General features: G+C 67.2%; 60 protein-coding genes (2 of these 60 running past the window's edge). 38 read left to right on the top strand and 22 right to left on the bottom strand.

The window, feature by feature from the left end:
• The 4 genes from ABIC78_RS13460 to ABIC78_RS13445 all read right to left on the bottom strand — a co-directional run.
• Positions 1-179: the 5' end (the start) of a reverse transcriptase domain-containing protein gene (locus ABIC78_RS13460; RefSeq protein WP_354490216.1), read on the bottom strand. The gene continues 1,141 nt to the left of window position 1, outside the view; the window shows 179 of its 1,320 coding nt (coding positions 1-179); its start codon is at positions 177-179; its stop codon lies beyond the left edge, outside the window.
• A gap of 690 nt (positions 180-869) precedes the next feature.
• A complete protein-coding gene (locus ABIC78_RS13455) occupies positions 870-1,256 on the bottom strand; it encodes a type II toxin-antitoxin system VapC family toxin (RefSeq protein WP_354490214.1) in 387 nt (128 codons plus the stop codon).
• On the bottom strand, positions 1,253-1,486 hold the full coding sequence (locus ABIC78_RS13450) for a type II toxin-antitoxin system Phd/YefM family antitoxin (protein WP_354490212.1): 234 nt from the start codon (positions 1,484-1,486) through the stop codon (positions 1,253-1,255). Before ABIC78_RS13450 ends, ABIC78_RS13455 begins: the two co-directional genes overlap by 4 nt.
• Positions 1,487-1,579: 93 nt before the next feature.
• Positions 1,580-2,476, bottom strand: coding sequence for a DMT family transporter (locus ABIC78_RS13445; RefSeq protein ID WP_028657750.1), 897 nt, complete (start codon positions 2,474-2,476; stop codon positions 1,580-1,582).
• A gap of 222 nt (positions 2,477-2,698) precedes the next feature.
• Between ABIC78_RS13445 and ABIC78_RS13440 the strand changes: the two genes are divergently transcribed.
• On the top strand, positions 2,699-4,186 hold the full coding sequence (locus tag ABIC78_RS13440) for a L,D-transpeptidase family protein (RefSeq protein ID WP_354490210.1): 1,488 nt from the start codon (positions 2,699-2,701) through the stop codon (positions 4,184-4,186).
• A 233-nt stretch (positions 4,187-4,419) separates the two neighbouring features.
• Here the strand turns inward: ABIC78_RS13440 and ABIC78_RS13435 are convergent, their stop codons facing one another.
• From ABIC78_RS13435 to ABIC78_RS13425, 3 genes are read right to left on the bottom strand one after another with little or no spacing between them, the layout of a single operon-like run.
• Complete coding sequence (locus tag ABIC78_RS13435) at positions 4,420-5,874, bottom strand: tetratricopeptide repeat protein (protein ID WP_354490208.1); 1,455 nt, start codon at positions 5,872-5,874, stop codon at positions 4,420-4,422.
• A 20-nt stretch (positions 5,875-5,894) separates the two neighbouring features.
• Positions 5,895-6,425 (bottom strand): hypothetical protein, encoded by a 531-nt coding sequence (locus ABIC78_RS13430; protein ID WP_168352491.1) that lies wholly within the window; start codon positions 6,423-6,425, stop codon positions 5,895-5,897.
• Positions 6,426-6,442: 17 nt separating this feature from the next.
• On the bottom strand, positions 6,443-7,186 hold the full coding sequence (locus ABIC78_RS13425) for an AAA family ATPase (protein WP_062787618.1): 744 nt from the start codon (positions 7,184-7,186) through the stop codon (positions 6,443-6,445).
• Between the two features lie 252 nt (positions 7,187-7,438).
• Between ABIC78_RS13425 and ABIC78_RS13420 the strand changes: the two genes are divergently transcribed.
• Positions 7,439-8,584 (top strand): SPOR domain-containing protein, encoded by a 1,146-nt coding sequence (locus tag ABIC78_RS13420; RefSeq protein WP_354490206.1) that lies wholly within the window; start codon positions 7,439-7,441, stop codon positions 8,582-8,584.
• A 45-nt stretch (positions 8,585-8,629) separates the two neighbouring features.
• The gene (locus ABIC78_RS13415) at positions 8,630-9,895 is read left to right on the top strand and encodes a DUF418 domain-containing protein (protein WP_354490204.1); all 1,266 of its coding nucleotides are present in this window, start codon (positions 8,630-8,632) and stop codon (positions 9,893-9,895) included.
• Here ABIC78_RS13415 and ABIC78_RS13410 read toward each other — a convergent pair.
• Positions 9,867-10,514: a retropepsin-like aspartic protease family protein gene (locus ABIC78_RS13410; protein WP_354490202.1), complete on the bottom strand. Its 648-nt coding sequence runs from the start codon at positions 10,512-10,514 to the stop codon at positions 9,867-9,869. The genes ABIC78_RS13415 and ABIC78_RS13410 overlap by 29 nt on opposite strands.
• A gap of 192 nt (positions 10,515-10,706) precedes the next feature.
• Here ABIC78_RS13410 and ABIC78_RS13405 point away from each other — a divergent pair, with 192 nt between their 5' ends.
• Positions 10,707-11,486 carry a L,D-transpeptidase family protein gene (locus ABIC78_RS13405; RefSeq protein ID WP_354490200.1) on the top strand — a complete coding sequence of 260 codons (780 nt, stop codon included), beginning with the start codon at positions 10,707-10,709 and terminating at the stop codon, positions 11,484-11,486.
• Between the two features lie 534 nt (positions 11,487-12,020).
• Here ABIC78_RS13405 and ABIC78_RS13400 read toward each other — a convergent pair.
• The 8 genes from ABIC78_RS13400 to ABIC78_RS13365 all read right to left on the bottom strand — a co-directional run bounded on the left by ABIC78_RS13400 (position 12,021) and on the right by ABIC78_RS13365 (position 18,702).
• Positions 12,021-12,752, bottom strand: coding sequence for a sigma-70 family RNA polymerase sigma factor (locus ABIC78_RS13400; RefSeq protein WP_062787626.1), 732 nt, complete (start codon positions 12,750-12,752; stop codon positions 12,021-12,023).
• A 54-nt stretch (positions 12,753-12,806) separates the two neighbouring features.
• Entirely contained in the window at positions 12,807-14,915 is a 2,109-nt protein-coding gene (locus ABIC78_RS13395) for a flagellar biosynthesis protein FlhA (RefSeq protein WP_168352485.1), read from the bottom strand.
• A 6-nt stretch (positions 14,916-14,921) separates the two neighbouring features.
• The gene (locus ABIC78_RS13390) at positions 14,922-15,866 is read right to left on the bottom strand and encodes a lysozyme family protein (protein WP_354490344.1); all 945 of its coding nucleotides are present in this window, start codon (positions 15,864-15,866) and stop codon (positions 14,922-14,924) included.
• Positions 15,867-16,074: 208 nt separating this feature from the next.
• A complete protein-coding gene (locus ABIC78_RS13385; RefSeq protein ID WP_022677654.1) occupies positions 16,075-16,443 on the bottom strand; it encodes a hypothetical protein in 369 nt (122 codons plus the stop codon).
• Positions 16,440-16,760 (bottom strand): flagellar biosynthesis anti-sigma factor FlgM, encoded by a 321-nt coding sequence (gene flgM, locus ABIC78_RS13380; RefSeq protein WP_082350217.1) that lies wholly within the window; start codon positions 16,758-16,760, stop codon positions 16,440-16,442. The genes ABIC78_RS13385 and flgM overlap by 4 nt, the downstream gene beginning before the upstream one ends.
• A 120-nt stretch (positions 16,761-16,880) precedes the next feature.
• Positions 16,881-17,450, bottom strand: a complete 570-nt coding sequence (locus tag ABIC78_RS13375; RefSeq protein WP_107717012.1) for a flagella basal body P-ring formation protein FlgA — start codon at positions 17,448-17,450, stop codon at positions 16,881-16,883.
• Between the two features lie 56 nt (positions 17,451-17,506).
• Entirely contained in the window at positions 17,507-17,962 is a 456-nt protein-coding gene (locus tag ABIC78_RS13370) for a hypothetical protein (protein WP_107717013.1), read from the bottom strand.
• Positions 17,959-18,702 (bottom strand): MotA/TolQ/ExbB proton channel family protein, encoded by a 744-nt coding sequence (locus ABIC78_RS13365; protein WP_354490196.1) that lies wholly within the window; start codon positions 18,700-18,702, stop codon positions 17,959-17,961. The genes ABIC78_RS13370 and ABIC78_RS13365 overlap by 4 nt, the downstream gene beginning before the upstream one ends.
• A gap of 223 nt (positions 18,703-18,925) precedes the next feature.
• Between ABIC78_RS13365 and flgB the strand changes: the two genes are divergently transcribed.
• The 14 genes from flgB to ABIC78_RS13295 all read left to right on the top strand — a co-directional run bounded on the left by flgB (position 18,926) and on the right by ABIC78_RS13295 (position 29,300).
• Complete coding sequence (gene flgB / locus ABIC78_RS13360) at positions 18,926-19,288, top strand: flagellar basal body rod protein FlgB (protein ID WP_107717015.1); 363 nt, start codon at positions 18,926-18,928, stop codon at positions 19,286-19,288.
• Positions 19,285-19,707 (top strand): flagellar basal body rod protein FlgC, encoded by a 423-nt coding sequence (gene flgC / locus ABIC78_RS13355; RefSeq protein WP_022676874.1) that lies wholly within the window; start codon positions 19,285-19,287, stop codon positions 19,705-19,707. The genes flgB and flgC overlap by 4 nt, the downstream gene beginning before the upstream one ends.
• Before the next feature lies 1 nt (position 19,708).
• A complete protein-coding gene (locus ABIC78_RS13350) occupies positions 19,709-20,089 on the top strand; it encodes a flagellar hook assembly protein FlgD (protein ID WP_354490193.1) in 381 nt (126 codons plus the stop codon).
• Between the two features lie 31 nt (positions 20,090-20,120).
• Positions 20,121-20,933, top strand: coding sequence for a flagellar hook-basal body protein (locus tag ABIC78_RS13345; RefSeq protein WP_022676876.1), 813 nt, complete (start codon positions 20,121-20,123; stop codon positions 20,931-20,933).
• A 22-nt stretch (positions 20,934-20,955) separates the two neighbouring features.
• A complete protein-coding gene (locus ABIC78_RS13340) occupies positions 20,956-21,711 on the top strand; it encodes a flagellar basal body rod protein FlgF (protein WP_309806220.1) in 756 nt (251 codons plus the stop codon).
• A 25-nt stretch (positions 21,712-21,736) separates the two neighbouring features.
• A complete protein-coding gene (gene flgG / locus ABIC78_RS13335) occupies positions 21,737-22,525 on the top strand; it encodes a flagellar basal-body rod protein FlgG (protein ID WP_022676878.1) in 789 nt (262 codons plus the stop codon).
• A gap of 22 nt (positions 22,526-22,547) precedes the next feature.
• Entirely contained in the window at positions 22,548-23,318 is a 771-nt protein-coding gene (locus ABIC78_RS13330; RefSeq protein WP_354490190.1) for a flagellar basal body L-ring protein FlgH, read from the top strand.
• A 127-nt stretch (positions 23,319-23,445) separates the two neighbouring features.
• Positions 23,446-24,531 (top strand): flagellar basal body P-ring protein FlgI, encoded by a 1,086-nt coding sequence (locus tag ABIC78_RS13325; RefSeq protein ID WP_354490342.1) that lies wholly within the window; start codon positions 23,446-23,448, stop codon positions 24,529-24,531.
• Positions 24,531-24,890: a rod-binding protein gene (locus ABIC78_RS13320; protein WP_354490188.1), complete on the top strand. Its 360-nt coding sequence runs from the start codon at positions 24,531-24,533 to the stop codon at positions 24,888-24,890. Before ABIC78_RS13325 ends, ABIC78_RS13320 begins: the two co-directional genes overlap by 1 nt.
• A 5-nt stretch (positions 24,891-24,895) precedes the next feature.
• Complete coding sequence (gene flgK, locus ABIC78_RS13315) at positions 24,896-26,233, top strand: flagellar hook-associated protein FlgK (RefSeq protein WP_354490186.1); 1,338 nt, start codon at positions 24,896-24,898, stop codon at positions 26,231-26,233.
• Between the two features lie 7 nt (positions 26,234-26,240).
• The gene (locus ABIC78_RS13310; RefSeq protein WP_309806214.1) at positions 26,241-27,167 is read left to right on the top strand and encodes a flagellin N-terminal helical domain-containing protein; all 927 of its coding nucleotides are present in this window, start codon (positions 26,241-26,243) and stop codon (positions 27,165-27,167) included.
• Positions 27,168-27,255: 88 nt separating this feature from the next.
• On the top strand, positions 27,256-28,119 hold the full coding sequence (motA, locus tag ABIC78_RS13305) for a flagellar motor stator protein MotA (RefSeq protein ID WP_022676884.1): 864 nt from the start codon (positions 27,256-27,258) through the stop codon (positions 28,117-28,119).
• A 15-nt stretch (positions 28,120-28,134) separates the two neighbouring features.
• The gene (locus ABIC78_RS13300; RefSeq protein WP_054132421.1) at positions 28,135-28,971 is read left to right on the top strand and encodes a flagellar motor protein MotB; all 837 of its coding nucleotides are present in this window, start codon (positions 28,135-28,137) and stop codon (positions 28,969-28,971) included.
• Between the two features lie 44 nt (positions 28,972-29,015).
• Entirely contained in the window at positions 29,016-29,300 is a 285-nt protein-coding gene (locus ABIC78_RS13295) for a hypothetical protein (RefSeq protein ID WP_354490183.1), read from the top strand.
• Positions 29,301-29,395: 95 nt separating this feature from the next.
• On the opposite strand, the gene ABIC78_RS13290 is transcribed toward ABIC78_RS13295, so the two are convergent.
• From ABIC78_RS13290 to ABIC78_RS13275, 4 genes are all read right to left on the bottom strand, one after another.
• Positions 29,396-29,929 (bottom strand): VOC family protein, encoded by a 534-nt coding sequence (locus ABIC78_RS13290; RefSeq protein WP_354490181.1) that lies wholly within the window; start codon positions 29,927-29,929, stop codon positions 29,396-29,398.
• 296 nt (positions 29,930-30,225) lie between these two features.
• Positions 30,226-31,737, bottom strand: coding sequence for a DHA2 family efflux MFS transporter permease subunit (locus ABIC78_RS13285; RefSeq protein ID WP_354490179.1), 1,512 nt, complete (start codon positions 31,735-31,737; stop codon positions 30,226-30,228).
• Between the two features lies 1 nt (position 31,738).
• Positions 31,739-32,917: an HlyD family secretion protein gene (locus ABIC78_RS13280; protein ID WP_107717020.1), complete on the bottom strand. Its 1,179-nt coding sequence runs from the start codon at positions 32,915-32,917 to the stop codon at positions 31,739-31,741.
• A 63-nt stretch (positions 32,918-32,980) separates the two neighbouring features.
• A complete protein-coding gene (locus tag ABIC78_RS13275) occupies positions 32,981-34,486 on the bottom strand; it encodes an efflux transporter outer membrane subunit (RefSeq protein WP_354490176.1) in 1,506 nt (501 codons plus the stop codon).
• Positions 34,487-34,661: 175 nt separating this feature from the next.
• On the opposite strand from ABIC78_RS13275, the gene ABIC78_RS13270 reads away from it, so the two are divergent.
• Positions 34,662-35,252, top strand: coding sequence for a TetR/AcrR family transcriptional regulator (locus tag ABIC78_RS13270; protein ID WP_309806526.1), 591 nt, complete (start codon positions 34,662-34,664; stop codon positions 35,250-35,252).
• Positions 35,253-35,330: 78 nt separating this feature from the next.
• Here the strand turns inward: ABIC78_RS13270 and ABIC78_RS13265 are convergent, their stop codons facing one another.
• Entirely contained in the window at positions 35,331-36,212 is an 882-nt protein-coding gene (locus tag ABIC78_RS13265; RefSeq protein WP_022675424.1) for a flagellin N-terminal helical domain-containing protein, read from the bottom strand.
• 244 nt (positions 36,213-36,456) lie between these two features.
• On the opposite strand from ABIC78_RS13265, the gene ABIC78_RS13260 reads away from it, so the two are divergent.
• The 18 genes from ABIC78_RS13260 to ABIC78_RS13175 all read left to right on the top strand — a co-directional run bounded on the left by ABIC78_RS13260 (position 36,457) and on the right by ABIC78_RS13175 (position 52,490).
• Positions 36,457-37,734 (top strand): sigma-54 interaction domain-containing protein, encoded by a 1,278-nt coding sequence (locus ABIC78_RS13260; RefSeq protein ID WP_051146260.1) that lies wholly within the window; start codon positions 36,457-36,459, stop codon positions 37,732-37,734.
• The gene (fliE, locus tag ABIC78_RS13255; RefSeq protein ID WP_354490173.1) at positions 37,731-38,093 is read left to right on the top strand and encodes a flagellar hook-basal body complex protein FliE; all 363 of its coding nucleotides are present in this window, start codon (positions 37,731-37,733) and stop codon (positions 38,091-38,093) included. The genes ABIC78_RS13260 and fliE overlap by 4 nt, the downstream gene beginning before the upstream one ends.
• 3 nt (positions 38,094-38,096) lie before the next feature.
• A complete protein-coding gene (gene fliF, locus ABIC78_RS13250; protein WP_168352471.1) occupies positions 38,097-39,866 on the top strand; it encodes a flagellar basal-body MS-ring/collar protein FliF in 1,770 nt (589 codons plus the stop codon).
• 13 nt (positions 39,867-39,879) lie between these two features.
• Entirely contained in the window at positions 39,880-40,893 is a 1,014-nt protein-coding gene (fliG, locus tag ABIC78_RS13245; RefSeq protein ID WP_028657629.1) for a flagellar motor switch protein FliG, read from the top strand.
• Positions 40,880-41,512, top strand: coding sequence for a FliH/SctL family protein (locus ABIC78_RS13240; protein WP_354490171.1), 633 nt, complete (start codon positions 40,880-40,882; stop codon positions 41,510-41,512). The genes fliG and ABIC78_RS13240 overlap by 14 nt, the downstream gene beginning before the upstream one ends.
• A complete protein-coding gene (locus ABIC78_RS13235; protein ID WP_502915679.1) occupies positions 41,512-42,876 on the top strand; it encodes a FliI/YscN family ATPase in 1,365 nt (454 codons plus the stop codon). The genes ABIC78_RS13240 and ABIC78_RS13235 overlap by 1 nt, the downstream gene beginning before the upstream one ends.
• A 7-nt stretch (positions 42,877-42,883) precedes the next feature.
• The gene (locus ABIC78_RS13230) at positions 42,884-43,363 is read left to right on the top strand and encodes a hypothetical protein (RefSeq protein WP_216656093.1); all 480 of its coding nucleotides are present in this window, start codon (positions 42,884-42,886) and stop codon (positions 43,361-43,363) included.
• 38 nt (positions 43,364-43,401) lie between these two features.
• Entirely contained in the window at positions 43,402-45,219 is a 1,818-nt protein-coding gene (locus ABIC78_RS13225; protein ID WP_354490167.1) for a hypothetical protein, read from the top strand.
• Positions 45,220-45,276: 57 nt separating this feature from the next.
• Positions 45,277-45,876, top strand: a complete 600-nt coding sequence (locus tag ABIC78_RS13220; protein WP_062787667.1) for a flagellar basal body-associated FliL family protein — start codon at positions 45,277-45,279, stop codon at positions 45,874-45,876.
• Positions 45,877-45,929: 53 nt separating this feature from the next.
• Positions 45,930-46,835 (top strand): FliM/FliN family flagellar motor switch protein, encoded by a 906-nt coding sequence (locus tag ABIC78_RS13215; RefSeq protein WP_354490164.1) that lies wholly within the window; start codon positions 45,930-45,932, stop codon positions 46,833-46,835.
• A gap of 23 nt (positions 46,836-46,858) precedes the next feature.
• The gene (gene fliN / locus ABIC78_RS13210) at positions 46,859-47,134 is read left to right on the top strand and encodes a flagellar motor switch protein FliN (protein ID WP_022678603.1); all 276 of its coding nucleotides are present in this window, start codon (positions 46,859-46,861) and stop codon (positions 47,132-47,134) included.
• On the top strand, positions 47,134-47,406 hold the full coding sequence (locus ABIC78_RS13205; protein WP_054132429.1) for a flagellar biosynthetic protein FliO: 273 nt from the start codon (positions 47,134-47,136) through the stop codon (positions 47,404-47,406). The genes fliN and ABIC78_RS13205 overlap by 1 nt, the downstream gene beginning before the upstream one ends.
• A 131-nt stretch (positions 47,407-47,537) precedes the next feature.
• Positions 47,538-48,275 (top strand): flagellar type III secretion system pore protein FliP, encoded by a 738-nt coding sequence (fliP, locus tag ABIC78_RS13200; RefSeq protein WP_216643042.1) that lies wholly within the window; start codon positions 47,538-47,540, stop codon positions 48,273-48,275.
• A 14-nt stretch (positions 48,276-48,289) separates the two neighbouring features.
• Positions 48,290-48,562, top strand: coding sequence for a flagellar biosynthetic protein FliQ (locus ABIC78_RS13195; protein ID WP_022678600.1), 273 nt, complete (start codon positions 48,290-48,292; stop codon positions 48,560-48,562).
• 2 nt (positions 48,563-48,564) lie between these two features.
• Positions 48,565-49,347 carry a flagellar biosynthetic protein FliR gene (gene fliR, locus ABIC78_RS13190; protein ID WP_354490161.1) on the top strand — a complete coding sequence of 261 codons (783 nt, stop codon included), beginning with the start codon at positions 48,565-48,567 and terminating at the stop codon, positions 49,345-49,347.
• Between the two features lie 13 nt (positions 49,348-49,360).
• Entirely contained in the window at positions 49,361-50,515 is a 1,155-nt protein-coding gene (locus ABIC78_RS13185) for an EscU/YscU/HrcU family type III secretion system export apparatus switch protein (protein ID WP_354490159.1), read from the top strand.
• A gap of 64 nt (positions 50,516-50,579) precedes the next feature.
• Positions 50,580-52,052, top strand: coding sequence for a flagellar filament capping protein FliD (gene fliD, locus ABIC78_RS13180; RefSeq protein ID WP_354490157.1), 1,473 nt, complete (start codon positions 50,580-50,582; stop codon positions 52,050-52,052).
• Positions 52,053-52,118: 66 nt separating this feature from the next.
• Entirely contained in the window at positions 52,119-52,490 is a 372-nt protein-coding gene (locus ABIC78_RS13175; protein WP_022678596.1) for a flagellar export chaperone FliS, read from the top strand.
• A gap of 76 nt (positions 52,491-52,566) precedes the next feature.
• Here ABIC78_RS13175 and ABIC78_RS13170 read toward each other — a convergent pair whose 3' ends face one another.
• Positions 52,567-53,607 carry a chemotaxis protein CheB gene (locus ABIC78_RS13170; RefSeq protein ID WP_354490155.1) on the bottom strand — a complete coding sequence of 347 codons (1,041 nt, stop codon included), beginning with the start codon at positions 53,605-53,607 and terminating at the stop codon, positions 52,567-52,569.
• A 281-nt stretch (positions 53,608-53,888) separates the two neighbouring features.
• On the opposite strand from ABIC78_RS13170, the gene ABIC78_RS13165 reads away from it, so the two are divergent.
• A protein-coding gene (locus ABIC78_RS13165; protein ID WP_022678594.1) for an STAS domain-containing protein crosses the window boundary here: on the top strand, positions 53,889-53,892 show its 5' end (the start). Its footprint extends 257 nt past the window's final position; only the first 4 of its 261 coding nucleotides appear in the window; it begins with the start codon at positions 53,889-53,891; the stop codon falls past the right edge of the window.

Here is a 53,892-nt window from a genome sequence, read left to right as displayed (position 1 = left end):
GTGCCGGACGATAATCGGCGTTGAAGAGAGCGAAGATTCCCGGCTGCGTTTTCCTGATATTTTGCTATATCAGCGCGTACCTCATCAGATTTAGACGAGCGCCCGTTCTCTTGGATAGTGCGCCACGCACTTTCCAAATTTCTCGAAGTTCGTACTTTTTGTAACAGCTTTTGTTTCACGTCTTTGGGGTTCTGTCAGTGCGCCCAACCCGCCCGACGGGAAGTGCTGACCTCCGCGACGGAGCCTTTCGGTCCTTGCCGCGCAATCGAGGTTTCGACTTTCGCCTCCGCCTCGCCGTAGATGCGTCCCTCGGTCCCGACGGTTAGACCGCCTGCCGGGAAACCCACTAGAGCCAGTCCGATCAAGAGAAGCGGGCCGAAACCGCGCCGCCCAAGAGCGGTCAATGCCGAGTTGGCACGTTTTTGCATGTGATTGGCACGTTGGGAACCTCCTCCCGAAGGCTAACCTTTTTGGGTCGCCCGTAAAGCAAATTCCGCGCGCGCCGCCCGCTCGCCTCCCCGCCAAAATAATGCCACTAGCCGCCTGACAGTCACCCCGAATGGTAAAGGTTACGGCTACTGATACTTTCGCGGGCAGGTGAGTGCTGACCTCCGCGACGGAGCCTTTCGGTCCTTGCCGCGCAATCGAGGTTTCGACTTTCGCCTCCGCCTCGCCGTAGATGCGTCCCTCGGTCCCGACGGTTAGACCGCCTGCCGCGAAACCCACTAGAGCCAACAAGAACAATCTAGCAACATCAGAATAAGCTGGTCAAGTCGAATCGCGGACGGAGATGCATTGGAATTCCCGGGAGATATATTCCATTGCACCTCGGCTCGATATCCTCGGCCGAGGCAGGCAAATGAAGCGCGTTACCAGATCCGCTTCACGGCGAAGCCGTCAAACAGCGCCTCGTTTGATACCAGCGTCATGTCCTCGACCTGGGCCTGGGCGATCAGGAGGCGGTCGAACGGGTCTTTGTGGGGGATGTTCATTTCCCCGGCGAGCTGGGCGTGGCAAACGCTGATCGCCAGTTCGGCAAAGCCCTGGCCGGCAACAATCGCCGCGAAATCCTGCGCCAGCAGGGCTGCACCGAGCAGCTTGCCGATGCGGAACTTGGTGGCCACTTCCATGGCGGAGGCGGCGCTGACGGCGATGGTATTGGCCTCGTCGGCAATGGCTTCCTGGGCGCGGCGGCTCAGTGCCTCGTCACCGGCCAGCCACCAGATCAGCGCATAGGTATCGAGCAGCAGCCTCAAGCGAGGTTCCACCCGCCGAGTTCATCGTCCGGCAAAGGCTCGTCAAACCGCGCATCCAGGGCGATCTGCCCCTTGAATGCGCCGAAGACGCGACAGCCGCGCGGCTCGACCGGCACCAAGCGCACCACCGGCACATTGCCGCGGGCAATCACCACGTCACCACCGGCGAGCGCCTGGGCGATGAGGCGAGACAGGTTGGTCTTGGCATCGTGAACCGAGAACTGCGCCATTGGCGATCTCCTTAGCCACAAATATGGCTAAGTGCGCCTGCCCGGCAAGGGCCGCTCTTTCCGAACTGCCGCCGTGTCAGCGCAGCAAGTACCCTACATCGGCTCGGGATGCGGATCGCCGCGCCGCGCCGCCAGGATGCAGCCGGCCACGATCAGCGTAACGCCGGCGACCGTGCCACGCGTCACCGGTTCGCCAAAGGCGACATAGCCGGTGATCGCGGCCCAGATGAACGCGGTGTATTCCAATGGGACCAGCACTTGTGCCTGGGCGCGGGCATAGGCCCAGGCCATCAACAGCATGGCGATCACCGACATGATCGCGCCGGCCACCACCAAGCCCCAGGCGAGCGGGGTGGGCCATGTCGTCCATGCCAGGGCGATGGGCGAAAGGGACGTGGCGGTCACCAGGCTTTGGTAAAAGGCGACTTCGACCGGGCTGGCCACTTGCGCCTGGCGGCGCTGGAGCACCAACGTCGTCGCATAGAGCACGGCAGAGGCCAGAATTTCGACCAGGCCGCGCCAGGCGCCCGGCCCGGGAGCCGCGCCCAGCTGATCCCTGGCGATGACAGCCACGCCCACCAGCGCCAGCAACGAGCCCATCACCGCGCGGTGGCTGACGCGTTCGCCCAGGGTCAGCGCGGCCAGATAGAGTGCGATCAGCGGCGCCAGGAATGACAGCGCCATGCCCTGCGCCAGCGGCATGCGCACCACGCCATCGAAGAACAGCACCCCCATGCCCGCCGTGACCACACCGCGCAGCACGTGAAGCCGCAAGATAGCCGGGGGCGGCAAACGCCCTTTCCGGTGCAGCAGCGTTTCCCGCAGCCAGAACGGTGCCACGACCACGGCGCTGGCCGTGCTGCGCCAGAACACCGCAACAAAAGCCCCCAGCATGAGCGAGGCGCCTTTCATGGCGCCGTCCATCACGCTGAAAAAAACAAGGCCGATCAACGTGGCGATGATCGGCAGGAGCGGGCGCGGCGTATGCATGGGCGGCGCATAGCCGAGTGCCGGCAGATTGGCTATCATCGCGCCAATGCGGTTGGCGGAAACGATGAACCGTGTTTATCGTTTGGAAGGAAAAGCAGCCATGTGCATGCCTGATTCAGCTTGGCGAAAGCCTCGCTGCTTGATTGGCGGTGGGGCATGGGGCAGTAGATGAACCGTGCACCACGTGCGTGCAACCGAATGGCAACAGGGAATTTCGAACCGATGACCCCCCGCAAGACCTGGCCGCAGCGCCGCAACCGTGCGCGTCTTTTCGGCGCGACGACGCTGGCCATGGCGCCCCTGGTTGCCACGTCGCTGGTTGTTACGCCCCTGCTGGCCACGCCGGCCCTTGCCCGCACGCAGGACAGCAAGGGCCCGGTGGACCTGACCGCGGAGGCGCAGCAGCCGGCGCCCCCACCGGCCAAGGCACCGCCCGCCAAGCTGCCCCCGGCCCCCGCTGCCAGCCCGGCCGTCCCGCCCGCGCCCGGCGCGGCCGTGGCCTTGCCCGCGCCGCCCCCTGCCCTGCCCGAGGTGGAAGCGCCGCCGCCAGTGGCGGTGTGGACGCTGCAGGATGCCAAGGACCTGCTTTCGGCCATTCGCGGCATCGGCAGCGAAGGCCTGTTTGCCCGCGATTACCAGCCTGCTGCGCTCGCCGCCGCGATCACCAAGGGGGAAGGCGACGATCTCAACCAGCTGGCCAGCAAGCTGTTCGTGTGGCTGGCCGAAGACCTGCGCGACGGGCGCACGCCGATGACCGCACGCGAGCAGTGGTTTGCGGTGGACCCCGACCAGGACCTGCACCCCAATTCGGCGCTGCTGGCCCAGGCCACCGAAACGCATGACGTGAAGGGCACGCTGCGCGCGCTGCTGCCCACGCACCCCGATTACGCCCTGCTGCGGCAGCTGTTGCAGACCACCAAGGAGCCGGCCAAGCTGGCCCTGGTGCGCGCCAACATGGACCGCTGGCGCTGGCTGGCCCATGACCTGGGCCTGCAATACCTGATGATCAACGTTCCCGAGCAGATGCTGCGGCTGACGGTGAACAACCAGATCATCACCACCTATCGCGCCATCGTGGGCAAGCCCGGCAGGACCGCGACGCCGCAGCTGGCGGAAATGGTGGAGAACGTGGTGTTCAACCCCACCTGGACGGTGCCGCAGTCGATCGTGAAGGGCGAAGGCCTGGGCGCCGATCTGCTGGCCCACCCGGCCAAGGCCAAGCGCATGAACTATGCCGTCAAGCAGCTATCTGACGGCACGATCCAGGTGGTGCAGCAGCCGGGCGAGAACAATTCGCTGGGCCGCGTCAAGCTCGACATGCCCAACGAGTTTGCCATCTATATCCACGACACGCCCAACCGGAACCTGTTCGCCCAGGAAAACCGCGCGCTGTCGCACGGCTGCATCCGCGCCGAGCGCGCCACCGAGCTGGCCATGACCATGGCGATCCTGGGCGCCGACCTGCCCAAGGAAACCGCGGTGGAATACAACCTGTCGGGCAAGTACACCAAGGTGCCGATGACCAAGCCGTTCCCGGTCTACATCACCTATTTCACCGTGGCGCGCGATGTGAACGGCGTGATGCGCAGCTTCAAGGACATCTATGGCCGCGATCCAGCCGTGCTCGCCAGCTTTGCCCAGCCGCGCCAGCTGCACACCACGCAGCGCAAGAGCAACGAAGCCGTGATCAAGCTGGACAACCCGCTCTAGGGTGTGCGGGTATTCAGGCCATGGCGGGCTGCGAACGGCCGCTTTTCGCGCTTCCGGTGCTCACGTACCAAAAGTACGCTGCGCTCCGGGTCGCGAAAATCAGCCATTCTCGCTCCACCCTGACCTGAATCCCCACACACCCTAAGCACTGAGCGGGCCAGACGGTACAAAACAAAACGGCGGCGAATCATTGCTGATTCGCCGCCGTTTTGCGTGTGTGAGGTGCGCTGGGATCAGCGGCGGTTGCTGGCAAAGCGGATAGTAGGCGCCATGCCGGGCTGGTTGGGCACCGGATTGGCCAGCACGATGCACACGCCGCCCTTGGCCTTGACCGAGCCGCACAGCGAGCGCGCCGGGCTGGCGCTGGCAAAGCCGGCGGCCTGGGTGCGCCAGAACTGCTTGCCGTTGACGACTGCGGCGGTAATCACCGGGCGATAGCCCTTGAGCGCGGGATTGATCGCCAGGTAATGGCGCCAGGCGCGGTGCGCGCCTTCCTGCGTGGAAAAGGCGCCCAGCTGCACCAGGTGGGTGCCAGCCGGCACGGCCGGCGTGCGCGCGGCGAGCGTGGCCACGCGGGCCTGGGCCGCCTTGGCCATCAGGGCAGGCGCACGATCGGCGCGATCGGCCGGGCGCAGCTTGCCGGTGATGACCGGGGCAGCAGCGTGGGCGGTGCCGGGACGCGGGGCAATGGCCCAGGCCGGCACGTTGGCGCTGGCAACGGCCGAGGGAGCGCCCGACGCGGACGACGGCGGCATATCGATCGCGGCGAGCTTTTCCGCCGTGGGCGCGGCGCTGGCATCGGCGACCTGGGGCTGGGCCGCGCCATTGTCGACCGCCGGCAGTTCCTGCGCGGCAAAGCTGGCGAGCACGGGAGCCTGTGTCGCGGCGGGCGGGCTGGCCGGCGTGGTGCCGATCGCCGCCTGTGCCGTGGCGGCCTGGGCGGCTTGCGCCACGGCCTGTCCGGCACCGGCAGCGGGGAAATTGGCCAGCGCCAGCGCGGTGGGCTGGCCTTCGTCTTCGATCTGGCCGGGCACGCCGAGCACGCCGGCCACGCGCAGGCGCATGTTGCCCGGATCGTTGAGCTGGGCCCACTGCGCCATGCGTGCGGTGAGCTGGTCGGCGGGCACGTCCTGGGCGGCCATGTCACGCGCCTCGCGCCAGTGGCCGGCCATGGCCATGGCATAGGCCAGGTTCTGGCGGGTCTTGGGCGTATCATCGCCGCCGCGCACCGCGCCGGTCAGCACCTCCACCGCCTGATCGGCATGGCCGGCCAGCGCCAGGGCCAGGCCGTAATCGGCCACTGGAATCTGCTGGCGGTGGGTGCCCAGCGTATCGACCGCGACATCGGGATGGCCCAGCGCAATGTCGGTCAGTGCCAGGCTGAGCGCGACCTTGCCATCATCCTGGCCCAGTTCCATCGCATCGTCATAGGCCTGGCGCGCCGCCACGAAGCGGCCAGCGCGCAGATAGGCGCTGCCCAGCAGCATGCGATAGCCCGGGTTGCGCGGATCGGCCAGCACCGCCTGCTCGGCCAGGGCCACGGCCTTGACCGCTTCCCCCCCGGTCAGCGCCGATTGCGCGCGTGCGGCGGACTGCCCCGGATGGACCGAGCCCTGGGCACAGCCGGCGACCAGGCCGGCGGCAAGGGCCGTGGTGGCGAGCGAGAGGATCATGCGATGGGACATCATGGGCGTTTCCCGCAAAAGGATCAGCGCGGCCGCCGCAACGGGGCGGCGCGCGTGGAGGGCAAGGGTTCGGATTGAGGCAACTGGGCCAGCACGTCTTCAAGGCCGGGCGTGGCATCGACCAGGCGATCAAGCGCCTCGATCAACAGCGCCTGGGCACTGCGCCGCTCGGCCGTGCAGCAGGCGCGCAGCAGGGCATGGCGGCGCGGATCGAGCCGCAGCGTGAAGGCGACCTTCTTGCCGGGCAATTGTTCCACATCGAGCGCGGCGCGGCGGTTGGCCGCCACCTTGCGGTCAAGCACCGCCGAAAGCTGTGCGATCTGGCGCAGCACTTCGGGGCGGCTGTCATCCTCGCCGGCCTCTTCCAGGGCGATGACTTCGGCCAATGGCAGCGCGGTGGCGAGCGGCTCAGCGTCAGGCACGACGACCGCTTCCGGTTCGATGCCGGCCCAATCGAGCGAGACATGGCTGCGCATCGCCGGACGTGCGGCGCCCTTGCGCGCCAGCAGCGATCCGGTGAGCGAGGCAAATGGCTTGGTTTCAGGCGTGCCCATGGTTGCGTCTCCCTCGCTCACGAGCCGGCCACGCGGCGCCCGAAGGTGCCGACCGGACGCGGCGCAGCGCCGCCCAGCGCGCGCACCGGGGCCATGCCGGGCTGGCTCTGCTGCGGCACGGCAAACACGGTGCGGCGGAAATTCTTTTCCAGGCGCTCGGAGATATAGCTCCACAGCTGCGCCACTTCGGCGGCAGAGCGGCCGGTGGGATCAACTTCCATCACGGTGCGCCCGTCGATCATCGAGGCAGCAAAATCGGTGCGATGGTGCAGGGTGATCGGCGCGACGGTGCCATGCTGCGAGAGCGCGACGATCGCCTCGGCCGTAATGCGCGCCTTGGGCGTGGCGCCGTTGACGGCAAAGATCAACGGCTTGCCCGCGCGCTCGCACAGGTCGACCGTGGCGCCCACGGCGCGCAGATCGTGTGGCGAAGGGCGCGTGGGCACGACGATGAGTTCAGACAGCGCGATCACCGACTGGATCGCCATGGTGATCGCCGGCGGGGTATCGATCACGGCCAGCTTGAAACCCTGCTGGCGCAAGACCTGGAGATCCTGGGCCAAGCGACCCACGGTGGTCTGGGCAAAGGCGGGAAAATCAGCCTCCCGCTCGTTCCACCAATCGGCCAGACTGCCCTGGGGATCGATATCGATCAGCACGACCGGCCCGGCACCGGCGCGTTGCGCCTGCACGGCGAGGTGGCCGGACAAGGTGGTCTTGCCCGATCCCCCCTTTTGCGAAGCCAAGGCCAGTACGCGCAATGTGTCCCCCTGAGGCTGGCGTGCGATCAGGCCCTAGGGATTCGCAGATTGCGCTGAAATTTTGGTTAACACCCCCGGTGTTTCCGGGGCCTGGGGCAGCGCCCGGCCATGGTGTTGGCAAAATACCACGCAAGCGCGCGCGGGCGCATCGAGGCGATGACGGCGGGGGAAAACTTGTTTACCATTTTCCCCGCAAGAGGCCTGAGGGAAACCCCGCAGACGACCTGCCCTGGCAAGAGATTCGCGTTCAACATGATCACGCCGCGCCCCAAGACCGCATCGCTTCGCGCCATGGCCACGCTGGCTGCCGTGGCCGCCCTGTTTCCCACGCTGGCCCAGGCCGATGTGCGCGACGGAGTAAACGCCTGGTCGCGCGGGGATTATGCCGGGGCGGTGCGGCAGTGGCAGGGGCCGGCCGCCAAGGGCGATGCCGATGCGCAGTTCAACATGGGCCAGGCGGCCAAGCTGGGCCGCGGCATGCCCAAGGACATGGCCAAGGCCGAAGACTGGTTCCACAAGGCCGCGCGCCAAGGCCATGCCCGCGCCGCCGACAACTATGGCATCCTGCTGTTCCAGACCGGCCGGCAGAGCGAAGCGCTGCCCTGGCTCACCGCCTCGGCCGATCGCGGCGAGCCGCGCGCGATGTATGTGCTGGGCGTGGCGGCGTTCAACGGCGATTTCCAGCCCAAGGACTGGGTGCGCGCCTATGCCCTGATGACGCGGGCGGCGGCCGTGGGCCTGCCCCAGGCGATCGAAAGCCTCAAGACGATGAACCAGGTGATCCCGCTGGAACAGCGCCAGATGGGCGCATCGCTGGCGAGTGACCTGGAAACCCGCACCAGCGACCAACGCTCGCGCGAATTGGCCGCCGCCGAACTGGGCGTTAGCGCGCCCACGGCAACGGCCGCCACTGCCACGCCGCTGCCCGCCCGCGCCGCGCCCGCCGCGCTGACCCCGGTTGACCTGCCGCCAGCGCAGACCGGCGATGGCACCATGACGACGGCGCCCGGCCGCGTCATGGCCGGCGCCAGCTATGCAAATCCGGTGGAAGTGCCGCGCGCGGCGGTTGCCGCCCCCCCTGCGCCCCGGCCCAAGCCGGCGGCAGTGGTCACGCCGCCCAAGCCGGCACCAAAGCCGGCTGGCGCGCCACGGCCCACCGTTGCCGCCACCGGCGCCTGGCGCATCCAGCTGGGAGCCTTTTCGCAAAAGAGCAATGCCGATGGCCTGTGGGCGCGCGTGCGTGGCCGGGCCGAACTGGCCGGGCACCCGCGCATCGACCTGGCCGAGGGCAAGATCACGCGGGTTCTGGCGGGGGGCTTTGCCAGCCAGGCCGAAGCCGCGCATGCCTGCGCCGCGCTGAAAGGCGCGGGCGTGGATTGCATCACGTTGAAGCCCTGACGGTTTGATCTTTCCGGCAGGCCGCGCGCGGTGCATGGGCGCGGCATGACCACGCCTGATCCAGCCCCCCTGGCGCCCCTACCCCGCATCGCCGCACTGGATTTCCTGCGCGGCTGCGCCGTGCTGGGCATTCTGGCGATCAACATTACCGGGTTTTGGGGGCCGCAACTCGCCAGCCTCAGCCCTGCGCTACCCCGGCTGGATGGACCAGGGCTAACTTGGTTCGTGATCAGCTACCTGCTGTTCGATGGCAAGATGCGCGGCCTGTTCACTCTGCTGTTCGGGGCGAGCATGGTGCTGTTTGCGCAAAGCGTGGAGCGGCGCGGGTTGTCGCCCGATACCATGCAGGTGCGCCGCCTGCTGTGGCTGCTGGTGTTTGGCTATCTGCACTATGCCCTGCTGTGGTGGGGCGATATCCTGTTTGCCTATGCGCTGTGCGGCATGCTGGCGCTGGCGCTGCGGCGGCTCGATCCGCTGCCGCTGCTGGCGATCGGCGTGCCGGTGCTGGTCCTGGCCCATGCGTTTGATGCGCTGGCCGCCCTGCCCGCGATTGCCGGGGAACAGCGCGTGCTGGCCGGGATCGGCACCCCAGCAGACCGCGCCGCCGTGGCCGATATCGCCGCGCGCGTGGCGCAATCGCTGGCGGCCGACGCGCGCGTGCTCCATGCCGGCTGGATCGAGAGCGTGGGCTTGCGCACCCTGGTAACGCCAGCCTTCCCGCTGACCGCCACGCTCAACACTTTCAGCGAGACCTTTCCGCTGATGCTGATCGGCATGGCCTTGTTCAAAAGCGGCTTTTTCACCGCGCGCTGGCCGCGTGCAGCGATGCTGGGCCTGGCCCTTGGCGGCGTGGTGCTGGGCGGCGCGGCCAGCGTGGCGCTGGCGCTGTGGGCCGATCGCAGCGGCTGGCCGGCGCAGCTGACCTTTGCCGTGACCACCGACATGGCCGCCCTGCCCCGGCTGGCGATGACGCTGGGCTATGCCGCGGCGCTGCTGCTGGCCTGGCCGGCGCTGGCGCGACGGGCGCCTGGCCGGGCGCTGGCGGCGGCGGGGCGCTGCGCCTTTACCAATTACCTCGGCACCAGCCTGATCATGAGCGCGCTGTTCTGCGGCTGGGGCGCGGGGCTAGGTTGGGGCAATGCCCATGCCGTGCCGCGCGGCAGCCTGCCGCTGTTCGTGATCCTGGGCTGGGCGATCATGCTGGCCTGGCCGCAAGCCTGGCTGGCCCGCTTTGGCCAAGGGCCGCTGGAGCGGCTGTGGCGGCGGCTGACCTTTGCCGGCGTTACACCGCCTGCGGATGGCGCGGGGTAAGGATCAGCACGCCTTCTTCCACCCGCCAGCCTTTGAGGCGGTTGAGGAAATTCATGCCCAGCACGTTGAGGCCGCCGGTCGTCTCGCTGACGATCACGTCCATGTCGCGCGCGACGATCGAGCCGAACTTGAGGGTTTCCACCCGCGCCGTCTGTGCCTCAACATCGCCGTTGGCAGTGTGCATCACCACCGGCAGGCGCAGGGGATCGGCCGTAATGCCCGCCTCGCTGGCGCCTTCGGCCGACAGCGTGGTGATCGTGGCGCCGGTATCGACCATGAAGCGGGTGCGCGTGCCGTTGACGTTCGCCTCGATCCAATAGTGCCCGTCAGCCGCCAGCGGCACGCGCACTTCGCCGCCGGAAACCTGCGCCTCGGGCAGGCCGATGCTGGGCATGAAATGGGCGAACGAGGGATCGAGGTGAACGAAGCGCAGGCATGCCACGGCAAACACGCCCAGCAGCACGAGATTGCCGAAAAAGCGCATGAGCCGCGCCAGGCCGCCGCCGCCCAGCCCCGCCAGGGTGACCAGCACCATCGCCACCAGCGCTGCGGCAAGCAGCGGCGGCGGGCTGATAAGCCAGGGCGGCAGGGCGCCAAGCATGTGGCCGGGATCGATCATCACCCGCCTTTTGCCACGGCCAACCTTGCCCCAAGCTGAAAACGCATGCGCGCGGCCGCCGTGCCGTAACGCTTGGGAAACCACGGTGATTTACGATAGAACCAAGGCTTGTCCCTGGGCGGGACAGGCAGCCCGGCGCGCTGGCCTTGATCGGCGTGAACGCTATTATCCGGGGTGAAAGGAAAATCTGGCATGGCTGGCAAGCCGGCATGGTGGCGCAAGGCGCTGTGGCCGAACGGAAAAGACGGGTTGAAGACGAGGCAAGGCCGCCAGGCCGCGTGGCGCCGCCTGGCGGTGCTGGGCGCGGGCGCCTGTGCCACCGGCCTTGCCATGCTCCTGGTGTTTCACGTGGGCCAGGATCTGGCCCGCAGCCTGGCTGGCGGGGATGACGATGCGCCCCAGGCGCTGCCAACCGCGCTGGCCGAGGCGGCCCCTGCCCCGGCCGCGCAAGCCGCTATCCCGCCGGCAGCGGCGGCGCCCGCCGCGCAGACCCCGGCGGCCGACACGCCCTTCGTGGTCAAGTCCGTGCTCAAGATCGATGGGCCGATCCGCTTTGGCCAGTTCTATTGGGATGAAAGCCAAAGCCAGGCCGGCCCGGTGGTGATCACCGTGGACCTGACCGCGCGCGTGCTTTCCGTGTTCCGCGATGGGCACGAGATCGGCGCCACCGCGATCCTCAAGGGCTATGGCGACAAGCCGACCCCGCTCGGCGTGTTTCCGATCACCCAGAAGGACGCAACGCACGTGTCCAACCTCTATGACGCGCCGATGCCCTGGATGCTGCGCCTGACCAACGATGGCGTCTCGATCCACGGATCAAAGGTGGAAAAGGGCTATGCCACCAACGGCTGCGTGGGCGTGCCCGACGAATTCGCCAAGCGCCTGTTCAAGGTGGCGAGCCTGGGCGACAAGGTGATCATCACCGACGGCAAGCGCCTGGGCCTGGGCGGGTCGATCAATCCTGGGGCGTAGGCGCGGTGGGTTCGGTTGCGGACGTTTTCGCGCTAAGCACAACCATAGCAGCTGGACCCCGGATCAAGTCCGGAGTGACGAAAAAATATAGATGGAGTAAAAACTTATCGTCACCCCGGACTTGATCCGGGGTCCAGCTTGATAACGCGCGCTATGACTCTCGTCACCGCGCAACGGCAACTTTCCACCGACTTGCATTCCATTCCATCGTCATTCCCGCGCAGGCAGGAATCCAGTGGTGACGCCGCGAGATGGATTCCCGCCTGAGCGGGAATGACGAAGTGGGAGGGAGCGCGGGCCGCTCCGTTTTCATGAAATCCACACGAAGCCACTAAGACACGAAGGAGGGATGAAAGCGTCTTTCTTCGTGTCTTCGTGGCTTCGTGTGAAATCATCTTGGTACCAGCCCGCGACTTGGCCGCTGCGTGAGGCCTGAAGAAGAAGCGGGACCCCGGATCAAGTCCGGGGTGACGAGGAATAGGACGGTCGTTTGTGGAATGACCGTCACTGGTGATCCCCCCGCCGGGGAGGACATCACAGCACGTCGAACCCGCTGCCCAGGCCAGCGCGCAGTTTGTCCAGGGCCTGGGCCTTGAGCTGGTGCACGCGCGGGACGGATACTTCCAGCACCTGGGCGATTTCCGCCAGGTTCAGTTCCTCCACGAAATAGAGCTGGATCACCAGTTGCAACCGCTCGGGCAGTGCGGCGATGGCCTTGGCTACCAGTTGGCGGCTTTCGCTGTCGGCCAGCTGGGCAAAGGCATCGGGGCGATCGTCGGCAAAGGCGCTGTCGCTGTCGGAATAGGCATCGTCGATCGCCTCTATCCGTACCGGCTCGCTCGCCGCGCGCAGGTCGGCCAGTTCGGTGTCGGTCAGCCCCAGGGCGCGGGCCAGTTCGGGCTCGCTGGGCATGCGGCCCAGTTCCATGGTCAGCTGGTTGGTCTTTTCGCGCAAGGTGCGCCGCCGATCGGACGAGGTGCGCGAAAGCGGCATGGTGCGCCGCACCAGATCCACCATCGCCCCGCGCACCCGCAGCTTGGCATAGGCGGCAAAGCCATCTTCGGTGGGGCCGGAATGCTTTTGCGCGCATTCGGTCAGCGCCACCAGGCCCGCCTGGACCAGATCATCGACATCCACCCCGGAATGGCCGGACCCGTGCACGTGCCAGGCCAAGCGGCGCACCATCGGCAGGAACCGGCGAATGCGATCGGCGGTATCGTCACGATAGGCACGCGAGGCGGCAAAGCTGCGGTGATCGTGTTTCATGGAGTCTCGTTTTCTTTTTTGAAGACCAGGAAGAGGCAGGAGCGGGCGCCGCGATCACGCCGCCAGGGCGGGCTGGAGCGGCGGCGGCAGCTGCGGCGGCCCGGTCGGCGTCTCCTCGCCGATCACGGCCACCACCTCGATCGGCTGCGTCGGTGGCAGTTCGGCGATCGACAGCACCACGCAACCCGGCGCCCGCTGCCGCATCAGCGCAGCCAAGGCCCGTCGCGCGCGCGGCTGCACGATCAGCGCGGGTGCGATCGCGCCGGGGCCGCGCTGGGTGACAATGGCGTTGACCCGTTCGCCGATAGTGCGCGCCAGGTCTGGCTCGATCACCGGCTGGCCGGTGACCGGATCGTGCATTCCGCCCACGATCATCCCTTCAAGCTGACCCGACAGCGTGAGCACGGGCAGCCGTTCGGTGGGGCCACAGACCCGCGCGACGATCAGCCCGCCCAGCTCGGCCCGCAGCAGATCGACCAGCTTGTCATGGTCGGTGGTCTGCAGCACGGCCTGGCTCAGCGCCGCCAGGATCGGCATGGGATGGGCGATGGTCACCCCGTCTTCGAGCAGGGCGTGGAACAGGCGGGTGAGCGCGGCAAGCGAGAGCGGCTGCGGATGCAGCGTTTCGATAAGGCCAGGCGCGCGATCGCGCACCGCGTCGAGAATGGCGCGCACTTCATCTGGGCCGAGCAGTAGTTGTGGCCGTTCACCCAGCAACTGGTTGAGGTGCGTGGCAATCACCGTGCTGGCGTCGACCGTGAGGAAGCCTTCGGCGATGGCCTGATCGCGCAAGTGGTTCTCGATCCACAGCGCCGGGCAGCCAAAGCTGGGGTCGCGCGTCGCCTCGCCAATGAGGCCATGATCGCCGCGCGCCTCGCCGGCATCGATCGCCAGCACGCGATCGGCGCGCACGGTGGCCCCGCCCAGCGGCACCCCGCCCAGCATGATGCGATAATCGTTGGGGCCAAGGTCCAGGCTGTCGCGCACGCGGAACTGCGGCACGACGAAGCCGAAGGCCTGGCTCAACTGCTTGCGCACGCCGGTGATGCGGGTGACCAGCGGCGAACCGCGCCGCTCGTCCACCAGGTGGACCAGGCCATAGCCCAGCTCGATAGTGACCAGCGTGTGGTCGCTGACTTCTTCCAGGGTGATGCGCGCCGGATCGCTGGGCGGCGCTTCGGGTTCGAGCACGGGTTCTGGGCGGCGGGCCCGCTGGCGCAGGGCCCACCACAGCCAGCCGGCCCCGGCCGCGGCGGGCAGGAAAACCGATTGCGGCATGGCGGGAATGGCGCCGATCGCGCCCAGGATCACCGCCACCGGCAGCCAGGTGGCGGGATTGGCGAACTGGTGGCCGATCTGGCCGGCCAGATCGCGCGTATCGGCCACGCGGGTGACAATCACTGCCGCCGCGATCGACAGCAGCAGCGAGGGCACCTGCGCCACGAGCGCATCGCCCACCGCCAGGGTGATATAGCGCTGCGCCGCCTCGCCAGCGCTCAACCCGTGGGTGATCATCCCCAGGCAGAAGCCGGCAATGATATTGACGCCCAGGATCAGCAGCGCGGCAATGGCATCGCCTTTGACGAACTTGCTGGCGCCGTCCATCGCGCCATAGAAATCGGCCTCGGTCGCCACTTCGCGGCGGCGGGACTTGGCTTCATCGGCGCTCATCAGCCCGGCGGCAAGATCGGCATCGATCGCCATCTGCTTGCCCGGCAAGGCATCGAGGGTGAAGCGCGCCGACACTTCTGACACACGGCCCGCGCCCTTGGTCACCACCACCAGGTTGATGATCATCAGGATCATGAACACGAACAGGCCAACGGCGAAATTGCCGCCGACCAGGAACGCGCCGAAGGCCTCGATCACGTGGCCAGCGGCGGCCTCGCCCTCGTGGCCGCGCACCAGCACGATGCGGGTGGACGCAACGTTGAGCGCCAGGCGCAGCAGCGTGGCAAACAGCAGGACCGAGGGGAACGAGCTGAAGTCGAGGGGCTTTTCGGCATTCATCGCGGCCATCAGGATCGCCACCGACAGCGCGATGTTGACCACGAAAAACACGTCGAGCAGCACCGAAGGGAGCGGCACGATCATCAGCACGATAAGCATGAGGATGCCGGCCGGAAGGGCCATGGCACCGGGCGAGCCAAAACGCTTAAACATGATCGGTTAGAGCCCCATCGCCTTGAGCCGGCCATAGGCACGGGCCACATGATCGCCGCCCGCGCTGCCCGGCGAAGCCAGGGCAAAGGTATCGCGCAGGGTATCGGCCATCGAGGCGCGCGGCGTGGCCGCCTGCCCGCCGGGGCCGCCGGCATTGGCCGCCACCTGCTGAAATTCCTGCGCCATGGGGCCACCGGTTGGCGCCGGCTGCGAGACCGGCGCGCCGGGCAGATCGAGCGCGGAGGGATCGCCATAGGGCATGGCCGCCATCGCCCACGGTCCCGAAAGCGGCGGCAGCGCGCTGCCGCTACCGGCAGCCTCGAGCCGGCTGCGCAAAAGGTCCATCACGCCCGAAAGCGAGCGCGGCGCGCCGCTGGCGGAAAAGAAGATCGCGCGGTTGGCCGCTGCCGCCTTGGGCAACAGGGCGGCCGCGCTGGCATCGGGATCGGCCGCCAGGCCCGCCAGGAAGCGCCCGGCGCCATCGGCACCAAGGAAATGAGCAAGATAGAGTTCGGCATTGTCGGGATCGCGGCCCAGCGTGGTGGAGAGCGCCACGCGGTTGTCGTTGGCCAGGTCTCCGGCCAGAAGGGCAGACAGCTGGGGGTCATGGCGCATGGCCAAGAGGCGGCTGCGCAGCGCGGGATCGCTGGCGGCACTGCCCACGGCATCGCCGGCCCAATCCAGCCCATGATCGGCGCCGTGGCGCGCCAGGGTACCGAGCCAGGTCTGCCCGGTAAACTGGTACAGCCCGGTCGCGCTGGAGGTGCGGGCGCGGGCATGGGGATCAAGCCCGGATTCGAGCCGCGCCTGCGCGAGCAGATAGCCAAAGTCCACGCCGGTGGCATTGGCCGCGCGCGCAATGGCGGCGTGCACCGCACCGCCCTGGGGTGCGCTGCCGCCCATGATCGCGCCGGTTGCCGGATCGGCAATGCTGCCGGCAGAGTTTTGCACTGAACTCAAGGCCCACATCCTTGTGCTTGCAGCGAAAGCCAGACGATGGCGCGCCGCGACAAGGATGGTTTAGCAAGGGTTGTGCCAGTTTTTCGAAATCCTGAAAAAGGATTCCGGATTCAGCGCTTTGCCGCGCACAAAAAAGCGCTGCGGGCCGGCCCGGCAAGGGCAGCGGCACGCAGCGCCAGACAAAATTTGCCGGTGGGGATCAGCGCACGCGCGCGGTGCGGGCGTGGTGCGCGCGCACCTGGCCGGCATGGGCGCGATAGAGCGCGGGGGTTCCGGTCAGCGCATCGAGCCGTGCAGCAACATTGGCGGCGATCAGGTTGCGCACACGGCGGTTGGCTTCGTTGAGGCGGCGCGCGGCATCGACCATGCCCCGGCATTCCTCGTCGATCGCCTCGCTCGCCACCGTTTCCAGGCGGCTGCACAAATCCGCCTTGTCGACCGCGCACCCCATGATCGCATCCATGTCGAGGCCAGCCAGCGCCTGGCGTTCTTCATTGAGCACGGCAATCATCTGGCCCAGCGCGCGGGCGAGATCGGTGGGGTGGCAAATCGGTGCGTCAGCAGTCATTGGGGGGTCCTCAGCAGCATGCCGGCGGCAATCATGGCATCGGCGATCCGGGCGGGAATCACCGGGTAATGGCCCTCCGCGATGGCGCGGCGAATCTGGGCGACGCGATCGCTGCTGACCGGCACCTCGCCGGCGCGGGTGGCATCGCTGGTGGCAACAGTGGCAGCGGCGGTGGCCGCGCTGGCCTGGGCAGCAGGCGCGGCCTGGGCTACGGCTGCCGCCGTGGGATCGGTCGCCTGGGGCGGCACATCGGATGCGGCAATCTTGACCTGGACCGCACCAACCGGCCGCGACGGTCCGATTTCGATGTTGGACATGGTCGAGCTCCTCGGGGGTGATGCCGGGAAGAACGGCATCGCGCCGCAGAGTTTAAGACCATGCGGCGGATTTTTGCCGGGTCAATCTGCCTTAGGGAAATTGCAGTGGTGCGCGCCGGTTCACTCGACCGGCACTTCGACCACGCCGGGGCGCACGATGCGCCCGCGCAGGGCATCGGCCTTGGCCCCGGTGCGCACGCGGATCCAGCCGCCCACCGGGCCAGGATCGAGCGCCTCGCCAGCCTGCTCGACCGAAAAGCCATCGCCCACCATGGCGATCGTCACGCCATCGCCGCGCAGCACCGCCGGCGCTGCGGCCGGGCCAGCCGGCGCTTCGGCAACCGTGGCCACTACCGGCACGAACAGGCGCCAGCCGCCGGTGTCGGGGCAGCGCACCAGGATGCTGTCATGCGCCCCGGCGCGCCAACCCAGGGCCAGCGGCGCGGTGCAAGCCACCAGGCGCAAGCGCCGATCAACCGGCTGCGCCGCGCCGCCCGGCACGCCGATGCTGCGGCCGGTGAACTGCGCAACGGCCTGATCGATTGCGGCCATATCGGCAAAGCGCGTGGTTGGCGCCTGCGCCACCTGCGCCCGCGCCACAGGGCCAGTGGCCAGCAGGGCGGCAAGCGTACCGGCAACGACTGCGGCAAGGGGGGCGGCAAAAACAGGCCGGTTGGCGGCAGCGAACATGGCAATTTCCTGAAGCGGGAGGCGTCTTGCCCGCTTTTCAGCAAGAGCCATGCCATTCAACGCTCTTCATCGTAGCCCAGCGTGACGCTGGCGCCCGGCTGCGCGCCAGGTTCCACCACCAGCCGCGCGCTGGCGGCACGTTGACCAGCGCTACGGGCCAGGCTGGCGGCCTGGTCCAAGGCTGCCTCTCGCCCGCCAGGCCCCGTGGCATAGCGCACCACGATCGACAGGCGCAGGCGCGGATCGGCCGCCTGTTCAGCCAGCCATTGCGCCAGCGGCGGAGCGCCAGGCCCATCGCGCCACACGCCCACCGGCTCTGCCTGCAGCGACGGGGCAACGGGCTGAACCGCAGGCGGCGGCGCCGGGGCGCGCAGCGGGGCCGCCTGCGCCCTGACCGCGGGCGAGGCCGGGCCTTCGGCCACGGACAGGGCAGAGGCGCAGATCATGAACAGGATCAGCGCGAGATCGGCCAGGATGGTCTGCCATCCGGTCTGCCCGGGCCGGGTGATCATGCCGTTTCGCGCGGATCGAGGGGTCGCAGCCCCGTATCTGCCGCCATGCCATCGGCGTTTGCCGCCCTGCGTGGCAGGGTGACGCCGTGCGGTGACAGCGGCGTGGCGCGCTGGCGATCGGGGCAGGCTGGCCCCACCTGCTGGGTCAGCCAGGTCATCACGTCGGCGCGGGCTTCCTCTTCGGCCTGCGAGGCGCGCTCTACCGCACGGCCCAGCGGCCCCATGACGATGTGGGCCAGCAGCAGGCCATAGAGCGTGGTCAGGACCGACATGGCGATGGCGCCGATGAAATTGCCGTGGGCCAGGCTTTCCACCTTGAGCTGGCTGAGCGCCACGAGCGTGCCCGCCAGGCCGAACACCGGCGACAGATCGGCCGCCTGCGCCAGGGTGCGTGCCGCTGTGGTGGCGCGGCGCAGGCGCGCGCGGCGCCAGGTTTCATGCTGTTCGACCAGCCCGTCGAGCGAGCGGGTACGCACCAGCGCGCTGGTGGCGGAATCAAATTCGCGATCGGCCAGGCGGCGTGGGTTGGCACGGATCACCCCATCGCGGCGGATCAGCGCCACCTCGTGCGCGAGTTCGGAACGCATCGCCGCGGCATTGAAGCCAGGGCGCAGCAGGCCACCCACGGCGCGCAGGGCGATGAGGCTGTCATGCCAGCCACAGCGCAGCACGGTGCCGACCAGCGTGCCGCCAACAACGATCACGGCCGATTGGGCATCCAGCAGGTGGGTTAAATCCATGGGCCTTGGTCTTTCGCGAAATCCTGGCACGAAGAACGGCAGCGCGCGCGCGGGTTTCAGGGGGGCGGCAGCCCGGCTTGCCGCCTTTCGGCAAAGCCTTGCCGTGCCTGGCGGGGTGGCCTGCAACCGTGGTGCCAGATTCCGGGCCATTGGCGCACTTGGCACGTCCCTTGCTGAACCACCGGCATCATTCGTCTGCCCAAGGAAAGCGAGAGCACCGCCGATGAGCCAGAGTGCACCATCCGACAGCCTGTTCGGCATCCATGGCGCCGCGCTGGAACTGCGCGCCACGCGCCTGGGGCTGCTGTCGTCCAACATCGCCAATGCCGCCACGCCCGGCTACAAGGCGCGCGACATCGATTTCGGGGCCGCGCTCAAGGCGCGCCTGGCCGGTGCCAGCGAAAGCCAGGCCGAAGCCGGCGCAGCGCTCTATCGCGTGCCGGTGATGCCCAGCCTGGATGGCAACACGGTGGAAATGGCCACCGAGCAGACCGCCTTTGCCGAAAACGCGGTGGGCTATTCCGCCACGCTGGAGTTCATCCGGGGGCGCGTGGGCGAAGTGACCCGCGCGCTCAAGGGTGAATGACCATGGCGGGCAACGGCAACACCCCCCTCACCCTGTTCGGCGTGACCGGCCGCGCGATGTCGGCCCAGTTGGTGCGGATGAACGCGGCGGCATCGAACCTGGCCAATGCCGGCAACGTCGCCGGCAGCGAGGCGCAGGCCTATCGCCCACTGCGCCCGGTCTTTGCCGAGGAACTCGATGCGCGGTCCGGCCTCGCCACGGTCAAGGTCCAGGGGGTCTATCGCACCGATACCACCGCCGTGCGCACCCACGATCCCGACAATCCCCTGGCCGATGCCAATGGCGATGTCTGGGCCGCCCCGGTCGATGAAAACGCCGAGATGGTCGAGATGATGGAAGCCAGCCGCCAATACCAGAACGTGGTGGAGGCGATGCAGACCGCCAAACAGCTGATGCTCGATACGATGAGGATGAAGTGACATGACCACCGTTACCTCTACCAGCGCCACGGGCACCGCAGCGGCCCCGGCCAAGACCGGCTGGGCCAGCCTTGGCGCCACCGATTTCCTCAAGATGCTGACCGCGCAGCTGCAGAACCAGGACCCGACCTCGCCGGTGGACAACACCCAGATGGTCGCCCAACTGGCGCAGTTCTCGTCGCTGTCGAACTCCACCGAGATGAACTCAACGCTGAGCGCCATTTCCGACAAGCTCGACAAGCTGAACACGGCCAGCGCGTCAAACGCCGATGTGGCCGCCACGCTCAAGACCATTTCGCAACAGTTGGCCGCGATCGGCGCGGCCCAGGCCGCCGCCGGCACCACTGGCACGACGGCGGCGGGCGCTACCACCGCCGCCTGATCCCTTTCCCCAACCGACAGGAAAACACGCCATGTCGTTCTATACCTCGCTCAACGGCATCAAGAATGCGCAGACCGATCTCAACGTGGTCAGCAACAACATCGCCAACTCGGAAACCAACGGCTTCAAGAAAAGCACGGTAAGCTTTGCCGACGTGGTTGCCGGCACGGCGTTTACCAACCCGCGCCTGATCGAGGGGATCGGCGCCAAGGTTGAAGCGATCACCCAGAACTTCAAGCAGGGCGCGCTCGATTCCACCGGCTCCTCGCTCGACGTGGCGGTAAGCGGCGACGGGTTCTTCACCGTCAAATCGCCCACCACCGGGCAGACGATGTACACCCGCAATGGCGCCTTCCAGATGGACGCAGGCGGTTATGTCACCGACGCGCAGGGCAACCGCGTGCAGATGTATCCCACCGACGCCACGGGCACTGCCACCAGCACGAGCCTGCAGGACACGCTGGTGCCGATCACCAACGCCGCCGGATCGGAATTTGCCGGGATGACCGTTTCGGAAAACGGCAATGTCGCGGCGAGCTATGCCGATGGGTCCAACACCGTGATCGGCAAGATTGGCCTGGCCACCTTCCTCAATCCGCAGGGCCTGCGCCAACAGGGATCGGCCGATTGGACCGCCACCAACCTGTCGGGCACGGCCAACTATGGCGAGCCGACCAATGGCCAGTACGGCAAGCTGATGTCGGGCTATCTCGAACGCTCCAACGTCGAAGTGTCGGACGAGCTGGTGGGCCTGATCGTGGCCCAGCGTGCCTATCAGGCCAACGCCAAGGCGATCGATACCGCCACCCAGGCCACCCAGGCCATTCTCAACCTGCGCAGCTAAGGCTTAAGGGAGGCAAGCGGCCATGGACCGGCTGATCTATACCGCCTATTCCGGCATGACCGGATCAATGGTGCGCGAGCGCGTGATCGCCAGCAACATGGCCAATGCGCAGACCGTGGGCTTTCGCCAGGAAATGCTCAGCGCCACGCCGGTCACGCTCAAAGGCCCCGCGCTGGAAGCCCGCGCGATGACGCAAGGCTATGTCCAGGGTTCAAGCATGAAGCAGGGCGCCACCATGGCGACCAACAACCCGCTCGACGTGGCGTTGAGCGGGGACACCATGCTGGCCGTACAGACGCAGGATGGCAGCGAGGCCTATACCCGGCGCGGCGACCTGACGATCACCACCGATGGCGTGCTGCAGAACGGCGATGGGCGGCCGGTGATCGGCGATGGCGGGCCGATCACCGTACCGACCGGCACGATCGTGACCATCGCGCCCGATGGCACCGTGCTGGCGGGCGACCCGCAGAACCCGTCCACCCCGCCCCAGGCGGTGGCGCGGATCAAGCTGGTTTCCACCCAGGGCAGCCAGGTGGGCAAGGGGCTGGACGGGCTGTTCCGCGTGACGGGGCCGAACAATACCATCGGCACCCTGCCACAGGACGAAGAGGCCCGCCTGACCCCCGGCGCACTGGAGCAATCCAACGTCGATCCCACGCAAGTGCTGGTCGAAATGGTGGAAGCGCAGCGCCTGTTCGACATGCGCACCAAGGTGGCCTCCACCGCGCGCGAGGTGGACGAGAAATCCGCCTCGCTGATGCGCCTCAACACCTGACAATCATTTTCGGAGAGATCCTGCCATGCCCAGTTCCGCCCTTCACGTTGCCCGCACCGGCCTGGAAGCCCAGGACACACGGATGCGGGTGATCGCCAACAACCTGGCGAACGTGAGCACCACCGGCTTCAAGCGCGACCGCGCCAACTTTTCCACGCTGGCCTATCAGGACACGCGCGTGGCCGGGCAGCAGTCTTCCAACGAGACCGCCTATGCCACCGGGCTCAACCTGGGCACCGGCGTGGCGCTGCAGGGCACCGCGCGGATGGAAAGCCAGGGCCAGCTGCAAAGCACCGGCAATGCGCTCGACCTGGCGCTCGACGGTGATGGCTTTTTCCAGGTGACGCTGCCGGGTGGCCAGCTGGCCTATACCCGCGCCGGCAATTTCAGCCGCTCGGCCGACGGCACACTGGTGACCTCGCAAGGCTATCCGCTTCAACCGGCGATCACCGTGCCCGAAGGCGCCAGCGCGATCACCGTGGCGCAGGACGGCACGGTGACCGCCACGCTGCCCGGCGCGACCGAGGCGACCACGCTGGGCCAGATCACCATTGCCAGCTTTGCCAATCCGCAGGGCCTCAAGGCGCTGGGCGACAACTTCCTGGTGGAAACCGGCGCCAGCGGCGCGGCGCAAGTGGGCAATGCCGGCGACGCCGGGCGCGGCCATATCCAGCAGGGATATCTGGAAGCGTCCAACGTCAACGTGGTGGAAGAGCTGGTCGACATGATCGAGTGCCAGCGCGCCTACGAGATCAATTCCAAGATGATCTCGGCGATCGACGAGATGCTCAAGAACGCCAACCAGACGCTGTAAGACCGGAAAGACGCTAAAGCCCATGGACTCTCCGTTCGATCCCCTGTTCGACAAGGCGCTGCATGCCGAGCGCGGCCGTGGGCTTGCCCCGCGGCAGGGCCTGCGCCAGGGCCTGGGCCTGCGCCTGATGGCGATGCTGGTGGTGCCGGCGATGATCACGGCCGGCATGCTGGTGGCGGCCCAGCCGGCCAAGGCGCGCAACCGCCCGGCGGCGGGGTTTGACCCGGCACTGCCGGTCGAAAGCCCGGCCAAGCCCGCCGATGGCAGCATCCTCAACCTGGCCAATGGCTATGCCGGGCTGGTCGAGGGCGCGCGCGCCCATGCCGTGGGCGACAGCCTGGTGATCGTTCTGGCCGAACAGCTGACCACGTCGAAATCGGCAGCGAGCAAGACCGCCAAGTCATCCTCGTTCACGTTTACCCCGCCCAACAAGGGGCCGCTGTCGATCCTGTCGCAGAACGGCATCAACAATTCGGGCGCCAGCGCCTTTTCCGGCCAGGGCAATGCCTCGCAGACCAGCACGCTGGGCGGCGAGGTTTCGGTGACGATCGCCCAGGTACGGCCCAATGGCACCGCGCTGGTCAAGGGCGAAAAGCGCCTGACGCTGAGCCAGGGCCAGGAATGGGTGCAACTGTCGGGCATCGTGCGCCTGGCGGATATCGACACGACCAACCGCATCCAGTCGGGCCAGGTGGCCGATGCGCGGATCACCTATGCCGGCAACGGCGATGTCAGCCGCGCTGCCCGCCAGGGCTGGCTGACCAAGTTCTTCAACCTTGTCAGCCCGTTCTAGGGAACCCTTGATGTCTACCGCTTCTCCCATCGCGTTCGATCTGGCCGCTGCGGCGCTGGCCGGGCTGGCCCTGCGCCCGCTGTGGCGGCGCGGCCTGCTGGCAGTGCGCCCCGGCCTGTGGCTGGTGATGGTGGCCGCAGCGCTGGCCGCGCTGCCGGTGTTGGGCACCGCCGCCCATGCCGAACGGGTGCGCGATCTGGGCGAGTTCCAGGGCGTGCGCTCGAACCAGCTGACCGGCTATGGCATCGTGGTGGGCCTGCCCGGCACGGGTGACGACAACCTGGAATACCTGACCCAGGCGATGCGCGGCGTTTCGGGCCGGCTGGGCGTGCAATTGCCCGCCGGCGTGGCGCCGGGCCTGAAGAATGCAGCGGCGGTGATGATTACGGCCGATCTGCCGGCCTTTTCCAAGCCCGGCCAGCGCATCGACGTGACCGTATCGACGATCGGCAAGGCCAAGTCCTTGCGCGGCGGGGCGCTGGTCTTGGCGCCGCTCTATGGTGCCGATGGGCAGATCTATGCCATGGCGCAGGGCAACCTCGCCGTCGGCGGCCTGGGCATTACCGCCAAGGATGGATCGCAGCTGACCGTCAACGTGCCCACGGTGGGCCGCATTGCCGAAGGCGCCACGGTGGAGCGCGCGGTCGATACCGGGTTTGATCGCAACGAGGTGTTGCGCTGGAACCTGTTCGACGCCGATTTCCTCAACGCCGCCCGCGTGCGCGATGCGATCAACACGCGTTTTCCCGGCACCGCCAGCGTCGAAGACGGCGTGACCGTGGCGCTGCGCCTGCCCAGCGGCAGCGATGCCCGCGCCAGCGCCATGGCCGCGATCGAGGCGATCGAGGTGAGCCCGGCCGAAGCCGCCGCCAAGGTGATCGTCAACAGTCGCACTGGCACGGTGGTGATCAACAGCGCGGTGCGCCTGTCTCCCGCCGCGATCAGCCACGGCAAGCTGGTGATCAAGGTGGACGAAAAACCGCGCGTATCGCAGCCCGGCCCCTTTTCCAACGGCCAGACCGCCGTGGTGCCCAATAGCCAGATCAGCGAGGAGGAACAGGGCAACCACGTGGCGCTGTTCAAGCCCGGTGCCTCGCTCTCTTCGCTGGTCAATGCCCTTAACAAATTGGGGGTTTCGCCGTCCGATCTGGTGGCGATCCTGGAAGCGCTCAAGCAGGCCGGCGCCCTCAAGGCCGAAATGGTGGTGATCTGATGACTTCTGCATCGACAAGCACCGGCGCCGTTTCGGGCGCCGCCGCAGCCGCCACGTCCCCGGCCAGCGGCCCCGATCGCGCCGCGCTGCGCAAGGCCGCGCAGGGTTTCGAAGCGATGTTCCTGCGCCAGATGTTGAGCACCGCGCGCAACACCGATCTGGGCGGCGACGATCTGTTCGGCAAGAAGCAGGACGATACCTTTACCCAGATGCGCGACGAACGCTTTGCCGAGATCGCCGCCAAGGCCGGCACGCTGGGCCTGGCCACGCGGCTGGAAAGCCAGCTGGCCAATGCAGCCGCGCAAGCGTCTGGCGCCCCGACCACTGGCGCCACGGCCAAGACCGGTGGGGGAGCCTGAGCGCCATGACCACCGACCTGCTCTCGATCGCGCGCAGCGCCACCCGCGCCGCCCGCACCCAGCTGGACGTGACGGCCCAGAACATCGCCAATGCCGGCACCGATGGCTATGTGCGGCGCACGGTCTCGACCGAAGAGGTGATGACGCCCGGCTATGTCGCGGGCAACCGCGATGTATCGCTGTCGGGCGTGCGGGTGACCGGGGTTATCCGCAATGCCGATGCCTTTCGCCAGGCCGAGGTGCGCCGCACCGGCGCCGATACCGCGCGCGCCGATAGCGAAGTGGGCGGGCTCACCGATATCCAGTCCGCGCTTGAGGCGCCGGGCGTCTATTCGGCGATCACCGGCTTTGAAACCGCCCTCACGCAACTGGCGCAAAGCCCCACCGATACGCCGCTGCGCGCTTCGGTGATCGCGGCGGCGCAGACCCTGTCCAACAGTTTCAACATCGCCTCAAACCAGCTCGATGCCGTGGCCAAGGGTCAGCAGGGCGGCGCCAGCGATGGCGTGAACCAGATCAACACGATGTCGGCCGAACTGGCCAAGGTCAACGGCCGGCTGGCGCGCATGGCCGATGCCAGCAGCGATCGCACCGGCCTGCTCGACCAGCGCGACGTGCTGCTGGCAAAGCTGGCGGGCTATGCCGATATCGCCACCAGCTTTGCCAGCAATGGCGCGGTTGATGTGACGCTGGGCGGCGCATCGGGCGCGCCGCTGGTGACCGGTGCCACCGCGCAAGCGCTGGCGGTTACCACCGCGGCCGATGGCACCATCGGCTTTTCCGTCAACGGTGGTGCCGTCACCCTGTCGGGCGGCTCGCTGGCCGGGCAGCAGCAGGTGCTGGCCAACCTGGCCGATGTGCATGGCCAGCTCGATACCCTGGCCAAGAGCGTGATCGACACGGTCAACACCGTGCAGGGCAATGGCGCCGCGCTTGATGGATCGACCGGCCCCGCGCTGTTTTCCGGCACGGGCGCGGGCAGCATGCAGCTTGCCACCACCCAGGGCAGCGCGATCGCCACGGCGGCCGCAGGCGCCGCCGCCGGCAGCCGCGACACCACCAACCTAACCGCGCTGCGCAATGCGCTGACCAGCGCCGATCCGGCCGGCACGATGGATACCCTGATCTACCAGGCCTCTGCCACGGTGCAGGCGCGCACCACCACGCGCGATGCGCTCAAGACCATTTCCGATGCGGCCAAGACCGCGCTTTCCGCCCAGGCCGGAGTCGATCTCGACACCGAAGCCATCAACCTGACCCGGTTCCAGCAGGCGTTCCAAGCCTCGGGCCGGGTGATGCAGGTTGCCGGCAACCTGTTCGACACCATCCTCTCGATCAAGTAGGTCGCCCATGTCATCCAGTGTATCGACCACTACGTCCGCGTTCTACGATCGCTCCGCGCTCGATCTCAACGGCTTGCGCACCCAGATGGAGCAGGTGCAGACGCAGATTTCCAGCGGCAACCGGCTGACCGCCTCGTCAGACGATCCGCTCACCGCCTCGCGCCTGCGCAACCTGCAACGCCAGGATGCCATCGCCAAGGTCGATGCCGGCGCGGCCAACCGCGCCACGGCCGATCTCAACCTGACCGATTCGGCCATGACCGAGATGATCAACACGCTGCAGCGCACGCGCCAGCTGGCCAACCAGGCCGCTACCGGCACGCTGTCGAACGAGCAGCGCACCAGCATTGGCCAGGAACTGGCCGAATTGCGCAACAACCTGGTCTCGCTCGCCAATTCGCGTGACAGCGCGGGCAATGCGCTGTTCGGCGGCGATGCGGCGGGCGCGGCCTATAGCGTGGATGCCACCACGGGCGTGGTCAGCTATGTCGGCAGCGGCAGCGCCGGCACGCTGGAGCTGGGCGACGGGCAGAGCGTGAAGCGCAGCCTGACCGGGCCGGAGTTTCTCAATTTCTCGTCGGGCGGCACCAGCAGCGATGTCTTTGCCGCGCTCAAGAGCCTGACCGACGCGATCAGCGCGGGCGGCACCGGCGCGCAGTCTGCCGCCAACAGTGCGCTCACCACGCTAGACGATGCCATGACGGCCGTATCCACCGGGCAGACCGTGGTGGGCGCGCGGCTGTCGTGGATCGATCTCAATACCGAGCGGCAGACCACGATGGGCGAGGCGCGCAGCCAGGACCAGAGCACGCTGGGCGCCACCGACATTCCCACTGCCTATACCCGGTTGCAGGAACTGGCCACGGTGCTGCAGGCCAGCCAGGCCAGCTTCACCAAGATCTCGGGCCTTTCGCTCTTTACCATGATGTCCTGAAAGTGCGCGCGCCCGTGCCGTTCTGCATTGCAGCAACGGCCGGGCGATAGCGCCGGCTTTCACGGTTTATCGACAGGGTCACCGCTTCATGTTTGCTGGTATCGGCATCGTCGTCCTGCTCGCCATGGTCTTTGGCGGCTTCATCATCACCGGTGGCGCAATCGGCCCGGTGGCCGAAGCCATACCCCACGAAATGCTGATCATCGGCGGCGCGGCCCTGGGCGCCACGATCACCGGCAATTCCATGCACGAATTGAAAGGCATCGGCGCGGGCCTGGGCAAAGTGTTCAAGGGCCCCAAGCACAACAAGCAGGACCATGTCGATGCCATCGTGCTCTGTGCCAAGCTGATGAAGATCCTGCGCAGCGATGGCCCGGTGGCGCTGGAAAGCCATGTGGCCGATCCCAAGAGTTCGGCCCTGTTTGCCGAATATCCGCGCATCCTGGCCCATACCGCGCTGGTCTCGCTGATCTGCGATACGCTGACCCTGATCGTCGTGTCTTCCGGCACGCTGGAAGTGCATGCCGTGGAAGACGTGATGGACCACGCGATGAAAACCCATTTCCACGAGCAGGAAGAAGCCCAGCATGCCCTGCAGGGCCTGGCCGATGCCCTGCCCGCGCTGGGCATCGTGGCCGCCGTGCTGGGCGTGGTCAAGACCATGGGCTCGATCGACAAGCCACCCACGGTGCTGGGCGCGATGATCGGTTCGGCCCTGGTCGGCACGTTCATGGGGGTGCTGCTGGCCTATGGCATCGTCGCGCCGCTGGCTGGCCGGCTCAAGCAGGTGCTCGATCAGGATGCGATGATCTATCAGGCGGTCAAGCAGGTGATCGTGTCATCGCTGCACGGCTGGCCGCAGCCGCTGGTGGTGGAAAGCGCGCGTTCGGGCCTGGGCCATGCGTTCCGTCCGGGCCTGTCGGAACTGCTCGACGCGCTGCGCGGCCGCTAAGCGAAAGGGATCGCCATGGCCAAGCCACCCAAAGGCAAGGACGCGCCCAAGCCGATCATCGTCAAGAAGATCACCGTGGTGGCCGGCGGCCATCACGGCGGGGCCTGGAAAGTGGCCTATGCCGATTTCGTGACCGCGATGATGGCGTTCTTCCTGCTGATGTGGCTGCTGGGCGCGACCACCGAAAAGCAGCGCAAGGGCATTGCCGACTATTTCACCCCCACCCTGGTCAAGACGCGCAAGGGCAGCGCCGGTTCTGACGGGCTGCTCGGCGGCTCGTCGCTCACCGATGCCGACAACTATCCCCACCGCGCCGGGCAGACCGGCACGCGCACGATGACCATCCCGCGCGATGCCACCGGCGGCCCCAAGGATGGCGGATCGAAGATGAAGCGCACCCAGGTGATGCAGCAGCGGCTGAAGGAAAAGCTGGATGCCAATGAAAAGCTGCGCCAGCTGGCCAAGCAGGTGCACATGACGATGACGCCCGAGGGCATCCGCATCGACATGCTCGACGATGCGCACTTCTCGATGTTCCGCCTGGGCACCACGATCCTCACGCCCGATGCGCTGGAACTGATCCGGGCGATCGGCCAGGCCATCGCGCCCGAACCCGGCGGCCTGACCGTGCGCGGCCATACCGACGCGCTGCAGTGGAAGCCTGGCGACCCGGCCAACAACTGGTCGCTTTCGGCCGGCCGCGCCGAAGCCACGCGCCAGGCCCTGATGCGCAACGGCGTGGGCGAGGCCCGCTTCCAGCGGATCGAAGGCGTGGCCGACCGCGAACCCCTGGTGCCCGACAGCCCCAACGACCCGAGCAACCGCCGCATGTCGATCCTGCTGCTGGATTGAACCGGTTGCGGTGCCAAGCGCGAGACCGGGCGTGGTGCTTTGTCATGGAGTCACACGAAGCCACGAAGACACTAAGGAAAGACCCTTCTTCGTGTCGTCGTGGCTTCGTGGGGGATTTTCAGGGCAGAGCGGCTTGGATCGAGCGCGACAAGGCAGACTGGCCGATCAAGACCACCCGGCATCGAATGGCTGATGGTAGTGGAGAGTTGCCTTTGCCGCCTTCCAACTTCGTCATTCCCGCGCAGGCCGGAATCCAGTGGCTTCGGGCGATTGAGACCACGCCGAAACTGGATTCCCGCCTGCGCGGGAATGACGAAGAAATGGATTAAAAGTCGGTGGAAACGGACAGGCAGCTTTCGAAGGGCGCGGGCGATAGCTGCCTTCCCAAAAACGATGGTGGAACGGGAAACTTCGGCAGGCTACATCAGCGGGCTGGTGGCTGCATAAGCTCTATCGTGATATGATCAGGGCCTGAAACATAGGTCACCAAAGTTCCCTTGCGGGGACCACCTGCGATTGGCAGCGGGCTACCCTTCGCCTTCCATCCTGCTGCCTCGACGCGGGCCATGGCGGCATGGATATCCTTCACGGTCAGAGCTAGGTGCGCCGCACCGATCGCCCCCGCGCTATCGGGCACCGCCCCGTTCTGGCGTCCCTTTGAATATTGCAACAGTTCGACCACGTAACCGTTTGGCGCCCTGACGATCGCCGTTTTCACACTCGGATCATCGACACCTGTGACTTGATGCAGGAAGTCGCCCCCCATCTCGGCTTGTCGCTCAAGTGTGAAACCGAGCGCTTCCGTCCAAAACCGAATGGCTTCGTCCAAAGACGATACAGCAAAGCCCGTGTGGTCCACGGCGATCACGTTTGTTGCGTCGTTCATTGTTGCACTCTCACCGGGCCGCGCCTGCGCTGTCTGGGCCTGCGCCCCGGCGGCAACTGATGCCAACAGCATGACGAATATGATCCTCATAATGACGCCTTAACGCGTCGGCCTCCTCCCGAGAAGGAACCTTTTTTGAGAGATCGGTGCCCTCCCACGTTCGGGCTGGAAGCCGTTCGGTGCATTCGCTTTCCCAAAATATGTTCCCGATTCCTCTTTTCCGAATGTGCGTCTCAGGCATGAGAAATCGGGACTGATCCGGGCCAACAATCGGCAACTTTCGGGATCGCGAGTTCAAGACCTGATCGACGGGGATTGGGCGATTTCCGCCATTGCCGGGTGATTTCCCGTGAAGTGGCTTGCGCACCCTACCCCTTTTTCCGCCCCGGCTTGGGGGCCAGCCAGATCATCCCGGCCGAGACGAACAGGACGATAGTGCACACCATGAAGACCTGGCGCGTGGCGAGCGTTACCGCCTCGGTCTGCACCAGTTGGCTCAACACCATGCTCGCCTGCGCGGCTGGCAGGCCGGTGTGCGTGGGCGGGTGGATCAGCCCGACCAGTTCGGCACGGTTGTACTTGGTGAAATGTTCCCACAGCGTGGTCGACATCGAGGTGGCAAAGGCGCCGGCCATCGTGCGCATGAAGTTCTGGATGCCCGCGCCCGATGCGGTCTGGTCGGGCCGCACCGAAGCCATCGCCAGCGCGGTGGAACCGACGAAGAAGAACGGCATACCCAGGCCCTGGAGCATCTGCGGAAAGGCGATGGTCCAATAGCCCATGTCGGTTACCCAGCGCGTGCGCAGCCAGGCGACTACGGCCAGCCACAGGATGCCGAACGAGATCAGCCCGCGCGTGTCGACCTTGCCCACGAAACGCGCCACGATCGGCGAAAAGACCACCGCCAGGACACCGACCCAGCCCACCGCCAGGCCTGCCCAGGTGGCGGTGTAGTTGAGGTTGGTTTGCAGGAAGAGCGGGATCAGCACGATAAACGAGAAGAACGCCGCATAGGCCACGCACTGCGTCACCACGGCCACGGTAAACCCGCGGTTGCGGAATACCGACAGGTCGATGATCGGGTGGTCTTCGGTCAATTCCCAGATCAGGAACGAGATGAAGCCAATGATCGCAACCACGGTGAGCGTGATGATGAAGCCACTGGAAAACCAGTCTTCCTCGCGCCCTTTGTCGAGCATGATCTGCAGCGAACCAACCCAAATCACCAACAGCGCAAGACCGACGAAATCGATCGGCGATTTCTGCGTGGGAGTTTCGTACGGCCGCACCAGCCGCCAGGCGACGATCAGCGAGAATGCGGCGAGCGGAATGTTGATGAAGAACAGCCAGTGCCACGACCAGTTGTCGGAAATGAACCCACCGCAGATCGGCCCGGCAATCGGCGCGACCACCACGGTCATCGCCCACAGGCCCAGCGCGGCGCCGCCCTTGTCCTTGGGGAATATGCGCAGCAGCAAGGTCTGCGTCATCGGCATGATCGGGCCGCCGCACAGCCCCTGGCACACGCGGAACGCGATCAGCAGGCTCAGGCTACCGGCCATGCCGCACAGCATCGAAAACAGGCCAAAGCCCAGCAGTGCCATGATGAACACCCGCACCGCACCAAACGTGCGCGCGAGCCAGCCGGTCAACGGCACGCAGATCGCCTCGGCCACGGCATAGGACGTCAGCACCCAGGTGCCCTGCGTGGGCGACACCGCCAGGCTGCCAGCGATATGCGGCACCGACACGTTGGCGATGGTGATATCGAGCAGCACGACGAAGTTCGACAGCGCCAGCGCAAAGCCGCCCAGCGCCAGCTTGGCGCCCTTGAGCGGCGCCGGACCATCGCCAAAGCCCATCGGCGGTCCGCCGGCCATGTCAGTTCTGCCCGGTCTGCGACCGGTCCTTTTCAGGGCGCGTATCGATCGTGGCGTCCATCGACAGGCCGATGCGCAGCGGATGCGCGCCCAACTCGTGCGGATCGAGCGCGACACGCACCGGTAGGCGCTGCACCACCTTGATCCAGTTTCCCGTGGCATTCTGCGCCGGAATCACGGCCAGCGCCGAACCGGTGCCACCGGAAAAGCCCACGACGCGCCCGTGATAGACCACATCATCACCATAGAGATCCGATGTCAGCGTCACCGGCTGGCCGGGACGCACATGGGCCAGTTGGCTTTCCTTGTAGTTGGCGTCGACATAGGCCTGGCTGATCGGCACGATGGTCATCATCGGGCTGCCCACGGCCACGCTTTGCCCCACCTGCACCGTGCGCTGGGTGACAACGCCGCTGACCGGAGCCCGGATCACCGTGCGATCGAGATTGATCCGTGCCTGGTCAAGCCTGGCCTTGGCCGCCAGCACCTGCGGATTGGTTTCCGGCGTGGTGCCGGTGATCAATGCGGCATTGGCCGCCTGCTGGCCATTGGCGGTGCCACGCGCGGCCTGGGCGGCGGCCAGGTTGGCGCGGGCGGCGGCAAGCTGACCTTGCGCAGAAGCATAGGCATTGCGCGCGGTGGTCAGTTCCTCGCCCGACACCGCCCCATCGCCCACCAGCGACTGGCGCCGCTTGAGATCGATCTCGGCGCGTTGGACATCGGCCATGGCCACCTGCACTTGCGCGGTCATGCGGGCGATATCGGCCTGCTTCTCGCCCACCTGGGCCGACAGCGCGGTGCCGGTGGCGATGGTCTGGCGCACCTTGCGCAGCGCGTCGGCATAGTCCGCCTCGGCCGCGGCCAGGGCGATTTTGGCGTCGGTGGGATCGAGTTCCACCAGCACGTCACCCTTGCGGACGACTTGCGTGTTGTTGACCGCCACGCGCCGCACCGGCCCGGCGACCAGCGGCGTTACCTGTGCCACTTCGGCCGCGACATAGGCGTTGTCGGTTTCGACATAGCGCCCGCCTTCGATCCATTCGTAGATGCCGACACCGGCCGCGACCAGCGCCACGACACCAGCAAAGATCAGGAAACCACGCTTGCGCGCGGCCTTGCGCGCATCGGCCTTGCTGGAGGCCTGGTCCGTATCGGGAAAATTGGGTTCAATGTCAGCCATGGGCGGGTCTCGGCATCAGAAAGAAGAAGAACAGGGATCAGGCAAACGGCAGCGCGTCGGCGGTCAGCCGGCGCGGAAGCCGCCGCCCAGGGCGCGCACCAGCGCCACGTGGGCAGACAGCGTGCGGGCCTGGAGATCGGCAAGCAGGCGCCGGTTGGCGAGCAGGGCATCCTGCGCCGACAGGACCGACAGATAGGTGGACAGGCCGGCTTCGTAACGGCGGCGGGCAATGCGATAGGCATCGTCAGAGGCGGCCACCGCCTGTTGCAGCTGGGCACGCTGGGCATCGATCGATTGCCGGGAGGCGGCGGCATCGGCCACATCGCGCAGCGCCTTGAGCAGGGTATCGTCATAGCTCGCCACGGCCTCGTCATAGCTGGCGCGCGCCTGGCGATAGCCACCGGCGATGCGCCCGCCCGAAAACAGCGGCAGGCTGATCGCCGGGCCGATCGATCCGGCATCCGAACCGCTGGCCGTCAGGTTGCTGAGGCCGAGCGCCTGGACGCCGATGAAGCCCATCAGGTTGACGTTGGGATAGAACGCGGCATGCGCCACGCGAATCCGCGCCGCGGCAGCCTCTGCCCGCGCGCGGGCAGAGGCAATATCGGCACGGCGGCCGACCAGATCGAGCGCCAGGTTGGCGGGCAGGCCCTGCGGCGCCAGCGTGGCAAGCTGCGGCAGGGGGATCGCATCGCCGCGCGCCGGCGGCGCCCCGATCAGCACGGCCAGGGCATGGCGGGCCAGGGCAATCGCCTCGTCCGCGGCAACCAGATCGGCGCGGGCAACCGGAATGCCGGCTTCGGCCTGGCGCTGTTCGGCGCGGGTATCGAGGCCGTTGACCACGCGCTGGCGCACCAGCTTGGCCGTATCCTCGCGCAGTTGCAGCGCCTGGGCCCGCACATCGCGGGCGGCAGCGGCGCGGGCCAGGGTGGCATAGGCATCGGCAACGCCTGTGGCGATGGCGAGGCGGGCGGCCTGCGCCTCATATTCGGCGGCCTGCGCCTCTGACGTGGCGGCGCGCAGGGCGGCGCGGTTCTTGCCAAAGAAATCGAGTTCGTAGCTGAGGCTGAGCGAGGCCGCACCGGTATCGTTCCAGCCGTGCGGCACGAAGGCGGGCGGAATGCCGTTGTTGTAGCTCTGCTTGGCTTCGGCCGCGTTGGCGCTGGCGGAAATGCCGGGCAGCAAAGCCGCCCCGCTCGCCTGGGCGAGACCGCGCGCGGCGCGCAGGCGGGCATCGGCCTGGGCCAGCGTGGGAGAATTGGCCACGCCTTCCGCGATCAGCGCGGAAAGCTGCGGATCGCGCAACGCCTGCCACCAATCGGCCGCAGGCCAATCGGCCGGCGTCGTGGCCTGCGCTGGCGCGGGCAGCGCCAGATCGCTGGCGGTTGCCTGGCGCAGCGCCGGTTTCTGGCCAAGATCGGGAACAGGGGCGCAGCCGGCCAGCAGGCCCGCCATGGCCAGGCCACTCACCAGCGGCGCGCGCCAGAACGGCCGAATCGCGGCGGCGGAAAACGCGGCGGAAAACAGGGCTGACGCGCGGTTGGAAAGACCGGCGGGGGAGGCAGTCATGCAGGGCCTTTGCGCAATCGGGAACGGGACGACCGTGTACGGATCGGTCACTAATCTTCAACTGCGCCCTTGCACTGCGCCTGTCAACAGCTATGTGTACAGAATGGTCACTAACCCGTCCAATTGCAGACTCAAACGCTGTTCGCCCGATGAGCGGCGGGAAAACATCCTGTCCGTGGCCACGCAGGTGTTCACGCAGACGGGCTATGGCGCCACCTCGATGTCAGCCATCGCGGCCGAGCTGGGCGGTTCCAAAGCCACGCTTTACAAGTATTTTCCATCGAAGGAGCAGTTGTTTGAAGCGGTGCTGATGCGCGGCTGCGGCGCGGTCATGGCCTCGCTTCAGGAACTGGCGGAAACCGAATCGGATGACCTTGAGGGCATTCTTACCGATTTCGGCACGCGCTTCCTGTCCGGGCTGTGCAGCCAGCGCTCGATCGATGTCTATCGCATGGTCCATGCCGACGGGGTGCAATTCCACGAAGCGGCAGAGATGTTCTTCCGCTGCGGGCCGGAAATCGCCGGCACTACCCTGGCGGCCGTGTTGCACCGCGTGGCTGGCCAGCGCGGCCTGGCCCTGCCCGATCCGCGCCTGGCAGCAGACCAGTTCCTGGGCATGGTGCGGGGCAAGCTGCACATGCGCGTGGCCGTGGGTGTGATGCCGGCGCCCGACGCAGAAACGATTCGCCACCACGCCGCGCACGCCGCGCGCATCTTTGCCCACGGCCTGCTGCACCAGCCAAATACCGGCCAGCCAAGGACCTGATCCCCCAACAACGACGATGGCCGGCGATCCCCAGGGGAATCGCCGGCACCGTGGAGAACCGGGTATTGGCAGCTGGGATCAGCGCAGCAGCGTCAGCACGTTCTGCTGATTCTGGTTGGCCTGCGAGATCATCGCGGTCGAAGCCTGGGCCAGGATCTGGGCCTTGGCCATCTGGGTGGTTTCGGCCGAATAGTCGGTGTCCTGGATACGCGAACGGGCATCCGACAGGTTGGTGATGTTGTCGTTCAGGTTGTTGACCACAGAGCTGAGGCGGTTCTGGCCGGCACCGAGCGTGGCGCGCGTGGCGTTCACTTCCTTGAGCGCGGCATCGACGTTGTCCATCGTGGTCGACGCCTTGCCGGTGTCGGACACGTCGAGCGCCTGGGTGGTCGAGGTAGCGCTGTAGGACGTGTCGGTGCCGCCGAACAGGTTGACGCCCGAAAACGCCTTGCTGACCAGATCGACCGTATCGGTGGTGTTGGCACCGGTCTGGATCGAGCTCTTGACGTCATCGCTGCCGTCGGTGGCTGCCGTGCCGCCGGCGACCTTGAACACCTTGTTGCCGTTGAACTCGGTATTGTTGAGCACGTCGGAAATCTGGGCATTCAGGTTCGAGACTTCCGACTGCATCGCGTCGCGGTCAGACTGCTGATAGGTGTCCGACTTCGACTGCACGGCCAGTTCGCGCACGCGCTGCAGCATGTTGGTCACTTCGCTGAGCGCGCCTTCGGCCGTCTGCGCCATCGAGATGCCGTCGTTGGCGTTGCGCACGCCCTGCGACATGCCGGTGATCTGCGCGGTCATGGTCGTGGAAATGGCCAGGCCCGCGGCATCGTCCTTGGCACTGTTGATTCGCTTGCCGGTCGACAGCCGTTCCATCGCGGTTGCAGCCAGCTTGCTTGCCGAGTTGGAAGCGTTGGCCGCCTTGATGGCGCTGACGTTGGTGTTGATTACCGCCATGATGTTTCTCCGATTTTCGGGACAGACCCCAATCGCTGCCAGTCCAGGGATTGACCGGCTGCACGGCAAAGACCGGCAGGATGGGCGGCAATTTAAGGGCAAAATCTTGCCGGTCAGCGGTTTTGCGGCGGCGCCGTATACGTGTTTCCCCTTAGCACGGTCGCTGATCTTAAAGTTTCACACCATTTGACGGTTTCGCGCGAAAAACAGCGTCGTGGATATGGTTAAGACGGGGGTCAAAGTGATGAACAGCGATTGCGGCGACAGATTGCCGATAAGCGGGCAGGCGCAGGCGCGCCACGGCGCGCTGATCATGCGCGCTGCAGCGGTGCTCAATACGCCGGGCATGGGCCCCCTGCCCGTGCTGGCCGATTCAACCGATGTGGGCGCGCTCGATCCGCGCCGCCCGGCGGTGGTGCTGGAACGCGGGGCGCAGCCGGCGCTGGCGCGCATGGCCAATGGCAAGCGCCACGTGGTGCGCTATGCCGATCCGCTGTCGGAAAGCGCGCTGGCCGCGATCATCGCCTGCGCCACCGCGCCCGGCATGCCGATTGCCGCCGATCCCGAAACCCTATCGATCCTGGCGCTGGCCGAGCGTCTGGCCGTCAGCGACATCCCCGTGCTGATCAACGGCCCCACCGGCACCGGCAAGGAAGTGTTGAGCCGGTTCATCCACGCCGCCAGCCCGCGCCACGACAAGCCGTTCATCGGCGTCAACTGCGCCGCGATGCCTGAAACCATGCTGGAAGCGCTGTTGTTCGGCCACCAGAAGGGCGCGTTCACCGGCGCCAGCGCGGCGGGCGAAGGCTTTTTCCGCGCGGCCCATGGGGGCACGCTGCTGCTGGATGAAATCGCCGAAATGCCGCTGTCGCTGCAAGCCAAGCTGCTGCGCGCGCTGCAGGAAGGCGAAGTGGTGCCACTGGGCGCGACCCAGCCGGTCAAGGTGGACGTGCGCATCATCGCCTGCGCCAACCGCGATCTGCCAACCGAGGTGGAAGACGGGCGGTTCCGCGCCGATCTCTATTACCGGCTCAACGTTTTTCCGCTGACGCTGCGCGCACTGGCCGAGCGGCCCGATGATATCGCGCCGCTGGCCTTTGCCCTGATGATGCGCCACGCGCCGGCCGATCGGCCGCTGCCCTGGCTGTCGGACGCGGCGCTGGCCATGCTGGGCTGCCACGGCTGGCCCGGCAATGTGCGCGAGCTGGAAAACGTGGTGCGCCGCGCCCTGCTGCTGGCGGGCGACCAGGCCGAAATCGGCCCCGAGCATATCGTGTTCGACCGCCCCGCGCGCAGCCCCGCCAGCGATGCAGCCCTGGCCGAAGTCCGCGCCCCCCAGGCGGGCAAGCTGTCCAACATCGTCCAGCTTTCCGAAGCGCGCGCGATCCTGGCCACGCTGGAAGCGTGCGGCGGCAGCCGCGTGGAAGCGGCGCGTCAGCTGGGCATTTCCGAACGCACCCTGCGCTATCGCTTGGCCAGCTTCCGTGAAGCCGGCATCGCCGTGGCAGGAGGCCGGCGATGAGCGCGATCAACGGCATAGGCGCCGGGGGCGGCATCCAGCAGATCATGGCCATGCGCCAGCAGATCATCGATCGCTCACACCTGCTGCAACAGATCCGCACGCCCGAAAGCGGGATTCCGGCCGAAACCAATTCGCCGACCGGTGGCTTTACCGACGCGCTCAAGTCAGCGCTCGACACGGTCAATGCCAGCCAGACCAAGGCCGACGGCATCAGCGCGGCCTATGAAAAGGGCGAGACGGTCGATGTCGCCAAGGTGATGCTGGCCCGCCAGGAAGCCGGCGTTGCCTTTGAAGCCACGCTGCAGGTGCGCAACAAGCTGTTGACCGCCTACCAGGACATCATGCGGATGGGGGTCTGATAGATGGCCGATCTGGTTCCCGTGGGGGCCGGTGGCAGCCCGCCACCCTCGCTTCTGGCGCCCTTGACCGATCCGGCCGGCGGTGCCCTGCCCGCCCGGATGGGGGCATTCCTGCGCCAGCCGCCACTGCGCCGCATGTTGCCGTGGTTCGGCGGGATTACCGCCGCCGGGCTGACCGGGCTGTTGTGGCTGACCATGGCGCCCGCGCCGCAGCGCATGCTCTATTCCGATCTGTCGGATGCAGAGCGCGCGCAGGTGACGGCCGCGCTCGACAAGGCGGCGATCGCCTATCACATCGACAATTCCACCGGCGCGATCACCGTGGGGGAAAACGACCTCTACAAGGCGCGCATGGTGGCGGCATCCGATGGCGCGGTGGCCACACCCGAAACCGGCGAGCAGATGATCGACAAGCTGCCGATGGGGGCCAGCCGCACCCTGGAAGGGCAGCGGCTGCAAGCCGCGCGCGAGCGCGAGCTGGAACTGACCATCATGCAGATCGACGGGGTGGAGGCCGTGCGCGTGCACCTGGCCCAGCCGGAAAAATCGGTCTTCGTGCGCGATACCGCCGCGCCCTCTGCCTCGGTCATGGTGCGCCTGGCCAAGGGGCGGCAACTGGCCACCAGCCAGGTTTCGGCGATCGTCAACCTGGTGGCCGGATCGGTGCCGGAACTCTCGGTCGATGCGGTCAAGGTGATCGACCAGCACGGGCGCCTGCTGTCGGCCGACAAGCCGGGCGATGCTGATCGCCTGGAAATCCAGGGCCGGCTGGAAGACAAGCTGCGCGAGCAGATTTCCCAGCTGCTGACCCCGATGCTGGGCGAAGGCAACTTTTCCAGCGAGGTGCAGGTCGATCTGGACATGGACCAGGTCACCTCTGCCCGCGAAAGCTATGACAAGCAGGGCGCGGTGCGCACCGAGCAGCAATCCGCCTCGCAGACCAGCGGGCCGGGCGCGGTGGGCGTGCCGGGTGTCTTGTCCAACACCCCGCCCGCGCCCACCACCGCCGCGGTTGGCGCGCCGCAGGGCACGCCCTCGCCCAGCCCATCGGGCGCGGCGCCCAGCAATGGCGAAAGCTCGTCTTCGAAAACCTATGAACTGGGCCGCGAAGTGGCGGTGACCAACAATACACCGGGCAAGATCCGCCGCCTGACTGTGGCGGTGGCGCTGTCTTCGGCCGTGCTGGCCAAGGCCAAGCCGGCCGAGATCGACCAGATCAAGCAGCTGGTGAGCGCGGCCGTGGGCGCCGATCCCACGCGCGGGGACCAGGTGGCCGTGGCGGTGCGCGCGTTCAACCCGGCCGACATCACCCCGCCCAAGTTCTATGAACAGCCCTGGTTTGCCATGGCGGTGCGCAACGGCGTGGCGCTGGTGGCGGTGCTTTTGACGCTGCTGCTGGGCGTGCGCCCGCTGATCAAGGCGCTGCGCCGCGATGGCGGTGCATCGGCCAAGGGCAAGGACGCCCGCAAGAAGGGCAAGGCCGCCGCCAGCGAAGACGACGACGAGGACGCAGAGGAGGCCAACGCCGCACGCGCCGAGGGCGCTGCCGATCCCAACGCCCCGCGCCCCAGCCGCGAGATCGGCCCTGGGCCCACCACAGGCATGATCAAGCCGATGCTGGCGCCAGCGCAGGATGAAACCGGCGCGATCGATACCGAACTGCTCAGCCGCCAGGTGGGCCTGGCCCAGCGCCTGGTCCAGGAAAAGCCCGACAGCGCCGTGGCCGTGCTGCGCCAGATGCTGAAGGAACCGAGCGAAGAAGGCGCCTCATAACATGGACAGCGACATGGCAGAGGGTTTGGGCAGCATGACCGATCCCGAACTGGCCGCCGTCATGGTCATGCTGCTGGAAGACCAGCAGGCGGCCGATCTGCTGGCGCAGCTCGATCCCAAGGAACTGCGTCTGCTGGGCGAAAAGATGTGCGCGCTGGGCGAGATCGGCCCGGTGGCCATCGCCCAGTCGATCACCGGCTTTGTCGAGCGGACCGAGCGCCTGGGCCTGACCGCGCACGATCGCGTGGGCCAGGTGCGCGATCTGATGACGCGCGCGGTGGGCGAGGTGAAGGCCGTCAACCTGATGCACCGCATCGCGCCCGAAGCGGCGCAGGATACCTCGGCCCTGGAACTGGCACGCTGGCTCAACCCCGAAGTGCTGATCCCGCTGGTGCGCGGCGAGCACCCCCAGGCAATTGCCGTGCTGCTGGTGCAGATCGACCCGGAAGTGGCCGCCGCCGTGCTGCACGGCCTGCCCGAAACGATCCAGACCCAGGTGGTCCACCGCATTGCCACGCTGGGCAAGGTTTCGGCCGAGGCGCTGCGTATGCTGGAAGAGGTGCTGACCCGCCGCATCGTGGCGATCCACAGCCGCTCTGCCCTGACCATGGGTGGCCCGCGCGAGGCGGCCGAGATCATCAACGCCGCGGCCAAGGCGGTGGAGAAGCGGGTCATGCCCGAACTCACCAAGATGGACAAAGCCCTCGCCAAGGAAATCGAGAACGAGATGTTCAAGTTCGAGCATCTCTATGTGCTGGATGCGCAATCGATGGGCGCCATGCTGCGCGAGGTGGACAGCGACACGCTGATCGCCGCGCTCAAGGGCATCGAGGAACCGCAGCGCGAGGTGTTCTTCCGCGCCATGTCGAGCCGCGCCGCCGATGGCGTGCGCGACGAGATCGCCGCGCGCGGCCGCCTCAAGCGCGCCGAGGTGACCGAGGCGCAGAAGGCCATGATCACCGCCGCTCGCCGCCTTTCGGCCGAAGGGGTGATCGTGTTCGGTTCGGGTGACGATGACTATGTCTGACGTGCTGCGCATTCCCGAACCAGGGCGCACCTTGCGCGCCTGGGGCGCGGTGCCGACGCAATCGCAGGGCTTTACGCTCGACCCGCGCTTTGCCCGGATACCGGTGACGCCCCCGGCCGAATTTGCCGCCATGCCCGAACCCGAACGCGAAGACCCGATCGAGCGCGCCCGCGCCGATGGTTTTGCCGCCGGCCAGGCTGCCGCGCTGGCCCAGGCACAGGCCGATGCCGCCACCCAGGACGCCGCGCGCCACCGTATCGAAAGCGCCTTGCGCGCCATGGACGCCGCGCAGATCGATGCGCTGGAGCAGCGGCTGCGCCAGACGGTGCTGGCCCTGTGCGAGGCGGTGCTGGCCGATGCCGCGATCGATCCCGCCGCGCTGGAGCAGCGCGTGCGCCGCGCCGCGCAGATGCTGGCCCGCGCCGAAGATGCCCGCGTGATCCGCCTGCATCCCGAAGACCTGGCGCTGGTGGGCCAGCACTTGCCCGAAGACTGGCACTGCGAACCCGATTCCAGTCTGGAACGCGGCGCCGTGCGCGTCGATGGCGCGCTGGGCGGAGTGGAAGATGGCCCGCTGCAATGGCGCCGCGCGGTGGAAGAGGCGCTGCGGCAATGCTGATGCCGCCAGCCGATGGCAGCAGCCTTGATCGCACCACCGGCGGCCTGCATCTCGCGCTGCCATTGCTGGCGCGCCTGGCTGGCGCCCATCCCGATCTTGCCCCGCGCCGCTATGGCCGGCTCAGCGCCTGCGATGGCGGGCTGCTGGAAGTGTCGGGTCTGTCGGTGCCGATCGGCACGCAATGCCGCATCGCCCACGGGCGCGGCGATCTGGCGGCCGAAGTCATCGGCTTTCGCAATGGCCGCAGCCTGATGATGCTGCTGGGCGATCCGGTGCTGTTGCGCCCCGGCGCCTATGTGCGGCCCGAAGGGCGGCCCGGCATGGTGCCGGTGGGCGAGGCGTTCCTGGGCCGCGCGGTGGATGGAGAAGGCCATCCCATCGACGGCGGACCGCCGCTCGCCACCCATGCCGAATGGCCGGCCGGCGGCGTGCGCGCCGGCGCGCTCGATCGCAGCCCGGTGCGGCAATCGTTCGATACCGGGGTGCGCGCGCTCAACGCCCTGACCACGTTCGGCGTGGGCCAGCGCATCGGCATCATGGCCGGATCGGGCGTGGGCAAATCGGTGCTGCTCGACATGGTCGCCCATGGCGCCCAGGCCGAAATCGTCATCGTTGGCCTGATCGGCGAGCGCGCGCGCGAAGTGTCGGACTTTGTCGAGCGGCACATGGCCGGCAACAAGCGCGCGCACAGCGCGGTGATCGCCGTGCCGGCCGACCATGCGCCCAACCTGCGCATTCGTGGGGCGATGATGGCCACGGCGCTGGCCGAATATTTCCGCGCCCAGGGGCGGCGCGTCCTGCTGATCATGGACAGCCTGACGCGCGTGGCCCATGCCGGGCGCGAAATCGCGCTGCTGCTGGGCGAACCGGGCGCGGCGCGCGGCTATCCCCCATCGGCACTGGCGACGATCACCAAGCTGGTCGAGCGCGCCGGCAATTCGGCGGCCAGTGGCGGCTCGATCACCGGGCTTTACACCGTGCTGGCCGATGGCGACAACCAGGACGATCCGGTGGTCGATACCGCCCGCTCGATCCTGGATGGGCACATCGTACTGTCGCGCGATCTGGCGCAGCGCGGGCACTATCCCGCGATCGACATTCCCGCCTCGCTCAGCCGGGTGATGACCGACATCACCAGCCCGCAGCATCAGGCCCTGGCCCGGCAGTTTCGCGCGCTGATCGCCGCCTATGAGGCCAACCGCGATCTGGTGCTGATGGGGGCCTATCGCCAGGGGGCCGACCCGCAGCTGGACCAAGCGATCGCCATGCACGGCGCGCTGGCCGATTTCCTGATGCAACCCGCGCAGGACATCGTGCCACTGGACAGCTGCATTAACCAATTGACCCAGTTGCTGGGCGGCTGAGCGCGCCATGACGATCAAGGCCCGCAACCAGCGGCTGGTGCGGCTGCGCCGGCTGGAAAAGCTGCGCGAGATCGGCCATCGCCAGGCGATGCTGGCCGCTGGCCAGGCCGAGAGCACGCTGGCCCAGCTGCAGCACCTGGCCGAGCGCACCGGCACCCTGGCAGACAGCTATGCCGCGCGCACCGATGCCGATGATGGCGCGGCATTGGCCCACCTTGGCGCATTTCGCGCGGGTCTCGAACGCATTGCCCGCAGCACTGCCGGCGAAATCGACACCGCCCGCCGCATTGCCGATGCCCGCGCCGCCGAAGTGGCCGCGGCCGAGCGGCGCCGCGCTGCCGTGGCCGATCGCATCGCGGCAGAGGCGCAGGCCCTGGCCCGAGTCCGCGCCCAGGCCGGCACCCCGCTGGGCGCCGCGCGCAACCGCGAAGAGCCCGCATCCGAAACCATCCCTATGCCGCATTCGGGCGATTGGCACGGCTCTTGAATTAACCGTGGGCATACCGCCCAGGAGCTTGTACCGCGATGGTATCGATTGCCACCCCCACTGCCGCTTCATCCGCCCCCGCCATCATGGCGGGCGCTACGGCAGCGATTGTCGCCGGACCGGCGCAACCGGGCGAAACCACCGGATTTGCTGCGCTTCTCGACACGGCAGAGACCCTGCCAGCGGCCCTGCCAGCGGCCCTGCCCGCCACCGCCGCCATTCCGGCCGAGCTGAGCGCGCCTGCCACCCCGGCGGAACTGCCGCTACCGGCCACGGCAAGCCTGCTGGCCGAAACCGGCAATATCTTGCCGGCAAACGGCAAGGCCGTCACGCCTAAAGCGCACGCTCCCGACTCAGCTGTGGCTGTGGCGGCGGCTCCCGCCGTGGCGCCGAGCCCTGCGCCGGTTGTCGTCGCACCGGTTGTTGCTGCACCGGTTGTTGCCACGCCGATGGCAAGCCAGCCTGTCGCCGGCACTGCGCCTGCGCCCCTACCAGCACCCGCGCAAGTGCTGCCGTCCGCAGCGATGCCGGCACCCCTGCACGGCGCAGCGCCGCCCGTCACGCCAGATTCGGCGCCCGCTGTGCCAGAGGCAACGCCGCCGACCGCCATGCCGGTGGTGACGCATCGCGCGATGGCCAGCCTGCTGGCCCTGCGCCACGCCGCCAGTCCTGATGCAAAGGCCGATGCCGATGATCTGGCAGCAGACGAAACCGCCGCAGCCGCCACCCCGGCGGCACCCGGTGATGCAACGCCTGCCGACCCTGTCGCGGCCCCGGCCGCAGCCAGCCTGGCCCTGGCCAGCATCCCTGCGCCAATCATGCTGCCTGCCGCCCCGGCCACGCCCGCGCCAGAGCAGGCCATCGCGCATGCCCCGGCACCGGCGCGAGCGATGCAGCCAGCGCTTGCGCAACCAGCCGCGCCCGGGCCGATGGCCGTGCCCCAGGCTGGCCAGCCTCGCCCGGAAACGCTGACGAACCCCATGATGCCGGCCGGGCTGGCGACACCGCGGCCGCTCGCCCCGGCCGATAGCAACGCGCCCGCTGCCACCGTGGCTGAACCGCTGGCACTGGTGCCGCAAGCCGCAGCGGCTGCCCCGGCGCCTGCCCCGGTTGCCACCACGATCGCGCACGCCCCCGCGCCCGCTGTGCCCACTGCGCCGATTGCGACGCAACAGGTGCTGGCGGCGCGCCAGCCGCAGCAGCCAGTTTCTGCAGAGCCAGCGTCACCGGCCGAAGCCGAACCGGCCGCAACGCCCCTGGCACCAGCCAGCGCCACTGCCGTGGCGCCGCTGCCCCTTTCCGCCCTCGCCGTGGCCGCGCCCCAGCCAGTGGCTACGCCAGCCATCACTGGTCCGGCGCCTGACGCCACTATCCCCGGCGCGCAGGTTGCCGCGCTGGTCGATGCCGTGGCCCGTGCCCGCCAGGATGGCCAGGGCGCCACGGTGGCTGCCACGCTGGCCCATGGCACGTTCGGGCGGATCGATCTGCAGTTCCGGCAAAAGGACGATGGCCTGACCGTGACCATGGCCAGCGCCGATCCCGGCTTTGCCCCCGCCGTGCTGGCCGCCAGCCGTGCAGACGCCGGCACGGCCGCCAACCAAAACTCGGCTGGCCAAAACCCGGCAGGCCAAAACGCATCGAGCCAGAACACTTCGGGCCAGAACGGCGCCAGCCAGAGTGGATCTGGCCAGGCGTTTGCCGGCCAGTCGCAATCACAAACCCCTTCACAGGGCCAGGGTGGCGATCCGCGCCAGCCGCAACGCGCCGCGGCGCCGGACAGCGCGGGCCTTGCCGCCCGCCGCTCGCCGGACCGGAGCGACGAGCCCGACACGGCCCAGGGCGGCGTCTACGCGTGATCCCGCGCGTAAATCGACGCCTCAATCCCCTGGCCATCTGACGATCAAGGAACCGGCATGAGCGACAAGAAGGAAAAGGACAAGGACGCGCCCAAGAAGAAAAAGGGCGGTCTTGTGGTGCTCATCGGCGTGGTCGTGGCCACGCTGGTGATGGGTGGTGGCGGGGTCTACGCCCTGTTTGCCATGCACATCCTGGGTGGGCCGCAAGTGGTCATCCATGAAGACAACAAGCCCAAGCTGATCCGCAAGGGCGAGGAAGACCCCTATGCCCCCGTCGCCAAGGAAGGCGGCGAAGGCGAAGGCGGGGCCAAGGAAGTGGAAGGCGAAGGCGGCAGCGAATACCGCACCGTCTACTATTCGTTTTCCGACGATTTCACCTCGAACCTCAAGGACAGCGATCGCCTGGTCCAGGCCTCGATCGCGGCATCGACGCGCCGTGATTATCGCGTGGTGATGTGGATGAAGAAGCACGAGCTGGCGATCCGTTCAGCCCTGCTCACCGTCCTGGCCGATACGCCCGATACCGACGTGGAAACCACCCAGGGCAAGCAGCGCCTGCAGCAGCGCATGACCGCCGCGATCAACAAGGTGCTGACCGACACCGAAGGCTTTGGCGGGGTGGATGCGGTCTATTTCAAGCAATTCATCGTGCAGTGAGCCGCAGGTTTGCGGATTGACGGGCACTTTACGGGCAATGGGGAAGCAAGACGATGAAGCCTGAACGGGAATTCGTGGCAGAGCGGGTAGTGGCAAGCCACTGCCCGCAACTGCTGCGCCCCGGAGCGAGCCAGGCAGACCTGGTCACGGCGCTCAGCCGCACGGCCGAAAAGCTGGCGCGCGAATTGGGCAGCGCCCTGGCCGGGCTGCTGGGCGGCGATGAACCCCTGGTGGAATGCAGCCGTCCCGAACGCACCGTCTATTCCGATTACGCCACGATGCAGGTGATGGGCCACCGCAACCTGGGGGCCTATACGCTGTTTGGCGCGGGCGCGGCCAATGACCGCATCCTGGGCATGGTGGCCGGCGAAGTGGTGCTGCGGCTGGTCGATCGCGCGTTTGGCGGCGCGGGCGTGGCACCGCAGCAATTGCCGCGCGAGTTGCCGCTGTCGGCCGAACTGATGGTGCAGCGGCTGGAAGCCATGCTGGCGGGGTGCCTGGCCAGCGCGCTGGGCGCCGAAACTGCCGACGTGATCCGCCCGCTGCGCCGCGAGGGCAACATCGATCACCTGGCGCCGTTCGGCAACGACGAGCATATCGTCGCGCTGGTCTTTTCGATTACCGAGCCCGGCCGCCCGGCCTGGGCGATCGAGATGGCCTTTCCCTATGACACGCTGGCCGCGCTGTTCGCCAATGGCGAGCGCCCGCCCGTCAGCGCCGAGCATGCCCCGGCCGATCCGCGCGCCGCGCCCTTTGCCGATGTGCCGCTGCCGCTCAGCGCCGTGCTGGTCAACATGCGGGTGCCGCTGGCGGCGATTTCGGCGCTGGAAGTGGGCCAGATCCTGCCCGTGCCGGTGGCGCGGGCGGTGCCCTTGCGCGTGGCTGGGCACACCATCGGCCATGGCACGGTGGGCGCGGTGGACGATCGCCTGGCCGTGCAGCTTTCGCAGATTTTCTAAGATTTCATTTGGGGGGTTTCACAATGTCGTTTCAACCGCGCGGTTTCGATTTCCTCAAGGATGTCGATGTGCGCCTCACCGTCGAACTGGGCCGCACCGAGATGAAGCTCAAGGACGTGCTGGCGCTGAACGAGGAAAGCGTGGTCATGCTCGACCGGCTGACCGATGAACTGCTCGACGTGATGGTCAACGGCAAGCTGATCGCGCGCGGCGAAGTGGTTGCCCAGGGTGATCGCTTTGGCCTGCGCATCGTCGAACTGGCCGGCAGCGAAAACGCCCCGCGCAAGGATGCGGCGTGATGCTGTGGTACATTCTCAAGCTGATGGTCGTGCTGCCGCTGATTGCCGGCATGGCCTGGGGCTCGCTGCGCCTGGCCAAGCGGTTTGAAGGCAAGTTCGGCACCTCTACCGGCAGCCGCGCGGTCAAGATCGTGGAAACGCAGATGCTTTCGCCCACGCTGCGCCTGGCGGTGATCGAATTCCACGATCGCGAGATCCTGGTGTCCACCTCGAAGAACGGCCTGGTGCGCCTGGCCGAAGCGCCAGCGCGCAAGCGGGAGGATGTGGCGTGAGGGGCAATGTTGTGGGCGGCATCCACCACCCCCCAACCCCCTCCTCTGAAGAGGAGGGGGCTTATCGGCCCTTTCTCCCCCTCCTCTTCAGAGGAGGGGGCCGGGGAGTGGTGCGAAACCTTGCACTAACGCTGCTCCTCTTCCCCACCGCTGCCTTCGCCCAGAGCGCGCCGGGCCAGACCGCCATTCCCGGCGCACTCGACCGCGCATTCAGCCAGATCGCCGGGGCGCAGTCGCAGGGCAGCCTGTCGCTGTCGTTGCAGCTCCTGCTCATCATGGGGCTGCTCACGATCCTGCCATCGCTGATCCTGATGATGACCAGCTTTACCCGCATCCTGGTCGTGCTCTCGATCCTGCGCACGGCATTGGGCCTGCAGCAATCGCCGCCCAACCAGATCCTGATCGGGCTGTCGCTGTTTCTCTCGCTGTTCGTGATGGCGCCCACGCTCGACAAGGTGAATGCCAACGCGATCCAGCCCTATTCGACCGGGCAGATTAACGCCGAGCAGGCGATCGGCACGGCGGGCATGGAATTCCACGCCTTCATGGTGCGGCAGACGCGCCAGCGTGACCTGCTGATGTTCACTGACATGGCCAAGGCGCCGCATTACCAGGCGACGCGCGACATTCCCTTTTCGATCCTGCTGCCCGCGTTCGTGACCAGCGAGCTGAAAACGGCGTTCCAGATCGGCTTCATGCTGTTCCTGCCGTTCCTGGTGATCGACCTGGTGGTTTCCTCGGTGCTGATGAGCCTGGGCATGATGATGATGTCACCCACGGTGGTATCGCTGCCGTTCAAGATCCTGTTGTTCGTGCTGGTCGATGGCTGGGCGCTGCTGATGGGCAGCCTGGCGTCGAGCTTCGGCTAGGGGCGGGCACGATCATGGACGACATGGCCTCGCTTCTCGCCCTTGCCGATCGCATGCTGTGGACCACCGCGCTGGTGGCCGCGCCCGTGCTGCTGGCCAGCCTCGCCGTTGGCCTGGTGGTGGGCATCATCCAGGCGGCCACCTCGGTCAACGAACAGACCCTTACGTTCGTGCCCAAGCTGGCGGTGACCGCGCTGATCCTGGTGCTGCTGGGCGGGGCGATGCTGGGGCTGATCGCCGATTTCATGACCGACGTTTTCGCCCAGATCGCGGCGACGGGGCAGTAACGATGATCGCGATGAATTTCGGGTTCGGCGCGCTGGAGACCGAATTCTGGCGGATGATCTTCCTGATGACGCGGTGCGGCGCGGCGCTGTTTGCCGTCCCGCTGTTCGGCAGCCAGCAAGTGCCGATGCAGGTGCGCGTGGTGCTGGCCGGGGGCCTGGCGGTGATGCTGTGCAACTGGACCACGATCCCGGCACCCGCCGCGCTGTTTTCGCTGCCCGGCCTGCTGGCCACGGCGGGCGAGGTGGTGATCGGGCTGGCGCTGGGCTTCGTGCTGCAATTCGCCTTTGCCGCGCCGATGATCGCCGCCGAAATGATCGGCGCGAGCATGGGCATGAGCATTGCCACCGCCGCCGATCCGGTATCGGGCGCGCATTCGCCGGCGCTGGGGCAGTATTTCTCGGTGCTGCTCACGGTGATCTTCCTGGGCCTGGGCGCGCACCTGCAATGGTTTTCGCTGCTGGTGGAAAGCTATCGCGCGTTTCCGCCCGGTGGCGGCTGGTTCACGCCCGATCGCATGGGGCTGATCGTGGGGTTCGGCACGCAGATGTTCGTGTCCGCCCTCGCCATCGCCCTGCCGGTGGTGCTGCTGCTCTTGCTGGTGCAGTTGACTTTTGGCATGCTGGCGCGATCGGCGCCCAGCCTCAATATCTTTGCCCTGGGCCTGCCGATGGGCGTGCTCGGCGGCATTGCCGCGCTGATCGCCTCGGCCCCGCTGCTCGATGATGCGCTGACCGATCTGGTCGCCCTGGGCCTGGGCCAGGCCCAGGCGCTGCTGGTGAAATAGGAGCGCAGCGGCCATGGCAGAGGGCGAAGGCAGCGGTGAAAAGACATTCGCCCCTACCGAAAAGCGCAAACGCGATGCCGCACAAAATGGCGACGTGCTGCGCTCGCGCGAGTTGGGCACGGCGGCTGGGATCTTTGCCGGGATTGCCTGGCTGTGGCTGGCCGGGCCCTGGCTGCTGGGCCAGTTGGGCCAGGTGACGCGCAGCGGCTTTTCGTGGGACCGCGACAGCCTGGATCATTTCGATCCGGGCCAGCGCCTGGCGCGCGCGCTGATCGATGTGCTGCCGCCGGTGCTGGTGCTGGGCGTGGGGCTGATCGCGGTGGCGCTGGTGTCGCAGCTGGCATTTTCGTCTGGCCGGTGGAACGCGGGCAACCTCGCGCCCAAGGGGTCGCGGCTCGATCCCGCCAAGGGGCTGGCGCGCATGTTCGGCATCCAGGGGCTGATCGAGCTGGCCAAGGGCCTGGCCAAGGTGACGCTGCTGGGCACCATGGCCTATGTCTGGATGCGCGGGCGGGTAATGGCGCTGGTTGGCCTGGGCGGCGGGCAGATCACCCAGGGCGCGCTGGCCGGGCAGCTGGGCTATGCCTGGGATGCCATGCTCTCGCTGCTGGTCCTGCTGGCCTCGGGTCTGGTGGTGATCGCGCTGATCGATTTTCCGGTGCAGTTCGTGCGCCGTTTTATGCGCCTGCGCATGAGCCTTCAGGACATCCGCGACGAAACCAAGGAAAGCGAAGGCTCGCCCGAAAAGAAATCGGCGATCCGCAGCCGCCAGCGCCAGATCGCCATGGCTGGGGTCAACAAGGCCATGCGCGAGGCGCAGTTCGTGATTACCAACCCCACCCACTTTGCCGTGGCGCTGGCCTATGATCCCGATCTGGCGCCCGCGCCGATCGTGCTGGCCAAGGGGCGCGGGGAAAAGGCGCTGGCCATGCGCGAACTGGCGGCCGAACTGGCCCTGCCCACGCTGGAATATCCCGCGCTGGCCCGCTCGGTCTATTACACCACGCGCGAGCGGCAGGTGATCCGCGAGGAACTCTATGGCCCGATCGCGGCGATCCTGGCGTTCGTCATGTCACTGAAGCGCGGCGATACCCCGCCCGCGCCGATGGTGAATGTGCCCGTCGCGCTGCGCTTCGACGCCGATGGCCGGCCCGAAGCGCTGGTCTGACGGCACGCGTGCCGCGCGGGTGAAATGCCCTTAATCTCCTCAACCGCCGGACGTTCTTGAACGTATGACCACGACCTCATCGACATCGTCGACTTCGGCGTCGACCAGCACCTCGACCACTTCGTCGTCTTCGGCGACGGCCAAGCTGCTGGCGTCGCTGGGCGCCAGCACGATCGACAGCTCGGGCCTGGCCGACCAGCTTTCCGCCGCGCAATATGCCGCGCGGATCGATGCGGTCAACGCCAAGCAGAGCAAGGTCGCCACGCAGATTTCCGATGCCTCGACGCTCAAGTCGATGATCAGTTCGCTCGCCAGTTCGCTGGGTGACCGGGTGCGCACCGGCGATCTGGCGGTCACGCCCACGATCACCAACAGCACCGTGGCCACAGTCAGCAAGGGCACGCTCACCGGCAGCGGCACCTCCACGCTGGAAGTCACGCAGCTGGCCAAGGGGCAGACGCTGGTCAGCCCAGCCATGGCCTCGACCGCCAGCGCGGTGGGAACGGGCACGTTCACGTTGCGCTTTGGCACCGTGGCAGGCGGCGCCTTCACCGCCGATTCCAGCCGGTCGCAAGTCGATATCACGCTGACCAGCAGCGATACGCTCTCGACCCTGGCGCAAAAGATCAACGCCACAGGCGCGGGGGTTTCGGCCTATGTCGCCACCGGGGCGAGCGGCGCGCAGTTGGTGATCAAGGGCGCCGATGGCGCGGCCAACGGCTTTCAGATCGAAACCACGCCGGCCGCCGGCGATACCACGCTGGCTGGCCTGGCCTGGACGCCGGCGGGCGACGCCACCCGGCTCAAGTCCACCGCCACCGATGCGGCCTATACGCTCGATGGCGTGGCACGCACCGCCACGTCGAACACCATCACCGATGCGGCGCCCGGCCTTACGCTCAAGCTGACCGGCACCAACACCGGCGCGCCCACGACGATCACCTTTTCCGATCCGTCGAGCGCGATCCAGACGGCGATGACCGATCTGGTCGATGCGCTGAACCAGGTGGTCAGCACGCTGACGTCGGATACCGATCCCACCAATGGTTCGCTCAACAACAATCCCGGCGCGCGATCGCTGCGCCAGACGCTGACCACGCTGGCCAGCAAGGTGGTCATGCCCAATGCCGCCAGCGGCCAGCCCAGCACGCTCAGCGACCTGGGCCTCAAGATCAACCGCGATGGCACGTTCAGCCTCGATACCACGGTGCTCGGCAATTCGCTGAGCAAGAACCCCGATGGCGTTGCGGCCATGTTCACCAACGGCCTCTATGGCGTCTATGCCACGTTCGATTCGATCTCGCGCTCGGTGGCATCGACCACCGATCCAGGCTCGCTGGGCGGGGTAATCACCTCGCTGGGCACCAAGCAGGCGACGCTGACCACGCAATTGACCGATCTGCAGAACCAGCAGGCCACGCTGCGCAGCCAGTTGCTGACGCGCTATGCCGCCCTGGCCACCAAGGTTTCGGATTCGCAATCGACGCTGACGTTCCTGACCAACCAGATCTCGGCGTGGAACAACAAGAGCGGCTGATGCCAGACGCGATCGTGACCGACCATACCAGCAGCGTGAATTACCAGAGGGGCAACGGGTTCTGACATGCGCTATAACCGCGATCCGGGGGAAGCCTATCGCCGCGTCGATTTCGAGGCGCGGGTGCACGGCGCCAACCCGCGCCAATTGGTCGACCTGTGCCTGGAACAGGTGGCCGGCTCGCTCGGCCGGGCGATCTATGCCGAAAAGACCGGCGACAATGCCGCCAAGAGCGCGGCACTGACCCGCGCGGTTTCGGCGCTGACCGCGCTGCAGATGGGCGTGGACAGCCAGACGCCTACCGGCCCGGCGCTGATCCAGCTCTACCAGTCGGCCCGGCGCACCGTGCTTGATAGCGCGCTGCGCTTCGATGGCGCCAAGATGGACACCATCCGCCAGGATTTCCTGGAAATCCGCCAGGCCATGATGGGCCACTGATCACGCGTTTTCCGCACAGCCACAAGGCCCGGTGACACCATAGCGTCACCGGGCCTTGCCGTTTCTGGTCCCTGGCTCAGCTCTGGTTGCACAGGCCGATCACTGCCGCGCCCAGATCATCGAGCGCGATCTGGCGGCCGGCAGCGCCGATCTCGATCGCGGCGCTTGGCGCCTCGCTGACCAGGGCGCTCTTGGGATCTTGCACGATCGTGTCCATGCCGCTGTCGTGCAGCAGCTTCAAACCCTTGGCGCCATCGTTGCCCATGCCGGTGAGCAGCGCGCCCACGGCCGGAATGCCGGCGCGGGCGATCGAGCCATAGAGCAGGTTGGCCGAAGGGCGCGAGCCCTCCACCGGCTCGCGCTCCATCAGGCGGATCTTGGGCGGCTGGCCCGGTTCGATCACCACGTGGCGATCGGGATCGGCGGCGATGTGGATCGTGCCCTGGGCGAGCGCAGCGCCATCGCGGGCGATCTTCACGCTGCAGCCCAGATCGGTATCGAGACGCTTGATAAAGGTTTCGGCCAGCATCGGTTCGGCCTGAAGGCAGATCACCGTGGGCGGGCATTCATCGGGCCATTCGGACAGGATCGTGGTCAGCGCGTCGATCCCGCCCATCGAGGCACTGAACGCCACGAAGCGCCCGTTCCAGGTGAACTTGGCCGCTTCGGCGGCGGCTGCCTCGCGCTTGGCCTGCTGCTTTGACCGGTCACGCACGTTGGAATTGGCCGCGGCCAGCACGATCTTGCCCAGCTTGCCCACGGTCTTGGCAAACTGTTCGGGCGTGGCCTTGAGCGGCTTGGGAAAGCATTCCACCGCGCCCAGCTCGAACGCCTTGAGCGAGGTTTCCGTGCCGGCCTGGGTCAGGCTGGAGAGCATCACCACCGGCAGCGGGTTGCTGCCCATGATCTCTTCCAGGAACTCGATCCCGCTCATCCCCGGCATTTCCACGTCGAGCGTGATCACGTTGGGTTTGAGATCCGCAATGCGTTCGCGCGCGTCTGCCGCATTGGCGGCAGCGCCGACGACGACAACATTCTTGGTCTGGTCGAGGATGTCCGAAAACAGCGCGCGCATCGCCGCCGAATCGTCCACCACAAGAACGCGAGCTTCGTGCATGGATCATGAAACCTTCGTCTGGGCGCCACTGTCACGGCGCCATCTGCAAGCCCATCCATAGCCAGCGAGCCCGGTGCAAATTCCATCCGCGCCCCTAGGTATCTCACCCTAAGAGCGCGGAAAGCGCGCCTTTCCCCCTTGCCGCTAAGCCTGTGTCGACCACCCGCCACCGTGTTGCCCACGGCCCGCGCCAAACCCTTGGCAACGGCCGATTCGCCCCACGCAGCGGCCGCCAGAAAGCTGACTTCACGTCATTGCGCTATCGAGGGGAAACCGACGCGATGC

The organism is Novosphingobium sp. 1529 (assembly GCF_040544855.1).
Lineage (GTDB): Bacteria > Pseudomonadota > Alphaproteobacteria > Sphingomonadales > Sphingomonadaceae > Novosphingobium > Novosphingobium capsulatum.
This window is presented reverse-complemented; position numbering and strand designations above follow the sequence as displayed.

What these genes read in the sequence shown, in the direction of transcription:
- ABIC78_RS13175 (WP_022678596.1), top strand. Translation starts at nt 52,119, where the DNA reads ATGCGCTATAACCGCGATCCGGGGGAAGCCTATCGCCGCGTCGATTTC.
- ABIC78_RS13240 (WP_354490171.1), top strand. Translation starts at nt 40,880, where the DNA reads ATGACTATGTCTGACGTGCTGCGCATTCCCGAACCAGGGCGCACCTTG.
- ABIC78_RS13265 (WP_022675424.1), bottom strand. Translation starts at nt 36,212, where the DNA reads ATGGCGGTAATCAACACCAACGTCAGCGCCATCAAGGCGGCCAACGCT.
- ABIC78_RS13385 (WP_022677654.1), bottom strand. Translation starts at nt 16,443, where the DNA reads ATGACTGCTGACGCACCGATTTGCCACCCCACCGATCTCGCCCGCGCG.
- fliN (WP_022678603.1), top strand. Translation starts at nt 46,859, where the DNA reads ATGTCGTTTCAACCGCGCGGTTTCGATTTCCTCAAGGATGTCGATGTG.
- ABIC78_RS13230 (WP_216656093.1), top strand. Translation starts at nt 42,884, where the DNA reads ATGACGATCAAGGCCCGCAACCAGCGGCTGGTGCGGCTGCGCCGGCTG.
- fliD (WP_354490157.1), top strand. Translation starts at nt 50,580, where the DNA reads ATGACCACGACCTCATCGACATCGTCGACTTCGGCGTCGACCAGCACC.
- ABIC78_RS13280 (WP_107717020.1), bottom strand. Translation starts at nt 32,917, where the DNA reads ATGGCTGACATTGAACCCAATTTTCCCGATACGGACCAGGCCTCCAGC.
- ABIC78_RS13170 (WP_354490155.1), bottom strand. Translation starts at nt 53,607, where the DNA reads ATGCACGAAGCTCGCGTTCTTGTGGTGGACGATTCGGCGGCGATGCGC.
- ABIC78_RS13195 (WP_022678600.1), top strand. Translation starts at nt 48,290, where the DNA reads ATGGACGACATGGCCTCGCTTCTCGCCCTTGCCGATCGCATGCTGTGG.
- ABIC78_RS13435 (WP_354490208.1), bottom strand. Translation starts at nt 5,874, where the DNA reads ATGATGTCCCATCGCATGATCCTCTCGCTCGCCACCACGGCCCTTGCC.
- ABIC78_RS13215 (WP_354490164.1), top strand. Translation starts at nt 45,930, where the DNA reads ATGAAGCCTGAACGGGAATTCGTGGCAGAGCGGGTAGTGGCAAGCCAC.
- ABIC78_RS13325 (WP_354490342.1), top strand. Translation starts at nt 23,446, where the DNA reads ATGGTGGCCGCAGCGCTGGCCGCGCTGCCGGTGTTGGGCACCGCCGCC.
- ABIC78_RS13445 (WP_028657750.1), bottom strand. Translation starts at nt 2,476, where the DNA reads ATGCATACGCCGCGCCCGCTCCTGCCGATCATCGCCACGTTGATCGGC.
- ABIC78_RS13370 (WP_107717013.1), bottom strand. Translation starts at nt 17,962, where the DNA reads ATGATCACCCGGCCCGGGCAGACCGGATGGCAGACCATCCTGGCCGAT.
- ABIC78_RS13365 (WP_354490196.1), bottom strand. Translation starts at nt 18,702, where the DNA reads ATGGATTTAACCCACCTGCTGGATGCCCAATCGGCCGTGATCGTTGTT.
- ABIC78_RS13290 (WP_354490181.1), bottom strand. Translation starts at nt 29,929, where the DNA reads ATGCTGTTGGCATCAGTTGCCGCCGGGGCGCAGGCCCAGACAGCGCAG.
- flgB (WP_107717015.1), top strand. Translation starts at nt 18,926, where the DNA reads ATGAGCCAGAGTGCACCATCCGACAGCCTGTTCGGCATCCATGGCGCC.
- motA (WP_022676884.1), top strand. Translation starts at nt 27,256, where the DNA reads ATGTTTGCTGGTATCGGCATCGTCGTCCTGCTCGCCATGGTCTTTGGC.
- ABIC78_RS13295 (WP_354490183.1), top strand. Translation starts at nt 29,016, where the DNA reads ATGGAGTCACACGAAGCCACGAAGACACTAAGGAAAGACCCTTCTTCG.
- ABIC78_RS13275 (WP_354490176.1), bottom strand. Translation starts at nt 34,486, where the DNA reads ATGACTGCCTCCCCCGCCGGTCTTTCCAACCGCGCGTCAGCCCTGTTT.
- ABIC78_RS13420 (WP_354490206.1), top strand. Translation starts at nt 7,439, where the DNA reads ATGATCACGCCGCGCCCCAAGACCGCATCGCTTCGCGCCATGGCCACG.
- ABIC78_RS13375 (WP_107717012.1), bottom strand. Translation starts at nt 17,450, where the DNA reads ATGTTCGCTGCCGCCAACCGGCCTGTTTTTGCCGCCCCCCTTGCCGCA.
- ABIC78_RS13300 (WP_054132421.1), top strand. Translation starts at nt 28,135, where the DNA reads ATGGCCAAGCCACCCAAAGGCAAGGACGCGCCCAAGCCGATCATCGTC.
- ABIC78_RS13235 (WP_502915679.1), top strand. Translation starts at nt 41,512, where the DNA reads ATGCCGCCAGCCGATGGCAGCAGCCTTGATCGCACCACCGGCGGCCTG.
- ABIC78_RS13440 (WP_354490210.1), top strand. Translation starts at nt 2,699, where the DNA reads ATGACCCCCCGCAAGACCTGGCCGCAGCGCCGCAACCGTGCGCGTCTT.
- ABIC78_RS13430 (WP_168352491.1), bottom strand. Translation starts at nt 6,425, where the DNA reads ATGGGCACGCCTGAAACCAAGCCATTTGCCTCGCTCACCGGATCGCTG.
- ABIC78_RS13350 (WP_354490193.1), top strand. Translation starts at nt 19,709, where the DNA reads ATGACCACCGTTACCTCTACCAGCGCCACGGGCACCGCAGCGGCCCCG.
- fliE (WP_354490173.1), top strand. Translation starts at nt 37,731, where the DNA reads ATGAGCGCGATCAACGGCATAGGCGCCGGGGGCGGCATCCAGCAGATC.
- ABIC78_RS13330 (WP_354490190.1), top strand. Translation starts at nt 22,548, where the DNA reads ATGGACTCTCCGTTCGATCCCCTGTTCGACAAGGCGCTGCATGCCGAG.
- fliR (WP_354490161.1), top strand. Translation starts at nt 48,565, where the DNA reads ATGATCGCGATGAATTTCGGGTTCGGCGCGCTGGAGACCGAATTCTGG.
- flgK (WP_354490186.1), top strand. Translation starts at nt 24,896, where the DNA reads ATGACCACCGACCTGCTCTCGATCGCGCGCAGCGCCACCCGCGCCGCC.
- ABIC78_RS13185 (WP_354490159.1), top strand. Translation starts at nt 49,361, where the DNA reads ATGGCAGAGGGCGAAGGCAGCGGTGAAAAGACATTCGCCCCTACCGAA.
- ABIC78_RS13285 (WP_354490179.1), bottom strand. Translation starts at nt 31,737, where the DNA reads ATGGCCGGCGGACCGCCGATGGGCTTTGGCGATGGTCCGGCGCCGCTC.
- fliF (WP_168352471.1), top strand. Translation starts at nt 38,097, where the DNA reads ATGGCCGATCTGGTTCCCGTGGGGGCCGGTGGCAGCCCGCCACCCTCG.
- ABIC78_RS13400 (WP_062787626.1), bottom strand. Translation starts at nt 12,752, where the DNA reads ATGAAACACGATCACCGCAGCTTTGCCGCCTCGCGTGCCTATCGTGAC.
- flgG (WP_022676878.1), top strand. Translation starts at nt 21,737, where the DNA reads ATGCCCAGTTCCGCCCTTCACGTTGCCCGCACCGGCCTGGAAGCCCAG.
- ABIC78_RS13220 (WP_062787667.1), top strand. Translation starts at nt 45,277, where the DNA reads ATGAGCGACAAGAAGGAAAAGGACAAGGACGCGCCCAAGAAGAAAAAG.
- flgC (WP_022676874.1), top strand. Translation starts at nt 19,285, where the DNA reads ATGACCATGGCGGGCAACGGCAACACCCCCCTCACCCTGTTCGGCGTG.
- ABIC78_RS13345 (WP_022676876.1), top strand. Translation starts at nt 20,121, where the DNA reads ATGTCGTTCTATACCTCGCTCAACGGCATCAAGAATGCGCAGACCGAT.
- ABIC78_RS13310 (WP_309806214.1), top strand. Translation starts at nt 26,241, where the DNA reads ATGTCATCCAGTGTATCGACCACTACGTCCGCGTTCTACGATCGCTCC.
- ABIC78_RS13450 (WP_354490212.1), bottom strand. Translation starts at nt 1,486, where the DNA reads ATGGCGCAGTTCTCGGTTCACGATGCCAAGACCAACCTGTCTCGCCTC.
- ABIC78_RS13410 (WP_354490202.1), bottom strand. Translation starts at nt 10,514, where the DNA reads ATGATCGATCCCGGCCACATGCTTGGCGCCCTGCCGCCCTGGCTTATC.
- flgM (WP_082350217.1), bottom strand. Translation starts at nt 16,760, where the DNA reads ATGTCCAACATCGAAATCGGACCGTCGCGGCCGGTTGGTGCGGTCCAG.
- fliG (WP_028657629.1), top strand. Translation starts at nt 39,880, where the DNA reads ATGGCAGAGGGTTTGGGCAGCATGACCGATCCCGAACTGGCCGCCGTC.
- ABIC78_RS13395 (WP_168352485.1), bottom strand. Translation starts at nt 14,915, where the DNA reads ATGTTTAAGCGTTTTGGCTCGCCCGGTGCCATGGCCCTTCCGGCCGGC.
- ABIC78_RS13205 (WP_054132429.1), top strand. Translation starts at nt 47,134, where the DNA reads ATGCTGTGGTACATTCTCAAGCTGATGGTCGTGCTGCCGCTGATTGCC.
- ABIC78_RS13225 (WP_354490167.1), top strand. Translation starts at nt 43,402, where the DNA reads ATGGTATCGATTGCCACCCCCACTGCCGCTTCATCCGCCCCCGCCATC.
- ABIC78_RS13415 (WP_354490204.1), top strand. Translation starts at nt 8,630, where the DNA reads ATGACCACGCCTGATCCAGCCCCCCTGGCGCCCCTACCCCGCATCGCC.
- ABIC78_RS13320 (WP_354490188.1), top strand. Translation starts at nt 24,531, where the DNA reads ATGACTTCTGCATCGACAAGCACCGGCGCCGTTTCGGGCGCCGCCGCA.
- ABIC78_RS13260 (WP_051146260.1), top strand. Translation starts at nt 36,457, where the DNA reads ATGAACAGCGATTGCGGCGACAGATTGCCGATAAGCGGGCAGGCGCAG.
- ABIC78_RS13405 (WP_354490200.1), top strand. Translation starts at nt 10,707, where the DNA reads ATGGCTGGCAAGCCGGCATGGTGGCGCAAGGCGCTGTGGCCGAACGGA.
- ABIC78_RS13340 (WP_309806220.1), top strand. Translation starts at nt 20,956, where the DNA reads ATGGACCGGCTGATCTATACCGCCTATTCCGGCATGACCGGATCAATG.